56 protein-coding genes (1 of these 56 cut by a window edge) are annotated in these 56,098 nt (G+C 70.2%); 29 read left to right on the top strand and 27 right to left on the bottom strand.

Annotation, left to right across the window (positions count from 1 at the left end):
• Window positions 1-813 carry the 5' portion of a glutamate ABC transporter substrate-binding protein gene (locus V6V89_RS04575; protein ID WP_334617662.1) on the bottom strand. The gene continues 54 nt to the left of window position 1, outside the view, so the window shows 813 of its 867 coding nt (coding positions 1-813); its start codon is at window positions 811-813; its stop codon lies beyond the left edge, outside the window.
• A gap of 291 nt (window positions 814-1,104) precedes the next feature.
• Here V6V89_RS04575 and V6V89_RS04570 point away from each other — a divergent pair, with 291 nt between their 5' ends.
• From V6V89_RS04570 to V6V89_RS04555, 4 genes are all read left to right on the top strand, one after another.
• A complete protein-coding gene (locus tag V6V89_RS04570) occupies window positions 1,105-1,422 on the top strand; it encodes a WXG100 family type VII secretion target (protein WP_334617661.1) in 318 nt (105 codons plus the stop codon).
• Between the two features lie 23 nt (window positions 1,423-1,445).
• The gene (locus V6V89_RS04565) at window positions 1,446-1,736 is read left to right on the top strand and encodes a WXG100 family type VII secretion target (RefSeq protein ID WP_334617660.1); all 291 of its coding nucleotides are present in this window, start codon (window positions 1,446-1,448) and stop codon (window positions 1,734-1,736) included.
• A 149-nt stretch (window positions 1,737-1,885) separates the two neighbouring features.
• The gene (locus tag V6V89_RS04560) at window positions 1,886-4,504 is read left to right on the top strand and encodes an SseB family protein (protein WP_334617659.1); all 2,619 of its coding nucleotides are present in this window, start codon (window positions 1,886-1,888) and stop codon (window positions 4,502-4,504) included.
• Window positions 4,501-4,866, top strand: a complete 366-nt coding sequence (locus V6V89_RS04555) for a hypothetical protein (protein ID WP_334617658.1) — start codon at window positions 4,501-4,503, stop codon at window positions 4,864-4,866. Before V6V89_RS04560 ends, V6V89_RS04555 begins: the two co-directional genes overlap by 4 nt.
• On the opposite strand, the gene V6V89_RS04550 is transcribed toward V6V89_RS04555, so the two are convergent.
• Window positions 4,863-5,771, bottom strand: coding sequence for an alpha/beta fold hydrolase (locus tag V6V89_RS04550; RefSeq protein WP_334617657.1), 909 nt, complete (start codon window positions 5,769-5,771; stop codon window positions 4,863-4,865). The genes V6V89_RS04555 and V6V89_RS04550 overlap by 4 nt on opposite strands.
• A gap of 49 nt (window positions 5,772-5,820) precedes the next feature.
• Between V6V89_RS04550 and V6V89_RS04545 the strand changes: the two genes are divergently transcribed.
• Window positions 5,821-6,927, top strand: coding sequence for a C45 family peptidase (locus V6V89_RS04545; protein WP_334617656.1), 1,107 nt, complete (start codon window positions 5,821-5,823; stop codon window positions 6,925-6,927).
• On the opposite strand, the gene V6V89_RS04540 is transcribed toward V6V89_RS04545, so the two are convergent.
• The 3 genes from V6V89_RS04540 to acs form a co-directional block, all read right to left on the bottom strand.
• Entirely contained in the window at window positions 6,911-7,213 is a 303-nt protein-coding gene (locus V6V89_RS04540; protein ID WP_334617655.1) for a hypothetical protein, read from the bottom strand. The genes V6V89_RS04545 and V6V89_RS04540 overlap by 17 nt on opposite strands.
• Window positions 7,214-7,328: 115 nt before the next feature.
• On the bottom strand, window positions 7,329-9,725 hold the full coding sequence (locus V6V89_RS04535) for an immune inhibitor A domain-containing protein (protein WP_334617936.1): 2,397 nt from the start codon (window positions 9,723-9,725) through the stop codon (window positions 7,329-7,331).
• Window positions 9,726-9,928: 203 nt separating this feature from the next.
• Window positions 9,929-11,881 carry an acetate--CoA ligase gene (acs, locus tag V6V89_RS04530; RefSeq protein ID WP_334617654.1) on the bottom strand — a complete coding sequence of 651 codons (1,953 nt, stop codon included), beginning with the start codon at window positions 11,879-11,881 and terminating at the stop codon, window positions 9,929-9,931.
• Window positions 11,882-12,077: 196 nt separating this feature from the next.
• Between acs and V6V89_RS04525 the strand changes: the two genes are divergently transcribed.
• Together V6V89_RS04525 and V6V89_RS04520 are read left to right on the top strand one after the other, a co-directional pair.
• A complete protein-coding gene (locus V6V89_RS04525; protein ID WP_334617653.1) occupies window positions 12,078-12,830 on the top strand; it encodes an oxidoreductase in 753 nt (250 codons plus the stop codon).
• Between the two features lie 107 nt (window positions 12,831-12,937).
• On the top strand, window positions 12,938-13,420 hold the full coding sequence (locus V6V89_RS04520; RefSeq protein ID WP_334617652.1) for a PH domain-containing protein: 483 nt from the start codon (window positions 12,938-12,940) through the stop codon (window positions 13,418-13,420).
• A gap of 602 nt (window positions 13,421-14,022) precedes the next feature.
• Here V6V89_RS04520 and V6V89_RS04515 read toward each other — a convergent pair.
• From V6V89_RS04515 to V6V89_RS04440, 16 genes are all read right to left on the bottom strand, one after another.
• Window positions 14,023-14,820, bottom strand: a complete 798-nt coding sequence (locus V6V89_RS04515) for an HAD family hydrolase (protein WP_334617651.1) — start codon at window positions 14,818-14,820, stop codon at window positions 14,023-14,025.
• A 367-nt stretch (window positions 14,821-15,187) separates the two neighbouring features.
• Complete coding sequence (locus V6V89_RS04510; protein ID WP_334617650.1) at window positions 15,188-16,417, bottom strand: tyrosine-type recombinase/integrase; 1,230 nt, start codon at window positions 16,415-16,417, stop codon at window positions 15,188-15,190.
• A gap of 5 nt (window positions 16,418-16,422) precedes the next feature.
• Window positions 16,423-16,683, bottom strand: a complete 261-nt coding sequence (locus tag V6V89_RS04505) for a helix-turn-helix domain-containing protein (protein ID WP_334617649.1) — start codon at window positions 16,681-16,683, stop codon at window positions 16,423-16,425.
• A gap of 20 nt (window positions 16,684-16,703) precedes the next feature.
• Window positions 16,704-18,434 (bottom strand): replication initiator, encoded by a 1,731-nt coding sequence (locus V6V89_RS04500; protein WP_334617648.1) that lies wholly within the window; start codon window positions 18,432-18,434, stop codon window positions 16,704-16,706.
• Window positions 18,431-19,168, bottom strand: a complete 738-nt coding sequence (locus V6V89_RS04495) for a DUF2637 domain-containing protein (RefSeq protein ID WP_334617647.1) — start codon at window positions 19,166-19,168, stop codon at window positions 18,431-18,433. The genes V6V89_RS04500 and V6V89_RS04495 overlap by 4 nt, the downstream gene beginning before the upstream one ends.
• Window positions 19,165-20,586, bottom strand: a complete 1,422-nt coding sequence (locus tag V6V89_RS04490; RefSeq protein WP_334617646.1) for an FtsK/SpoIIIE domain-containing protein — start codon at window positions 20,584-20,586, stop codon at window positions 19,165-19,167. Before V6V89_RS04490 ends, V6V89_RS04495 begins: the two co-directional genes overlap by 4 nt.
• Window positions 20,583-20,870, bottom strand: coding sequence for a hypothetical protein (locus V6V89_RS04485; protein WP_334617645.1), 288 nt, complete (start codon window positions 20,868-20,870; stop codon window positions 20,583-20,585). The genes V6V89_RS04490 and V6V89_RS04485 overlap by 4 nt, the downstream gene beginning before the upstream one ends.
• A 77-nt stretch (window positions 20,871-20,947) precedes the next feature.
• Entirely contained in the window at window positions 20,948-21,118 is a 171-nt protein-coding gene (locus tag V6V89_RS04480) for a hypothetical protein (RefSeq protein WP_334617644.1), read from the bottom strand.
• Between the two features lie 5 nt (window positions 21,119-21,123).
• Window positions 21,124-21,348 (bottom strand): hypothetical protein, encoded by a 225-nt coding sequence (locus tag V6V89_RS04475; protein WP_334617643.1) that lies wholly within the window; start codon window positions 21,346-21,348, stop codon window positions 21,124-21,126.
• Window positions 21,348-21,530 carry a hypothetical protein gene (locus tag V6V89_RS04470; protein ID WP_334617642.1) on the bottom strand — a complete coding sequence of 61 codons (183 nt, stop codon included), beginning with the start codon at window positions 21,528-21,530 and terminating at the stop codon, window positions 21,348-21,350. The genes V6V89_RS04475 and V6V89_RS04470 overlap by 1 nt, the downstream gene beginning before the upstream one ends.
• Before the next feature lie 88 nt (window positions 21,531-21,618).
• Window positions 21,619-22,041 carry a hypothetical protein gene (locus tag V6V89_RS04465; protein ID WP_334617641.1) on the bottom strand — a complete coding sequence of 141 codons (423 nt, stop codon included), beginning with the start codon at window positions 22,039-22,041 and terminating at the stop codon, window positions 21,619-21,621.
• Window positions 22,042-22,170: 129 nt separating this feature from the next.
• Window positions 22,171-22,899: a GntR family transcriptional regulator gene (locus tag V6V89_RS04460; RefSeq protein ID WP_334617640.1), complete on the bottom strand. Its 729-nt coding sequence runs from the start codon at window positions 22,897-22,899 to the stop codon at window positions 22,171-22,173.
• 101 nt (window positions 22,900-23,000) lie between these two features.
• Window positions 23,001-23,543, bottom strand: coding sequence for a hypothetical protein (locus tag V6V89_RS04455; protein WP_334617639.1), 543 nt, complete (start codon window positions 23,541-23,543; stop codon window positions 23,001-23,003).
• A 106-nt stretch (window positions 23,544-23,649) separates the two neighbouring features.
• Window positions 23,650-23,853 carry a hypothetical protein gene (locus V6V89_RS04450; RefSeq protein ID WP_334617638.1) on the bottom strand — a complete coding sequence of 68 codons (204 nt, stop codon included), beginning with the start codon at window positions 23,851-23,853 and terminating at the stop codon, window positions 23,650-23,652.
• On the bottom strand, window positions 23,850-24,764 hold the full coding sequence (locus tag V6V89_RS04445) for a helix-turn-helix domain-containing protein (protein ID WP_334617637.1): 915 nt from the start codon (window positions 24,762-24,764) through the stop codon (window positions 23,850-23,852). Before V6V89_RS04445 ends, V6V89_RS04450 begins: the two co-directional genes overlap by 4 nt.
• 106 nt (window positions 24,765-24,870) lie before the next feature.
• Entirely contained in the window at window positions 24,871-25,047 is a 177-nt protein-coding gene (locus V6V89_RS04440) for a hypothetical protein (RefSeq protein ID WP_334617636.1), read from the bottom strand.
• A 90-nt stretch (window positions 25,048-25,137) separates the two neighbouring features.
• Here V6V89_RS04440 and V6V89_RS04435 point away from each other — a divergent pair, with 90 nt between their 5' ends.
• Both V6V89_RS04435 and V6V89_RS04430 read left to right on the top strand, forming a co-directional pair.
• Window positions 25,138-26,352, top strand: a complete 1,215-nt coding sequence (locus V6V89_RS04435; protein ID WP_334617635.1) for a helix-turn-helix domain-containing protein — start codon at window positions 25,138-25,140, stop codon at window positions 26,350-26,352.
• Between the two features lie 23 nt (window positions 26,353-26,375).
• Complete coding sequence (locus V6V89_RS04430) at window positions 26,376-26,846, top strand: NUDIX hydrolase (protein WP_334617634.1); 471 nt, start codon at window positions 26,376-26,378, stop codon at window positions 26,844-26,846.
• Between the two features lie 867 nt (window positions 26,847-27,713).
• On the opposite strand, the gene V6V89_RS04425 is transcribed toward V6V89_RS04430, so the two are convergent.
• Both V6V89_RS04425 and V6V89_RS04420 read right to left on the bottom strand, forming a co-directional pair.
• Window positions 27,714-28,298 (bottom strand): hypothetical protein, encoded by a 585-nt coding sequence (locus V6V89_RS04425; protein WP_334617633.1) that lies wholly within the window; start codon window positions 28,296-28,298, stop codon window positions 27,714-27,716.
• Window positions 28,299-28,394: 96 nt separating this feature from the next.
• Entirely contained in the window at window positions 28,395-29,078 is a 684-nt protein-coding gene (locus V6V89_RS04420) for a Crp/Fnr family transcriptional regulator (RefSeq protein ID WP_334617632.1), read from the bottom strand.
• A 1,501-nt stretch (window positions 29,079-30,579) separates the two neighbouring features.
• Here V6V89_RS04420 and ssd point away from each other — a divergent pair.
• The 7 genes from ssd to V6V89_RS04385 all read left to right on the top strand — a co-directional run bounded on the left by ssd (window position 30,580) and on the right by V6V89_RS04385 (window position 35,210).
• Window positions 30,580-31,635 carry a septum site-determining protein Ssd gene (gene ssd / locus V6V89_RS04415; RefSeq protein ID WP_334617935.1) on the top strand — a complete coding sequence of 352 codons (1,056 nt, stop codon included), beginning with the start codon at window positions 30,580-30,582 and terminating at the stop codon, window positions 31,633-31,635.
• The gene (locus tag V6V89_RS04410) at window positions 31,632-32,819 is read left to right on the top strand and encodes a TadA family conjugal transfer-associated ATPase (RefSeq protein WP_334617631.1); all 1,188 of its coding nucleotides are present in this window, start codon (window positions 31,632-31,634) and stop codon (window positions 32,817-32,819) included. Before ssd ends, V6V89_RS04410 begins: the two co-directional genes overlap by 4 nt.
• Window positions 32,816-33,544: a type II secretion system F family protein gene (locus V6V89_RS04405; protein ID WP_442935063.1), complete on the top strand. Its 729-nt coding sequence runs from the start codon at window positions 32,816-32,818 to the stop codon at window positions 33,542-33,544. Before V6V89_RS04410 ends, V6V89_RS04405 begins: the two co-directional genes overlap by 4 nt.
• Window positions 33,544-34,194: a type II secretion system F family protein gene (locus V6V89_RS04400; protein WP_442935069.1), complete on the top strand. Its 651-nt coding sequence runs from the start codon at window positions 33,544-33,546 to the stop codon at window positions 34,192-34,194. The genes V6V89_RS04405 and V6V89_RS04400 overlap by 1 nt, the downstream gene beginning before the upstream one ends.
• A 67-nt stretch (window positions 34,195-34,261) precedes the next feature.
• Window positions 34,262-34,390, top strand: a complete 129-nt coding sequence (locus V6V89_RS04395; protein WP_334617630.1) for a DUF4244 domain-containing protein — start codon at window positions 34,262-34,264, stop codon at window positions 34,388-34,390.
• Window positions 34,391-34,521: 131 nt separating this feature from the next.
• Window positions 34,522-34,839, top strand: a complete 318-nt coding sequence (locus tag V6V89_RS04390) for a TadE family type IV pilus minor pilin (protein ID WP_334617934.1) — start codon at window positions 34,522-34,524, stop codon at window positions 34,837-34,839.
• Window positions 34,836-35,210: an Rv3654c family TadE-like protein gene (locus tag V6V89_RS04385; RefSeq protein WP_334617629.1), complete on the top strand. Its 375-nt coding sequence runs from the start codon at window positions 34,836-34,838 to the stop codon at window positions 35,208-35,210. Before V6V89_RS04390 ends, V6V89_RS04385 begins: the two co-directional genes overlap by 4 nt.
• Before the next feature lie 54 nt (window positions 35,211-35,264).
• Here the strand turns inward: V6V89_RS04385 and V6V89_RS04380 are convergent, their stop codons facing one another.
• Window positions 35,265-37,622 (bottom strand): DEAD/DEAH box helicase, encoded by a 2,358-nt coding sequence (locus V6V89_RS04380; RefSeq protein WP_442935062.1) that lies wholly within the window; start codon window positions 37,620-37,622, stop codon window positions 35,265-35,267.
• 67 nt (window positions 37,623-37,689) lie between these two features.
• Between V6V89_RS04380 and V6V89_RS04375 the strand changes: the two genes are divergently transcribed.
• The 6 genes from V6V89_RS04375 to topA all read left to right on the top strand — a co-directional run bounded on the left by V6V89_RS04375 (window position 37,690) and on the right by topA (window position 45,281).
• On the top strand, window positions 37,690-38,040 hold the full coding sequence (locus tag V6V89_RS04375) for an STAS domain-containing protein (protein ID WP_334617627.1): 351 nt from the start codon (window positions 37,690-37,692) through the stop codon (window positions 38,038-38,040).
• Window positions 38,037-38,474: an ATP-binding protein gene (locus tag V6V89_RS04370; RefSeq protein WP_334617626.1), complete on the top strand. Its 438-nt coding sequence runs from the start codon at window positions 38,037-38,039 to the stop codon at window positions 38,472-38,474. Before V6V89_RS04375 ends, V6V89_RS04370 begins: the two co-directional genes overlap by 4 nt.
• A 182-nt stretch (window positions 38,475-38,656) precedes the next feature.
• Window positions 38,657-41,020 (top strand): sodium-translocating pyrophosphatase, encoded by a 2,364-nt coding sequence (locus V6V89_RS04365; protein ID WP_334617625.1) that lies wholly within the window; start codon window positions 38,657-38,659, stop codon window positions 41,018-41,020.
• A 100-nt stretch (window positions 41,021-41,120) separates the two neighbouring features.
• A complete protein-coding gene (locus V6V89_RS04360; protein ID WP_334617624.1) occupies window positions 41,121-41,651 on the top strand; it encodes a hypothetical protein in 531 nt (176 codons plus the stop codon).
• A complete protein-coding gene (locus tag V6V89_RS04355; protein WP_334617623.1) occupies window positions 41,642-42,247 on the top strand; it encodes a hypothetical protein in 606 nt (201 codons plus the stop codon). The genes V6V89_RS04360 and V6V89_RS04355 overlap by 10 nt, the downstream gene beginning before the upstream one ends.
• A 199-nt stretch (window positions 42,248-42,446) precedes the next feature.
• Complete coding sequence (gene topA / locus V6V89_RS04350; protein ID WP_334617622.1) at window positions 42,447-45,281, top strand: type I DNA topoisomerase; 2,835 nt, start codon at window positions 42,447-42,449, stop codon at window positions 45,279-45,281.
• Between the two features lie 7 nt (window positions 45,282-45,288).
• Here topA and V6V89_RS04345 read toward each other — a convergent pair whose 3' ends face one another.
• Window positions 45,289-46,590, bottom strand: coding sequence for a D-arabinono-1,4-lactone oxidase (locus tag V6V89_RS04345; protein WP_334617621.1), 1,302 nt, complete (start codon window positions 46,588-46,590; stop codon window positions 45,289-45,291).
• Between the two features lie 145 nt (window positions 46,591-46,735).
• Here V6V89_RS04345 and V6V89_RS04340 point away from each other — a divergent pair, with 145 nt between their 5' ends.
• Window positions 46,736-47,374 carry a TetR/AcrR family transcriptional regulator gene (locus V6V89_RS04340; RefSeq protein ID WP_334617620.1) on the top strand — a complete coding sequence of 213 codons (639 nt, stop codon included), beginning with the start codon at window positions 46,736-46,738 and terminating at the stop codon, window positions 47,372-47,374.
• On the opposite strand, the gene V6V89_RS04335 is transcribed toward V6V89_RS04340, so the two are convergent.
• A complete protein-coding gene (locus V6V89_RS04335) occupies window positions 47,369-48,571 on the bottom strand; it encodes an amino acid deaminase/aldolase (RefSeq protein ID WP_334617619.1) in 1,203 nt (400 codons plus the stop codon). The two genes, V6V89_RS04340 and V6V89_RS04335, sit on opposite strands and share 6 nt — an antisense overlap.
• A gap of 212 nt (window positions 48,572-48,783) precedes the next feature.
• Here V6V89_RS04335 and tmk point away from each other — a divergent pair, with 212 nt between their 5' ends.
• The 5 genes from tmk (at window position 48,784) to V6V89_RS04310 (ending at window position 53,388) form a co-directional block, all read left to right on the top strand.
• A complete protein-coding gene (gene tmk / locus V6V89_RS04330; RefSeq protein ID WP_334617618.1) occupies window positions 48,784-50,844 on the top strand; it encodes a dTMP kinase in 2,061 nt (686 codons plus the stop codon).
• The gene (locus V6V89_RS04325) at window positions 50,841-52,025 is read left to right on the top strand and encodes a DNA polymerase III subunit delta' (RefSeq protein WP_334617617.1); all 1,185 of its coding nucleotides are present in this window, start codon (window positions 50,841-50,843) and stop codon (window positions 52,023-52,025) included. The genes tmk and V6V89_RS04325 overlap by 4 nt, the downstream gene beginning before the upstream one ends.
• A gap of 89 nt (window positions 52,026-52,114) precedes the next feature.
• Window positions 52,115-52,441: a YbaB/EbfC family nucleoid-associated protein gene (locus tag V6V89_RS04320; RefSeq protein WP_334617616.1), complete on the top strand. Its 327-nt coding sequence runs from the start codon at window positions 52,115-52,117 to the stop codon at window positions 52,439-52,441.
• Between the two features lie 12 nt (window positions 52,442-52,453).
• Window positions 52,454-52,759 (top strand): hypothetical protein, encoded by a 306-nt coding sequence (locus tag V6V89_RS04315; RefSeq protein WP_334617615.1) that lies wholly within the window; start codon window positions 52,454-52,456, stop codon window positions 52,757-52,759.
• Window positions 52,759-53,388 (top strand): hypothetical protein, encoded by a 630-nt coding sequence (locus tag V6V89_RS04310; RefSeq protein WP_334617614.1) that lies wholly within the window; start codon window positions 52,759-52,761, stop codon window positions 53,386-53,388. Before V6V89_RS04315 ends, V6V89_RS04310 begins: the two co-directional genes overlap by 1 nt.
• Window positions 53,389-53,602: 214 nt before the next feature.
• On the opposite strand, the gene V6V89_RS04305 is transcribed toward V6V89_RS04310, so the two are convergent.
• The gene (locus V6V89_RS04305) at window positions 53,603-54,958 is read right to left on the bottom strand and encodes a hypothetical protein (protein WP_334617613.1); all 1,356 of its coding nucleotides are present in this window, start codon (window positions 54,956-54,958) and stop codon (window positions 53,603-53,605) included.
• 158 nt (window positions 54,959-55,116) lie between these two features.
• On the opposite strand from V6V89_RS04305, the gene V6V89_RS04300 reads away from it, so the two are divergent.
• Entirely contained in the window at window positions 55,117-55,956 is an 840-nt protein-coding gene (locus tag V6V89_RS04300; RefSeq protein ID WP_334617612.1) for a PSP1 domain-containing protein, read from the top strand.
• Window positions 55,957-56,098: the final 142 nt, after the last annotated feature.

The raw sequence follows: 56,098 nt of genomic DNA, 5'->3' as shown, positions 1-56,098 counted from the left end.
CAGCCAGCGGTTGTAGAGGGCGGTCCAGGTGCCGTCGGCGCGCATCCGGTCGAGGATGCCGTTGACGAAGCGCACGAAATCGGGAGCGGTTCGGGCGAAGGCCAGCCCGTGCGGCTCGTCGGTGAACCGCGGCCCCACGATCTTGGTGGTCGGATCCTGCGCGGCCAGGCCGGCGAGCACGTTGTCGGTCGTGGAGACGGCGTCGACCTGGCCCTGCTGGAGCAGGATCAGGCAGTCGGTCCAGTCGATGGTCGAAACCGGGACCGGGCGCGCGGGCGCGTCGATGATGGCCTGGATCGACGTGGTGTTCGCCGCCGCGCACACCCGCTTGCCGGCCAGGTCGTCGATGCTCTTCGCCGTCGAGCTTTCGGGCACCAGTACGCGCTGACCCGAGTCCAGGTAGTTGGTGGAGAACTCGACCTGCTCGCGCCGCGCGCAGGTGATCGTCATGGAGTTGGCGACTATGTCGACCTTGCCGTTGACGGCGGTGAGCCGCTCGGCCTGCGTGATCACCGTGAACTGCACCCTGTCCGGATCACCGAAGATGGCCTTGGCCACCTCGCGGACCAGGTCGATGTCGAAACCCTCCAGCCGACCGGTGAACGGATCGCGGAACCCGAAGAGGTAGTTGTTCTGGTCGACGCCCGCGATGAGTCGCCCGCGCGCCCGGATCGCGGCCATCGTGGATCCCGCCGGCAACCGGTCAGGCGCGGGTAGAGCGCCCGCGGGTCGCAGGCTGGCGCGCGGGTCGCACGCCGGGCCCGCCGGTGCGGACGCCGCCCCGGCGGTCGGTTCGGCCACACCCATCGGCATCGGCGCCTCGGGAGCAGCCGCCGGTGGCGAAGGCAGCGGCCTCGCCGCCGTGCAGGCGCCCGGAAGCAGAGCGGCCGACAGGGCCAGTGTCGCTGTCCACAGTGGTCGACGCAGTCGTCTCTCCTTCCGCGAAGATCGCGAGGGATCAACCACACACGCTAGGACCGCGGCGCAAGGCCCCGGGACTGCCCCGGATGGTTATCCACAAGGGGTATCGGTGGTGCGGCGGGATCGCTACCGTCAGTGTCCTAATCAGTGGTGTCCTATCTGTACTCGGAAGCGGGTGAGCACATGACGCAGACGCGGGCGGATGCGGCGGTCATGCGGCAGACCGCCGCCAGGTTCGACGAGGTGAGCCGAGGGCTGGAGGCGATGCTTAGCGGCCTGCTGACCGAGTTGGCGGCTCTACAGTCGGCGTGGCAGGGCGCGGGTGGCCGGTCCTTCCAGCAGGTCCAGGCTCAGTGGGCGGCCGACCAACGGGCCATCCAGCAGGCGCTCGTGGAGACGGCCGAGGCGCTCCGGGCGTCGGGTACGGGATACGACGCCACCGACACGCAGGCGGCCAGGCGGGTCGCCGCCACCAACCGAGGGATCTCGCTGCCGTTGTAGGCGTGCCCGGGAGAGGAGCACCGATGGGAGACAGCCACCTCGTCGTCAACTTCCCGGCGCTGCACCAGGCGAGCGCCGACATCCAAAAGGCGCTGAACGCGCTGGAGTCGCAGCTGGCGCAGCTCGAACGCGACGCCGCGCCGTTGGTCGCCACGTGGGAGGGGGAGGCCCGGCAGGGGTATGACGCACGGCAGGCGCGGTGGCGGCGGGCCTCACAGGACCTCGCGGCGATTCTTCGCGACATCAAGATCGCAGTCGATGACTCGGCGGCGGATTACCTGGGCACCGAACGGCAGGCGGTCGGCCGATTCTGAGACCCTGTAAGCCCGCCGAAATACCCTCAGGTCCGGCATCAGAGCGCGCCACAGTGCGAGAACCGATACCCACCAGCCATTGTGATCTTGTTCCTACCTTGTAGGTTGTACGCGATAACTGTGGCCTGTTCGGTGGAAGGGAGGTGGCCGTGACCGAATGGGAGCCGGCCACCGAGGCCGAGGTTGCCATGCGTGACGCCCTACGGGCGAGCGATCAAGAGCAGTATTTCCGGATTTTGTCGCGGACCGAGCTGTTTCTTCCGGTTTCCGCGGAATCTCTGGCTGGCCGCGCGCCGATGGGCTGGGGCACCTGGACCACCAGCGGACGCACCCACGTGCTGGCGTTCACGTCCAGCGTGGCGCTCCAGGCGTGCCTGGCCAGCAATGCCGGCTCAGCCCGACGGATCGCATATGACGACCTCGCCGCCGCGTGGCCCAACCTCGAGTGGTGGCTCGCGGTCAACCCGGGACTCCCGATCGAGGGATACCTGCCCGCGTGGTTCGTGGCGCAGTTGGCCCGGGGCGACGTGCGGCTGCCGGGGCGCACGATCGGCGCCCGAGCCCGGCTGGACCGCGCCGACACGGCGGCTCGGGCGCGTGCCACCGCCACCGTGCCTGGCAGCCTTCTGGCGCCGGGGCCGGCTGGGAGCGCACCCGCGCCCAGCTTGCTGTCTCCGGCCGCAGGAGCCGGCACCGTCCCGGCGGCGCGCGAGCCCGCCGTGGCCGCGGCGGCACAGCCCGCGTGGGACACCCACGATCCAGCTCTTCCAGCAGCGAACCAGCCCGCGACGTGGGACGCCGTGCCCGAGTCCGCCGCTCCGGCGCCGAGCCGAGCCGCGGCCTGGGACGCCTCGGGAGCCGCTGTTCCGGCGGCTCAGGACGAGGTGTGGGATGCCACGCCAGAGCCAGCCGCTCCGGCGACGGGCCAGGCTGGGGCGCAGGCGGCCGCTGCACCAGCGATCGACGAGCGGCCCGCCGAGCCGGTCATCGGCCCCAGTGGCCTGCCGCGCCGCGTACCGACTCCTCCTCCGCCTCCGGGAGTGCCGCCGAGCCCGATGGCACAGCGTTCGCCTACCGCTGCCCCGGCGGCTGCCGGCCTGGCCGGCGCTGGCCTGGCTGGCGCGGCCGGCTTGGCGTCGAGAGCCGCGGCGACGGCCGGTCCTGGCGCGGGTGCTTCGGACACCGCCGGTTCGGCCTGGGCCGGCACGGGCACCGCGCCAGCCGGATTCGGTGGCACCGCAGGCGGGAGAGCCGGCTTCGGGAGCCCGCATGCCGCTGGCACGAACGCGCCCGGCGATGTCGCCAGCGACATGGCGGCACCTGCCGGAGCGACCGCATCGGCGTCCGGCGCGGAAACCACATCGGCGGCCGAGTGGGCGACCGACACCGGCCCCGCGTCCGGCCGTCAGGCGGCTTCGGCGTCCGGCACCAGCACCTTCGCCGCGTCGGCCGACGTCGCACCGGCGACCAACTGGGCGACCGGCGCTGGCCCGTCAGGTGACGCTGGACCTGCTGGCGGCGACTCGGCGACGAGCGCGGGCGCGCCCGCAGACTGGGCGACCGGGGCCCCGACGGATGCCGGCACGAGCGGTGGCTGGGCGACCGATGCGACCAGCGGCGGCTGGCCGGCGGAGCACAGGCCCGCCGGCGCTCCTGGTCAGACCGGCGGCTTCGGAGCGGCGAGCGGCACCGGACCGATAAGCGCAGCGGCGGCTCGGCGTGGCCCTGAGGGCTGGGGCGCGCCCGTCGTGCCCGGCCGCACCACGGCCAGCGTCCCCACCGTGGCCGCTCCCGTGCCCGTCGATAACTTCACACCGGCCAACGATGTCGAAAAGAACCTCCTCGCCGCGGCCGGCGACGGCAGCACCGACTCGTTCCTGTCGACGCTGCTGCTCGCCAAGGTGCTGCTGCCGGTCTCGCCGGTCTCCGCCGACGGCACCCGCCCGGGTGAGCCGGGTTTTGCCTGGCTGACCGAGACCCTCGACGGCGAGCCGTACATCGTGGTGTTCACCTCGATGGAGCGGCTGCGCGATCACCTCGGCGACACGATCGAGACGATCGACGTCAAGTTCGTGCAGCTCATAGGGGCGTGGCCGGACCCGGCGTGGTCCTTCGCGGTCAATCCCAACACACCCGTGGGCGCCAAGCTGCCCGGCGCGCAGATCGTGGCGCTGGCGAGCTGGGCCGACGAGGTCGGGCTGGGCGCCGAGGCCGAGGAGGAGCCGAAGCCGCAGGCGCCGCCGGCGGCGCGGCCCGCCCGGGCAGCCGCGGTCCACGACCCGGCGCTGCCGACGATGATGCAGAAGACGATCTCCCCGGCGCAGGTTGACTACTACCTGGACCGCGGGTACGACCGGGTGTCCGGGTTCGTGCACCGGGCGGGCGAGGTGGCGCACCTGAACACGCCGGCGGCCCTGCACGCCGTGCTCGGGCTGGGATATGCCGGTTCGCCGTTCAAGCCGGATGCCGACGAGACGTACGTGCTGCGCTGGCCCGCGCACCGCCCGAGCCTGTACCGCATCCCGTACGGCGGCCAGAATGAGGCCGCCATGCGCGCGATGGAGGGCTGGGTGATCGAGCGACCGCCCTTCCGGGGCAACGGGTTCGCGCCCAGCGACAGCGGCGACGTGATCGCCGAGTTCAAAGTAGACAGTGCGCGGTTGCCGCATGGGGCGCAACTGTGGCGGATCGGCTCCGACGGCCAGGAGAAGTTGATCGCCTTGCTCGATGTCGACGCGCCCACGTGGCGGCGGGTCGGTGAGCAGTGATGCGCGACGGATACGTGGCCCGGTGGCGCGGGCGGGAGTACGAGGCCAGCCCCGACGGCGACGCGGTGCGCATCTACCAGCCTGAGGCCGACGAGGGCTTCGAGCAGGCGCGGCCGGGCCGGTTCGTCCGGGTACTGCCGGTGAAGGAGTTGGAGGACTTCGCGTACGTGCGCACCACCTGCACGTGGAAGGGCGAGCCCTTCATCGTGCTGGCCGAGCACGACGGCTGGCTGCGGGTCGAATACACGGGCGGGCGCTGGCCGGTGACGCAGCACCTGGGGCTCGAAGAGTTCGACTTCGGCGTCTACCAAGGCTGGGCGCCAGCCACCGAAGTGACCGACCTTCGCGAACACCGCATCTAACTCTTTGCCCAGCGGAGCACCTCGCCGAGGATCACGTCGGGGGTTTCCACGTGGGGGAAGTGGCCGACGCCCTCCAATAGGCGCCACTCGTACTGGGCGATGACGTATCGGCCGGAGCCCTGTGCGGTGCGGGGCAGGACCGCCGTGTCCAGGGCGCCGTGCAGCTGGAGTGTCGGAGTGACCAGGGGCTGCTGCATGAGCTTGACGAAGCGGTATCCGTGCAGGCGCAGCACCGACCGGAACGCCCACCGGTAGGCCTCCAGCGCGCAGAATGCCGCCTGCGGGATCTGCATCGCCTCCCGGCACCGCCGCTCGTAATCGGCGAACGCCTCGCCCTGTACCCAATCGGGACCGCCGCCGCGGCGCAGGAACTCGCCGACCAGCGCCGCGTCGTTGCGGGTCAGGATGTGCTCGTACCGCGGAAGCTGGAAGCGGAGAGTGGGCGCCGACGCGGAGATCTGCCCGCGCGGGTCGTTGAAGAGTGAGGTGCGCAGCCGCAGCGGATGCGCGGCCCCGAGCACGACGAGCCGGCGGACCATGCTCGGATGGAAGGCGGCGGCCGTCCAGCCGAGCATGCCCCCGAAGCCGGCACCGACGATGTTGGCGGACCGCTCGCCGAGTGCCCGGATGAGGCCGGTGACGTCGGCGGCCATGGTGTAGCCGTCGTAGCCGCGCGGCGGCTTGTCGCTGGCGCCATAGCCGCGCAGGTCGACAGCGACGGCGCGGAAGCCGGCTCCGGCGACTGCCGGCAGCAGCTCGTGCCACGCCCACCAGAACTCGGGAAAGCCGTGCAGGAAGAGCACCAGCGGGCCGCTGCCCGCCTCTACGACGTGGAACCGGGTGCCGTTGGCGCCGACGAATCGGTGTGTCCAGGGGCCGTCCACCAGCACGCGGGACTCATCCATGCGCCCAGGGTACGGGCATTCACGTTGACACAGGCCCTAGCCTTCAGGCATGAGGTTGCCGCTTCCGTTGATCTCTGTTGCCGGCACACCGGCCGAGTGCGGCGCCGCCTACGGGGTGGCCGCCGAAGCGCTGATCGCCGAGAACGTCGCGCTCTACCTGCGACGGTTTCACGATCAGGCGGGGCTGGACCGGCCGGCGGTGCGCGCGGCAGGAGCGGGCTACCGGGGCACGACCCGGGCGGTGCATCCGCGGATCGCCGAGATGCTCGACGGGGTGGCCGAGGGCGCCGGCGTGCACGTCGACGAGGTGTACGCGCTGAACGCGCGCACCGAGCTTATCTACGGCACGTGGCCGGCCTACGGTAAGCAGCCGGACGGTGGGTGCACAGCCGCGGGCGTGCTCGACACGCACACCGCGGGCGGCCACCTGCTGATGGGGCAGAACTGGGACTGGCACCCTGCCCAGCGCGAGGCCATGGTCGTGCTGCAAACCACCGACGAGCGCGGGCACACGGTGATCACGCTCGCCGAGGCGGGGATGCTGGCCAAGGCGGGGCTCAACTCGGCCGGGCTCGGCGTGTGCCTCAACCTGCTCGGCTGCGACCGCGACGGCACGGTCGGCGGCGGCGTGCCGTACCACGTCGTGGTCCGCGCGGTTCTGGAGAGCGACCATCTGGGTGGCGCGCTGAAGGTCGCCTGCCGGACGCCGCGCAATGCGTCTCTCAACCTGCTGCTCGGGCAGGCCCACGAGGCGGGTGGCGAGATCATCGATCTGGAGCTGGTGCCGGGCGACGCGGGCTGGCTGCACCCGGTCGACGGGGTGCTCACGCACGCCAACCATCTGGAGACGGCGCTGCCGGTACACGATCGGGCGAAGGACCTCGGCGGCGCGACGCTGTTTCGCGGCGCGCGGGCCCGGCGGCTGCTCGCGGAGGCCGCCGCGGCGCGGAAGGTGACCGAGGACGACCTGGCCGCCGTCTTTCGCGACCACGCCGGGTACCCGAGCGCGATCTGCCGGCACGTGGACGAGCGGGACGAGCCGCTGGAGCGGTCGGAGACGGTCTACTCGGTGCTGCTCGACCTCGACGAGCGGCGGTTCGGCATCGCGGCTGGCCCGCCGTGCGGCCACGAGTACGCGTTCACTTCACTACCGTGATCTCCAGCGCGCTGACGTGCTCTCCGGGGCCGCAGTAGATCTTCAGGCGGAGCGGCTCGTAGCGGATCTTGACGGTGTCGCCCTCGGTCAGCTTGGTGCCGGCGGCGCTGTAGAGGGCGTACTCCTTGCCGTCGTCGGTGACCATGCCGTAGCAGGGCCCTTCGCCGCCCCGGGTGACCTTGCCGACCAGGATGTCCTTGGGGCGCTGGTCGGTGGGCGTCGTCGGGGGTTTGGCGGGCGCGCTGCTGGTGGGTGGGGGCGTCGTCGAAGGGGGCTGTTCGCTCACCGGTGCCCCCTCTCCACAGCCGGCTAGCACAAGGACGGCCACTACCGCGAGTCTCCGCAAAGTCACTCTATTCAGACGAGGGGCGGGGCCGGGTGGTTCCCGGCCCCGCCGTTTCTCACGAGATGCGGATCTTCATGGTGGTGCCGTCGACCTCCACCACGCGGATCTTGACACCGACCGCGGGGAGTTTGACCCCGTGGTTCGGCAGCTCCGGGAACCAGTACTGCTTGGTGTCGTCGAACACCGGCTTGGCGTCCTGACCGCGGATGTACGACGGCTGGCCGTTGACGTGCAGGGTGAACGAGTCGGCCTTGGTGAGGCCGAACGTCGCGTCGTAGACCTGCACGCGTGCGCGCCACGGCTGCCCGTCGATCCGGTAGAACGGCTTCGGGTGCGCGTCAATGATCATGTTGCGCCCCTCGCCGGGGTGGTCGAACGTGTCGTTGTCGGCGTAGAAGGTGTCCCAGTACGAGATCAGCAGGCCCTGCTGGTACGCGTAGTGGTCGACCTTGTCCGGCATCGTGTTGGCGTACCCGAAGAAGTACGGACCGGTCTTCAGGTACTTGTCATACGACACGTACGAGCGGTGACCCGCGATGTAGTAGTTGTCGTAGTAGCGGGTCTCCGAGCCGGGCAGCTGCGAGAAGCCGTCGGCAACGAACGCGCCGTCGCCCTCGGCGCCGTCGCTCAGCACGGTCGCGCCGTCAGCGGTCACCGTGATCGCGTCGGCCATGAGGCCGCCCTTGGACACGCCGCCGTCGGTGACGTAGCGGAACCGGAACTGGATGTTCTTGCCCGCGTACGCGTCCAGCGGCACCGACAGGTCGACCCATGTCTTGTCGGCCCAGCCCGTGCTCTCGCCGTCGATAACCGGTCGGCCGGCGCTGTCCTGCGAGAACGCGTGACCGTCGACGGTGCCGCTGAGCGGCGTCCAGGTGCTGCCGTCGGTCGACGCCTCCAGGTACATGTAGTCGTAGCCGGCCTCGATCGAGTACCGCACCTTCGCGGTGAGCGTCGCGGACGACTTGCCGGTCAGGTCGACCGGTGCGGTGAGCGAGCTGCGCAGGTCGTCTTCGTTGCCGGAGAACCACTGCTTCTCGCCCTCGAACGGGGCGCCGTTGTCGATCTCGCGGGCGCGCTTGGGCAGGACCACGACGACCGCTTGCGGCCGGGCGGTGTTGTACTCCTGCGGGCCCAGGTTGATCGTCTTCTTCTGCCCAGCCACCACGATCTCGTAGTCGAGCCAGCCGAGCTGGAGCTTGTTCCACGCGCCGAGGTCGCCGGGGCGGGTGCCGATGGCCTGGTCGTCCTTTGCGGACAGCCGGCTCTGCGCCATCAGCGTCCAGTGCTCGTTGTTGTTGTCCCCACCGTTGTTGATGTTGTAGTCGTCCGGCAGGCCCAGGTCGTGGCCGTACTCGTGCACGAAGACCGAGAGGCCGCCGTTTTCCGGCTGAACGGTGTAGTCGCCGATCCAGACACCGGTGTTGCCGATCTGGGTGCCGCCGAGCGGATTCGTCGACGGGCCGGTCGCGCCGATCTGGTCGGCGTAGGCGTACCAGCGGTGGCTCCAGATCGCGTCCTCGCCCTGCCACGGGTCACCGTCGGCCTCGTCGCCACCGGCGTGGACGATCTGGAAGTGGTCGATGTAACCGTCGGACTCGTTGAAGTTGCCGTCGCCGTCGTGGTCGTACCGGTCCCACTTGTCCATGGCCTTGACGTCCGCGGCGACCTCGGCGTCGGTCCTGCCGGAGGCCTTCTGGTCGGCGACCCACTGGTTGGCGGCGTCGCTCACGAGCGCCCAGATGTTGCGCCCACCCGTGCACGCGTCGCAGTTGTCGCGACCGTACCGGGCCTCGTTGTACTTGACCTTGGTCCAGTTCGTGACCTGACCGTCCACGCTGTACCGGCCGGACGACTGCGCCTCGAAGTAGGTCTTCACCGACTCGACACCAGCACCGGTGCCGAAGTAGAGCTGCCGGTAGTAGTCGGCGGTGTAGTCCGCCTGCCAGATCGTCGAGTTGTCGACCGTGCGATCCGGCTCGGGAATCTGGTTGCGCAGCGGGCCGTCGAAGCGGGCCGGGCCGGGCACCGACGGGTCGCTGTCGACGTCCGGGAAGTCGGGGTGCCGCTCGTTGCCGAACTCGGTAAGGATCACGAAGATCTCGTCGGTCCGTTCGCGTGCCAGCTCGACGTACTGGTCCTTGCTGGCCGTGGTCTTGCCGCCCTTGCGCGCCAGCGGGCCGGTTGCGTTCGTGGCCTGGCCGACCTTGACCACCGTGCTGCCATTGCGGGTCTCGGGCTTCGCCCGACCGCTGATGACGTCGCTGACCGCCTGCTCGCGCAGCTCACGACGCTTGTCTTCCAGGGGGTTGGGCAGGTCGTCGTCCCGAGGGGCGGCGTCCTTCGAGGGGTTGACGGCCGTGGCGGGTGCGTCCGCCGGTGGTGCCGCGACGGCTGATGGGCCGAGGGACACCCCGAGGCCCGACGCCAGCGACACGGTGAGCACGCCCACCATGAGTTTGCGCACCAGGTTTACCTCCGATGAGTGGAACGCCCGCCGCCACATGGTCAGGGGTGGTCGGGCGTCCGGCTGGTCGGCTGCGATTTTTGGCAGCCTCGGCCAACCTAAGGAGTCAAATGCGCTGGTGGCAATATCTACAGGAGTTGTTTGTTGGGGCAGATGTGACTCATCCGCCCCAACAGCGTCACTCCTCGTCAGTCTTCGTCGGCCTTGCTGCTCTGCATGCCGGACGAGATCAGATCCATGACCGCCGAGTCCTGGAGCGTCGTGACGTCGCCCAGGGAGCGGTTCTCCGCGACGTCGCGCAGCAGCCGGCGCATGATCTTGCCGGACCGTGTCTTGGGCAGCTCCGGCACCAGCATGATCTGCCGTGGCTTGGCGATCGGGCCGAGCGTCTTCGCGACGTGGTTGCGCAGGTCCTTGACCAGCTCGTCCCCGCCCTCGACGGTGCCGCGCAGGATCACGAACGCCACGATCGCCTGGCCGGTCGTCGGGTCGGTCGCGCCGACCACCGCCGCCTCTGCCACGCTCGGGTGGCTGACCAGCGCCGACTCCACCTCGGTCGTGGAGATGTTGTGACCCGACACCAGCATCACGTCGTCGACCCGGCCGAGCAGCCAGATGTGCCCGTCGGCGTCGCGCTTGGCGCCGTCACCAGCGAAGTACACGCCCTCGAAACGCGACCAGTACGTGTCGATGAAGCGCTGGTCGTCACCCCAGATCGTGCGCAACATCGACGGCCACGGCTCGCGCAGCACCAGGTAACCACCGCCGCCGTTCGGCACGCTGGCGGCGGTGTCGTCGACCACGTCGGCACTGATGCCGGGCAGCGGGGACATCGCCGAACCGGGCTTCGCCGCCGTCACACCGGGCAGCGGCGAGATCATGATGCCGCCGGTCTCCGTCTGCCACCAGGTGTCGACCACCGGGCACTCGCCGCGGCCGATGTTCTGCCGATACCAGATCCAGGCCTCTGGGTTGATCGGCTCGCCGACGCTGCCCAGCAGGCGTAGCGACGATAGATCGAACTTGGCCGGGATGTCGTCGCCCCACTTCATCATCGTGCGGATCAGCGTGGGGGCGGTGTAGATGATCGTGACCTTGTACTTCTCGACGAGCTCCCAGAAACGGCCCTTGTGCGGGGTGTCCGGCGTGCCCTCGTACATGATCTGGGTAGCGCCGTTGGAGAGTGGTCCGTAGACGATGTACGAGTGGCCGGTCACCCAGCCGATGTCGGCGGTGCACCAGTACACGTCGGTGTCGGGCTTGAGGTCGAAGACCGCGTGGTGGGTGTAGCTCACCTGGGTCAGGTAGCCGCCGGTCGTGTGCAGGATGCCCTTCGGCTTCGCCGTCGTACCGGAGGTGTACAGGATGAAGAGCGGGTGCTCGGCGTCGAACGGCTGCGCCTCGTGGTGCGGGTCGGCTTTCTCGACCACCTCGTGCCACCAGACGTCCTTGTCGCCCCAGCTGACGTCCTGGCCGGTGCGGCGTACGACGAGCACGTGCTCGATCGTCGGGCACTGCGCCACCGCCTCGTCGACGGTCGGCTTGAGCGCTGACGGGTTGCCCCGGCGGTAGCCGCCGTCGGCGGTGATCACGACCTTGGCGCTGGCGTCCTGGATGCGGCCGGAGAGCGCGTCGACCGAGAAGCCGCCGAACACCACGCTGTGCGTGGCACCGATCCGGGCGCACGCGAGCATCGCCACCGCCGCCTCGGGGATCATCGGCATGTAGATCGCGACCCGGTCACCGGCCCGCACCCCGAGGTTGGTCAGCGCGTTCGCCGCCTGGCAGACGCTCTTGTGCAGGTCGGCGTACGTGATCGTGCGGGTGTCGCCGGGCTCGCCTTCCCAGTGGATCGCGACTTTGTCGCCGCGGCCCTCGGCCAGGTGCCGGTCCAGGCAGTTGTACGCCACGTTGAGCTCGCCGCCCACGAACCACTTCGCGAACGGCGGGTTGGACCAGTCCAGTACCTCGTCCCACGGCTTTGCCCAGCTCAGCCGCTTGGCCTGCTGCTCCCAGAAGCCAAGCCGGTCAGCGGCAGCCTCGTCGTAGGCGGCGGCGGTGACGTTGGCGTTGACAGCGAGCGCTTCCGGCGGCGGGAATTGCCGGGTCTCCTGTAGCAGGTTCTCCAGGGTCTCGCTCATGGGGCTGCTCCTCCCGCGGTGTGATATGTCTCGGGTCGTCGTCTGTGAGGTTAGTGCTGGCGCGTCGAGGCTCCGTGCGCCGAGTCACACCGGATCGCCGAGCGTGTTACTCGCTGCGGTGACCGGGTTCCCCTGCGCATATCTTGCCGTTTCGAGCCTGTTACGAACAGTCCTGAGCACGGCTAGTGTGCTGTGCGTGAGTACCGATCCACTTGCGCCCCTTCTCGAGCTGGCTGACGTGGGCGACGCCCTGTCCAGCGCGCGCGACCGCGTCGACGCCGCGCTGCGGCACCGCGCGCTGCGGCGGCAGGGCGGCCAGGTCGCCGCCGAGGCCAACCTGCGTGCGGCGGTTGCCAGCGCCGCGCTCGAAGGGCACCCGCACGACCGGGAGGCCGTCCGGGCCGGCACCGTGACCGACCCGGTCATGCAGGGAGCGCTGCGCGTGGCGGGGGCACTGGGAGACCTGGCCGACCGCTGGCCGAAGGCGCCCCGCCAGGTGCTCGCGCGCCTTCACGTACTTGCGGCCACCGGCTCCGTACCCACCGACGCCCTGGGCCGCCCATCCGCCGACGCGGCTGGGGCGGCACGGCTGGACACGCTCGCGGCGCTCGTCGCCGGCGACACGAAGGCGCCGCCGCTGATCCTCGCCGCCGTCGTGCACGGCGAACTGCTCGCACTGCGGCCGTTCGCGGGCCCGTCCGGCCTGGTCGCGCGCGCCGCCGCGCGGCTCACGCTGATCTGTAGCGGCCTCGACCCGCGAGGGTTGCTCGCCGTCGAAGTCGGGCACCTCGCGAGAGAGCCCGAGTACGTCGGCGCGGCGGGGGCCTTCGCCACCGGCACCCGGGACGGGGTCCGCTCCTGGCTACGCCACTACGCGGCGGCCGTGTCCCAGGCCGCCGACGAACTGACAGAGGTCTGCGAGGCCCTCACCGCTGCCCCGCGCCCGTAGGTTCCATCGATGTCTCTTGATCGATCCGTGTCTCGCGGCCGCCGATGGACCCCGCGCGGCGATCACCGCGCGCCAGGCGGCGGCTTGGCCAGGCTACCCTTGCCCGCGTGACTACGCAGTGGCATCGGCCCTACACACCGGGCCGGGGTCGATGGTTGGTCATCGGCTGGGAACTGGTCGCCCTCGCCATCCTCGGCGGCGCCACCGAAAACCTCTTCCGGCTGACCGGCACGGCCTTCCTCGCACTCGCAATCGGCTTCGCCGTTGTCTGGGTGATCGGCGCCTTCCGCATCATGCGGATGGGCGTGTACGTCAACGGGTACGGGGTGCGTGTGCGCGGGCTGCTCCGCACTCGCACGCTGGCCTGGCATGACGTGGAACACATCCGGCTGCATCAGGCGTCACACCGGTTCGGGCGGCTGGAGATTCCGAGCGGGATGACGGTGCTGATCGAACGGCGCGACGGTGGCCATGTGCAGACGCCGCTTTGGGCCCAGGGCATCGACTTCCACCGCCGCCCTGGCGTCTTCCGGTCGGTGTACCAGGAACTGCGCGACCGCCACGCGCTAGCCCGCCTGGCCCCCGCCTAGCCTCGCTTCCCACGCCGCTTCCCGCGGGGTCCGGCGTCGGACGCCGCTTCCCGCGGGTCCGGCGTCGCTTCCCGCGGGGTCCGGCGTCGGACGCCGCTTCCCGCGGGTCCGGCGTCGCTTCCGCCGATCAAGGGCAAACGCACGTGCTTTGATCTCGTATCCGCGTGCATTTGCCCTTGATCCATGCAGATCTCCTTGATCGACGCGGTTGGGTTGGGCCGATCGGCGCTGCGTCAGGCCGGAAGCCGCGATCCGGCCCCAACTCGGCGACATCGCTAGTGGCGGCCTCGCCGCGCCCGCAACGGACGTCTAGGGCTTACCAAATGCCCCTGAACACGTGGACGGCGCCTCAGTGTCGAGGCGCCGTCACACACGTCCATCCGGGTTACCAAGCGTGCACCTCCATGTCGTTGTCAGCGGTCCTCAAGGGTGCCGCCGCAACGCGCCTGCCGCGGCTGGTCGCGCGTGGGTGCCCGGTGGCCGTGCACGGAGCCCGTCTGGCGGGGTCCGCACCTCTTGTTCTACGCCGCACCGGCCTAGATCGCTAGCCCTCTACAGGATTGTGTGACGGTCGGTGATTACTGGTACGTCTACCTGTGCGCCTACGCGCTACGACCGCGTCCGCGGCGCCTGCCGTACCAGGCGATCCCGATCGCCACTCCGACCCCGACGCCGATCGCGGCCGCCGCCACCGGCACCGCCGGCCGTTCCCGCAACCGCCTGCCCAGGGGGATCGGATGCCGGAACTCCAGAACCGGCCACGCGTTCTCGGTGGCCAGCCGGCGCAGCGCCCGGCCCGGGTTGACGGCGGTCGGATGACCGACCGACTCCAGCAGCGGGACATCGCTGAACGAGTCGGAGTACGCGTACGACTCTTCGAGGTCGTAACCGCGCTCCTTGGCCATCTCGCGGACCGCCTCGACCTTGCTCGGACCAGCGGCGTAGAACTCGACCTCGCCGCTGTACCGGCCATCCTCGATGGTCATCCGGGTGGCGATCACGTCGGTGATGCCGAGCAACTCGCCGATCGGCCGCACCATCTCTTCGCCCGACGCGGAGACCAGCACCACATCCCGGCCCGCTGCCTGGTGCTCCTCGATCAAGGCGGCCGCCTCGGCGTACACGTACGGGTTGATCAGCTCGTGCAGCGTCTCCGCGACGATCTGGCGCACCTGGTCCACCCGCCAGCCCTTGCAGAGCTGCGCGAGATAGTCACGGGTGCGGGCCATCGTCTGCTCGTCCGTGCCGCCCAGCCGAAACATCAACTGGGCGTACGCGGACTTGACCACGTCTCGCCTAGTGATAAGGCCGTCCCGATAGAACGGCCGGCCGAACGCCAGCGCACTGGACTTTGCGATGACGGTCTTATCCAGGTCAAAAAAGGCGGCACTTCGGCCCACGAGCCGCCAGTCTAGCCGGAGCGGCTAAAGTTGGTCCGTGCTCGCCTGGCGTAGCCACATGCCCCGCTCACCTGCGGTTCTGAGCCGCTGATCAGCCTGACGGCGACCTGGATCACCATATTTGGTCGGCGTGTCGCACGAGTTGCGGCAAACGCCACTCGACGCGCGCCCGGGTGCTCAGGCATGCTTGTGCTTACGACGCGGTTTCATGTCCCTACACGACGTGAACCCTCGGCTGCTCTCGGCGGTTGCACCCCCCGTGACCGCTGAGTGGGTTCGGCTCGACCCCCCCGGAGCCGGACCCCAGACGGCCCCCGCCTCCCCCCGGCGGGGGTCGTCCCCTTCTGGGGGACCATTCCGCCGCAGGTCAGTCCTCATCGTCCGTACCTTGTGGATCTCCGGGCGGCTGGAAAGTCAGCGGATCGTCAGCAAGCGCCTTCCGGACATGATCGGCGTAGTCGTCCGGGGTGTGGGTGTAGCGGTTGAGGGTGGTCGACGCCTGCTCGTGGCCCATGACTCGCTGGACCACGTTGATTGGCACTCCGTCAGTGACCAGCCACGTAGCGTATGAGTGACGCAGGTCATGGAAGCGCAGCCCACCAGCCGCCTTCATCGCGATGTGCGCGACCGCCTCGCGTTCGGTGGTGAACTCCGTCGACCACTCGATTCCGTCGCCGTCCGGCCAGGTGGCGAGGTACTTGTGTGGGCTCTTGTGGGTGATGTTGCCGAGAAGGCCCGCCCGGACCAGTGACGGCAGCCAGATCCGGCGGCGGAAATTCGACCGGCGAAGAGGCTGGCCAGCGCGGTTGGTGAAGACGAGCTTGTCGGTCTTGAGCTTGCGCAGCTCGTCGACGAGGAACGTGGGCATTGGCACGGTCCGCACCCCGGCGCGGCTCTTCGGGTACGGCCGGATCACGATGTCGCCGTGGGTCTCCACGGCGACCTGGACCACGCGCAGGGTCCGCTTGTCGAGGTCGACCGCGCTCCACGGCAGGCCGGCGCACTCGCCCCAGCGCAGGCCCGCTCCGGCGGCGGCGCAGACGATCGCTCTGTACCTCGCCGGAACGGCCGGAAGCAGCTTGCCGAAGAAGGCGCCGCGGCTGATCGTGGCAGGCTTCACGTCGCCTGACCGGTCGCGCGGGATCTTCACGCCGACCGCCGGGTTGATCGCGATCAGCCGCGCCTGGACAGCGGTCCGCAGGATCATGACGACCAGGCCATGACACTTGGCCACAGTCGCCGGGGCGAGGTGCTTGCCCAGGTCGGTCACCCACTCCTGTACCGCCATGAAGTCGACCTTGGACAGTGGCCAGTCCGCCCAGCGGGGGAGCACGTGCGTCCTCATCAGCGAGAGCGTGCGTTCGGCCGTGCGCGCCTCCACGCTCCGGCTGGCCAGCCAGCGCGCGGCGAACTCGCCGAACTTCATCTTTCCGGCGTGTGGGTCGACGTAGGTGCCACGGTTGACGGCGCTCTCCACGTCGGACAGGAAGGTGTTCGCCTCCTTCTTGGTGCGGAACGTCTTCGCCTTCTGCTTGCCGGTACCGTCCCGCCAGTTCGCCCGGTACGAGCCGGATGGCGTCTTGCTCACGAAGCCCATCGCGATCACCAGCTCTTTCGGGGTGAGTCGGTGCCGGTTGCCGAAACAGGGACTGTGGCTCCGTCCAGCCAGGCGTGGAATCGCTTGCGGGGGATGACCCAGCGCCGGCCCAGCCGTTCGGCGGGGATGTCGCCGGAGCGGACCAGGGCGTACGCGGTGCTGACCGAGATGGACAGCAGGCGGGCCGCTTCCTTCACGGTGTAGACGGCGCTCTCTTGCGGGTCGCGGCGCGCCTGGCGAGGGATGAGGGGGATAACGTTCGTCATGGATTCCTTCCCGTTGGTGGTCATGCCGGTTGCCTGATCTCGTGGATCGCGGCGGTTGCCGAAAACCGTTGGTTGGCTTGGCGTAGGTCGGCGCGCCATCGGATGCGGGTGGAGATGGCGCGCAGGAGCCGGTGTTCCAGGGGTGGGATGTCGGGGTCGTCCGGTCGTGCCAGCTCAAACGTGTACCGGTCGGGTTGCTCCGCCTCTTCCTCGCCGGTTGCCAGCACCGCGCGAACCCAGGCCCTGTTGTCGGCTCGGTGGTCGGCGAGGGTCTTGCCGGACCATTGCCGAGAGACCAGAACGCGCCGGCCGGTGAAACCGAGCGTTGCTCGCTGGTGCACCTTGCCGGAACAGCGGCCCGGAACGAGGCCCGGCTTTGCCCCGTCTGGTTGGACGCCGTAGAGCAGCCAGTTCGCGCACGTCGGTGAGCACGGCAGGGTGGACAGTTCGGCGTGGAGGCGGTCAAAGTGTGCCCGCTGCGGGTCCGAGTGCGGCGATGCGTGGTCGGTGATGTCCTTGGTGACGTACTTGGTCACGTACCGGATAGCCCGCTCGGCGTCCTTAGTGCCCTGCTCGATGCCGCGCGCGTCGATCCGCCCCAGCCGTGCCACGTAGGCCGGTTCGGCGTCGTCGTCTTCGATCGCGTCGAGCGCTTCGGCCCAGGTTTGCAGCGGCTGCTTCGTCTTCGGGTCGACGTACGTGCCCCGGTCGGCGTCCCAGACTGGCGGCCGGTCCACTGTGTAGACCGGCTTGTCGAAGGCTGGCCACCACACCTGGTGATAGGTCGCCGCCGCCACCTGCTTGAGCAGCCGACGCGGGAGCGTGCCGCGGATCGCGAAGTGCGCGTGGGGTGCCAGTCGGCGTTGGAGCTCGACGGCGCCGGCGTATTGGACGTTCCACCCGGCCGCCCGGCGCAGGTTCTGCCACCACCGATCCAGGACCCGCGCAAAGTGGATCGCGTCCAGGGCACCCCGCCGGTAGTCGTAGGCGTCCGGGTCGATCGGCGTGCCCAGCACGTCATCGCGTTGGCCGTGCCGGGCGCCGCACTCGCAAGGCAACACGTACGCGCCACGTCGGATGTGCTGGTGCACCGCCCCGTGCGAGTCCAGGGTCAGCGTGAGCAGCATGGACGGCCGGTGCGTCTTGCCGGTCCTGCCCGCGTAGGTGCGCCCAACCGTGCGCTTGTCGACCGGGAGCCGTGGCAGATCCGGAGAGTCCTGCCGCCGCTTCGTCGATCGGGTGCGGCGGGGCCGGTTGTCGTCCCGGTCGCGGGGTGTGAGGTGGCCGCGTAGGTCGGACTCTTCGAGCACATGGTCCAGCTCGATGATCTGCGCGTCGATGTCGGCCAGGCGAGCGGCCCGCTCGTCCGGGGTCATTGGCTGGAACATGAGCTGTTCGCGCTCGAACTCCAGATGCGCCCGACGCCGGACTAGCTCCAGCAGCTCGTCTGCCGGCCGGTCGGGGCGGATGGCTGGTTCGTCGGCGAGGTGCCAGCCTTCGCGGATTTGTTGGATGCGGAGCCGCCGGTTGCGTTCGGCGCACGGCTTGCACCTGGCCGCGAGCCGGGCGCCGCAGGGGACTTCAATAACCTCGGTTAGCCCGGTGGTGGTGTCGGTGCGGCGCAGGGCGAGGGGGCGGACGCACACGCCGTACTGCTCGGCGAGGAGCCGCAGCGCGTCCTTGGCTAGGGGCTGGCGCATCCGGGCCGCGCGCGAGCCGGGCCGGGGGTCAACGGGGTGGGGGTCGGTCATTGGTCACCTCCCGTGGTGGTTGGGGTGGTGCCGTTGCGGGCCGGGAACGGGGTAACTGGCACCAGCTCTCGGCGGGCCGAGCCGGGCGATGCCGAGTCGGTTTCGCGGATCAGCCGCAGCAACTCCGACGCGGTACCGCTCGCGACGCGGAGCGCGGCGCGCAGCTCGTCGCGGGTGATCGGCCGGCCGGTCGCGGCCCTGTGTTCGGCGGCGTGCCGCCGTGCCGTCTGGATCAGGTCCACGGTCACCGCGCCCTGGTCGTCGTTCTGCTCGTCCTGGACGCTGACCTGCACCGGTACGAGGTCGGGACGATCTTCGTCCTGTGCCGTCCTCGCGTCGTCCTGGACGGAGGACGGCGCCGGGACGGTCAGGACGAGCTTGGACAGGCCGAGGAACGCCAGTGCCGGCACAGACGACAGCAGCCAGCCGGACAGGCCCGGCTTGGCCACGGCGAGCTGCGCGGCCAGGGACAGGGCGACGGCGGCGACGAGCAGGAACAGCGGATACCCGACCGAGCCGCCGCTCCGGCGCCGCCGCCGGATGGTCAGCAGCGCGGCGATCGGAATCAGTTCGGAGATGGCGGCGTTCGCCCAGCCGAACCAGTCCCCGGTACCGGCCGGGGAGTTGTGCATGGTCCAGTCGTGCACGTGGGTGAACGACGCCGCCCCGGCGAGCCCGCCGACGATGAGCAGGATGAGGACCAGGACGACGCTCTCGACACGTTGTACGTTCATGCGGCACCTCCCGCCAGGGCGTAGCCGGCCGCCAGGTCGGCGATGTCGTCGTCGGTGAGGTAGGAGAACCGCACTCGCACGGGCTCGCGTACACCGTCGATGGCGACGTAGGCGACGCCGGGTGCGGTTTCGGAGATTTGGTCGCAGAGGGCTCCGCGGTCGCGGGCACCGTCGCCGAGGACCATGTCGACCTGCTCGTCCTCGGTCAGCCGCAGCCCGATCCGGGTGGGGAACAGGTCCCTAAACGGCAGCACGTCCTTGCGCGGGTCCTGCAACGCCGCCGCCACGTGGACGCCGACCGCGCGGCCCTGTGAGAGCAGGAGGCCCAGCGATTCGCGGATGCGTTCCTTGACCTTCCGATCGGAGATGTAGGCGGTCAGCGCGGCCAGCTCGTCGACCAGGACCACGATCGCCGGGTCACCCGTCGTCGGGGTGTGCTGGCGGGCGACGCCGCGTAGCCGGGCCGCGCGTTCCTTCATGCGCTTGACGGCCTCTTCCAGGACGCCGGCCATGGAGTCGGGGTTTTCGTAGGCGAACCGGGCGAACAACGCCCGGCCGGGGGCGAGTTCCATGCCGCCCTTGGGGTCGAACACCCACAGCTCCACCAACCCCAATGCGATGCCGCCCGACAGGGAACGAACCAGCGACCAGATCACCGACCCTTTCCCGGAGCCGGTCGCGCCCGCGATCAGCAGATGCGAGCCGGCAAGCCGCAGCCGGTAAATCTCGCCGTCCTCGCGGACGCCGAGGGGTAGCGCGGTGAAGTCGGGCACGGCCGGCATCGGTAGCGGCTTCACGAGGGAGGCGAGCGGGTCTTTGCGGAGGAACCGCAGCGCCACCCGATCCGGCTGCTCCGTCGACCGGGCACGGCCATCGCGGACCCGGAACGTGTAGGCCAGCCGGTGGGCGGCGGCGGCCCAGTCGTCCGGGATCTGACCGGGCAGGAGCCGGACGGTTACCTCATCGCCCCACCGGTCGCAGCGCACGCCGACCAGGCGAGGGACGTACCGGTCGCGGTCGAACGCGATCGCCAGCCCGCAGGTGGCCATCGCCGAGGCCCAGCGTCGTTGGTAGACCCAGACTCGGCGCAGCCGGGCGATTGTCGGGTACCAGGCGAACCGCAGCCACGAGGCCGCGTGTAGACGCCACCAGGACACGCACACCACGGCGAACGCGGTCACGGCGACAACGAGCGTGGGCCAGCCGTAGCGGCCCCACACCCACAACACCAGTACGGTCGGGCTGGTGGCCCACCAATGGCGCAGCGCGAACGCGATGAGGGTGTAGAGGCCGCGTACAAGCCAGTACGGGACGAGCAGCCACCACGGGACGCGCCACATCGGCAGCCGTACGTTCAACGGCGCGGTCGGGATCTTGTCTCCCGGAATCACATTGATCAACGGCACGGCAGTGGTCACCTCCCCTCGACGGTGGGCAGCGGTAGCGGAAGCTGCGTCGACGTGCCAGCACGCGGCTTACGGCGTCGCACGGGACGTGGCTTGCCGGCCGGCGGAGTGGGCACGTGAGCGGTCATGGAGGGCAGCCACCGGCCGCGCCCGAGGACGGCCCGTGCGTCGGCCGGATCGGCGACGTAGGCGGCAATCGCGGCCGGGTCGAGGTGGCGCATCCGGACGACGGTGCGGGCCAGGTTCGCGGCGGCGGCGGAGATCTCCACCAACGCGGCCACCCGCAACACATCCACCGGACATCCGATGTAGACAGTCCGAACAGCGGCGATGCCAGGAGCGGCAAGACGGCGAACGACGGTACGGCGAACGGTCATCGCAGCCACCACCCCAGCCGCGACCACCGCGGCCTTGCGAGCGTGCGGCGGCAGCGCTTGCACGCCATGTGTTCCAGGTCGAACTTGCGCGGCTTGACCCACTCGCCGCAGTGCGGGCAGCGGATCTCGTCGACCAGACACGGCCGGCCGATCCGAGGACGAGCCATGATGGTCACCGGCCCTCCCGCAACTCGACCGCCCGCAGGCGCGCCGCACGGGCCAGCTCGGCCGCCTCGCAACCGTTCGACGTGGTGTCCTCGGCGGCGACCCGAGACAGCAGGGCGGCCTTGCGCTCGTACCAGTCCGCCCGCTCCGCAGCCGTCGCCGACAGGCCCGGCATCGTGCGCAGCAGCGCGGACAGGTCGACGCCGAACGACGAGGCTTCCGGCGTGGTCATCACGACCACCCCCGGTCGCTGTCGACCAGGCGCAGCCCGTACGCCGGCGAGATGACCGGTGTGCAGGCGTCGCAGATGGTGGCGTGTGGTGGCATGGCGGCGAGGTCGTCGCAGATCTCGCAGTGTCGCCAGACCTCGCCGCGTCCGGGCGGGATCAGGTCAGGGTGGATTACGGTTGGCACGACGGCCCTCCCTTCCAAGGGTGGGTTCGGGTGCGGGGCGGACCGGGACTCTTGGCGGGGAAACGGTCCGCCCCGCAGACTTTTCGGATCAGGCGGCGGCGGGCAGAACGCCGGCCGGCTTCACGGCCGAGGCGCGCAGCGAGTACGCCATCCGGGCCTTGCAGTCACCGCCCGGCTTGCATCGCTGCGAGTCCACATAGGGCGTGAGAGTGAGCCCGTCGAACTCGACCGACGGCGGATAGCCGGGCACGGACGAGGTGGGCAGTACCGGACGGTGCGGGGCGATCACCTTGACCTTGACTTCAGTGGTCCGGCCGAACCGTCCGGCTTCGGGGTCCAGGTCCATGACGCGGACGACCCAGATCCGCTCGCCGGAGTCCTTGTCCCGCGCCTGGTCGTCGCCTTCGCCTCGCCGGTCGAAGTCGACCTGCGCGTCGACGCCCAGGGCGAGCGCACCGTGCGGGAACACGTACTCGAACGGGACCGGCACGCGTAGGGAGAGGGGAACCATGATCTGCACCTCCTGGCTTGACAAGCTTCAACAGAACATCCTGTTGTGCTTATAAGTTACGTCAGCTTGTAAGTACAGGCGAGTGTCAAGGGGGTCGATCTTCAGATAGCGCGAAGTCAATTGGTCCGATCAGGACAGTGGGTAGACGTCCTCGATCTCGTGGCGGCTGCCTGGCATCACAATCAACGAGGTCAGCAGCGGTTCACCAGAGGCTTGGTGCACGGTCACGGTCACCACGATGGCTGCCTCATCGGCCGGCACGCCGAGCAGCTCCGCCTCCTCAGCGCTGACGGTGCGGGCCGTCAGCGCCTCGGTTACGTAGTCCGGCCGCACCTGCTTGAGCCGCGCCAGATGCTCAACCACGCTGCCGGCGATGGGTTCGGGTTTGGTGATCGCGGTGCCGACGGCGATCTCGACCGGCACGAACGTGGCCACCAGGTCCACCGGGCCTGCGTCGGCGACGGTGCGTCGTCGGCGTTCGTAGACGGGGGTGCCGTCTGGGATCTGCAACGCCGCCGCGATTCTCGGTGCGGCCAGTACGGGGCCGACGTGCAGCAGTTCCACTCGGGCCGTCTCGTCCAGCTCGACCGCGTCTTTCGCGTAGGCGGGGGCACCGCGCCCAGCCGGGGGGCGGCCGCGTACGAAGCTGCCCTTGCCCTGCTGTGACTCGATCCACCCGTCCTGCTTGAGGATGCCCAGTGCCTTGAGGACCGTGGGACGGGAGACGTTGAACTCGTTGCAGAGCTGCGATTCGGATGGCAGTGCGGCGCCGGGCGGGTAGGTGCCGTTCTCGATCCGTTCCCGCACCGTGTTCAACACGCGCAGGTACTTCGGCGTCGGCACCTCATAGCCTGCCATCAGGCCACCACCCAGCTTGAAGAGATCAGGTCATGTCAAGACAGGAGCCTAAACCCTGTGAACATGACCCAACAAGACGCGTCACCCAACGGGCGAGCAGGTCACGCCGCCCGAACCTCAGCAACCAGCTCCGCCCAACCAGCCCGCAGCGGATCCTCTGCGACCAGAGCGCGGACCGCAGCCGCGTCCGCCATCCGAGGCAGCAGGTTCCGCACCTGAAGCGCGAGGTTCATCGCGGCCAGAACCGGCTCACGGTCGGGCACATCGAAGCCCATGCGTTCTCGCAGCCACACTGACACCTCGGCCCAACTGTAGAAAGACGTCTGCTTGCCAGGGTTCAGCGGCGGCGGGAACCCACCGGGTCCGTACCTGCCAGCCGCCCATAGCCTGACGTTCTCGCGTGACCGGCCGATTCGATCACCGACCTCAGCCAGCGTCACCCAGTCGCCGTCACAGACCCGCACCGGCCGTAACCCGACCGCCTCCAGATCCCGAATCACCGTCGACGCAGCAGCAGCGAGACTTCGGCCGCGCCGCTCCACCTGGATCGTGTCGTCGGGCTGCACGTCGACGCCGCCCATGGTGTCGAACTGTCCGCCCATAGCCGGACGCGCCAAGAGGATCACGAACCGATACGCCGGCATCGTTGCTCCCTCGTGTCTTCGTACAAGATCCAGCGGCCCGCCCACGGGATCGCGCATAGGCTGCCGCCGCCCCGTCTGACGACATCCGGGACGGCGGCGCTGCCTCCTACTCGGCGAACGGGTTGTCCCGGTGTGCGGCGAAGCTGACGCCGGTCACGAATCCTTCGGCGAACCGGACCACGATCCCGGCGAGGTCTTCGCACTGCGCAGGCGTAATCGGAATCTGGTGCTTGTCCGCGTAGGCGGCGATCCGCTGCGCTGCCGCCGTCACGGCCGCGTCAAACGCGTCATGGTTGACCGCTGGACTCATGCCGCACTCCCCATCTTGAGTCGCATGTCGCTGCTGGCGAGTTCGCCGGCGACGTGGTCGATGAGGTTGATGGACTCGCTGGCCGGCAGTGCCTGCTCGACCATGGCGTCGAACGCCTCGCCGTAGTGCGTAGCGGCGGTGGTCTCGATGTAGAGGCGGCCGCCCAGGTGCTCGACGTACGCGACGGGCGGGTACGGCGTGGGCATCCGGAAGACGGTGAACGCCCCGAAGTGCCCGGCGTGCGCTCCGGCGGTGGCGGGCAACACCCGCACCTCGACCGCCAGGTCAGTACGTGCGGCCAGCCGAGCGAGGTGCTCCAACTGCGCACGGAGCACTGCGACGCCGCCGATCGGCCGGTGCAAGACCTGCTCCTCGACGAGGGCGTGTACGCGGGTCGGTTTCGGTCCGTTCAGGACCTTCTGCCGGTCGACGAGCAGGGCGAGCCACTTGTCCACCCTGAACTCCGGCAGGTTCCGGCCGTGAGTGGAGTAGAACAGCGCCTTGGCGTACTCGACCGTGCATAGCAGCGGTGGCACGACCATGGTTCCGTAGGCGCAGATCTGCTCCGCCCTGGACTCCAGCCACAGGCAGTCGACGAACGACGGATCGTCGATCGCACCCTCGAAGTCCGGCTCCCACCGGTTGATCCGCCAGGCGTCTCTGGCGAGCTGGATCAACCGCTCCCGCTCGCCCTCGTCATGTACCCCGTAGGCGTCCAGGAGCGCGACCACGTGGTCCTGGCGGAACGGCCACTCGGCGCGCTCGTAGCGCGCCAGCGTGCTGAACTCCACCCCGATGTACGCGGCGATGTACTTCAGCGTCAAACCGCGGTCGTCGCGCAGTTTGCGCATCCGCTCGCCCAACCACCGGGCGCGCAGACTCTGCTCGAACTCTTCTCTCTTCGTCGGCACCACAAGCACCTTTCGAACTCGATAGGGGAGCTGGAGGGCACCGAGGTAGGCGGGCACTGTCGATGTAGAAGCGAGGCTCGACGCCGGCACCCACCCCGATGCCAGCTCAGGAACCGACCGGCGCCCGACCCGTACCACCGCAGTCCACACACGACCGCCGGCATACCGACCGGGCGTCGCCGCACGACTGCGCGATGACGCGGACGGCGGTCCGGTGGGTGGCGTACTTCCAGCCGTTGCCAGCGCAGTGGCGGCAGGTGGTTGGCACGTTGGGCTCGGTCATGCTCACAGGCTGTGGCAGAAACCGCCCCTCAACCCGGAAAATAATTCTGGGGTCGTCACCCCACGGGGAGGACGGGTAACTGTGCGCGGTATGACCAACAGCCTCACGATTGGCGAGCGTGTGGCCTGGTATCGAAGGCGACGCGGCTTGTCCCAAGAGGTACTCGCCGGTCTCGTGGGCCGCACCGCCGACTGGCTCGGCAAAGTCGAGAACAACCGCATCGAACTCGACCGCCTGTCGGTCATCAAGGCGCTCGCCGACGTCCTGGACGTCTCGCTCGGCGACCTGCTCGCCGAGCCGTCCCTCATGGACTGGACCGACGACAGCGGCACCATCACCGTGCCAGCGTTGCGGGCCGCACTCACCGACTACCGAGCGATCACCCCTTTCGGAAGCGTCGGCACCGGAGACGTTCCAGCTCTCGCCGTCGTACGCCAAGAAGTCACGGCACTCTGGGGCGCCTACCAGGACTCGCGATTCGGCCACGTGGCCGGACGCCTACCCGACCTGCTCCGGATGGCACAGGCCGCCGCCGAAGGACTCGACGGTCCAGACCAGGACGAAGCCCGCAAGCTCCTCGGCCTGACCTACCAGCTCGCCGCCACCCAGCTCACCAAGCTCGGCGAATCCGACCTAGCGTGGATCGCCGCCGACCGCGGACTAACCGCCGTACGACCAACCGGCGACCCAGTCGTCACCGGCTCCCTGTTCCGCTCAGTCGGCCACGCCCTGCACTCCACCGGCCGCTTCCGAGAAGCCGTCCAACTCACCGAGGACGCCGCCGGCTACCTCGAACCACACCTGAACGAGCCGACGCCGCAGCTTCTATCGGTGTACGGCACCCTGTTCCTCGCCGGCTCCATGGCCGCCGCCCGATCCAACGATGCAGCCACCACCCGAACCTTCCTCGCCGTCGCCGACCAGGCAGCCGGCCGGCTTGGCACCGACGCCAACCACGTCTGGACAGCGTTCGGACCAACGAACGTCGCGATCCACCGCGTCGCAACCGCAGCCGAACTCGGCGACGTACAAGTCGCCGTCGACCTCGGCCCGCGCGTCGACACGTCCGCTCTGCCCATGGAGCGCCGAGTCAGGCACGCCCTGGAGGTCGCCCGCGCCTACAACTCCTGGAACCGCCCCGAGGAAGCACAAGCCACGCTCCTCGACGCCGAGCAGATGGCTCCTGAGCAGGTACGGCATCACTTCCTTAGCCGACAACTGGCGTTGACCTGGATTCGCCGCCAGCGCGGGAAGCCGCCCGCGCAGCTCGTCAACCTCGCTCGCCGCCTCAACGTGCTCGAATGACTCGAGCCGTCTACGCTCCCCGTGTGACGGCAGCCCAGACCCCACCCATGGCCACCCCACGCATCGCCGCAGGCGCCCTCTTCACCGACGACGCCGGCCGCGTCTTGCTCGTTCGTCCGACCTACAAGGAGTACTGGGACATCCCCGGTGGCTACGTCGAGCCCGGCGAGTCACCCCGAGCCGCCTGTATCCGCGAGATCCGCGAAGAACTGAGCCTGAGCATCCCGATCGGTCCGCTTCTCGTCGTGGACTGGGCACCAGCAGACGGCGAAGGCGACAAGCTGCTCTTCGTGTTCGACGGCAGCACGCTTACCGAGACTGAACAGGGTGGCATCGCCTTCGGCGACGGCGAACTCGCTGAGTGGCGGTTCATCGCGGCGGGGGATCTGGATCAGTACAGCCCTCCCAGACTCGTGCGTCGTCTCCGGACAGCTCTTGCGGCGAAGGAGCGCGGCGACACCCTTTACGCGGAGCACGGCAACCTACCGACCTAGAAGTTGCCCGGCGCGCGTGTGAGAACCTTCTGTACGTCTTCAAGGCGGGCCCGAAACGGGCCGTTCGCGCCGCCGCCGGGGCGCGCGCTCGCCGCTGCCGCTGTCGCTCTGCGGCAGACACGCCTAACGCCCGTCGGCTGGCGCGAATGCAGAAACCCTCGGGACCGCCGAAGCCCGACAGGGCCGAGGGTTCGTGATGTTGCTCGGCTGGCAGCCCGGCCGGCTTGCTCGGCGCGCGGCGTAGTCGCCGCGCGAACGTAGTCGGCGAGGTCGCGCCGTCGCGGTCGGGCTTACTGCGCCTCCGGCGGGGGCCCTCTGGCTCCGGGGATGATCAACGCCAGCGCCGTCGGCCGCTTGCGGGTCCGTGGGTGGTTGCTCAGCCATCCCGCCCCGCCGTCGACCCCGGGCGAGCCGAGCAGACCACCACCCGGGGTGCCAGCCGCCGTCCGACCGTCAAGGTCCGCTTGACGTGGCACCCCCGGGCGGCGGCCCGCTCAACAAAGGCGCGGGTCGACGGCAGATGGGATGAGAGCTTTGCGACTAGGGCTTAAGGAGCTGATGGAGCGCAATCAGCACACTAAGCCCGAAACCCACCGCTAGGGCGGTCAAAGGATCGCGCAGGCCAAGCCAAACAGCGCCGCCCGCTGCCGCGAGCAGGACGACCAGCCGAACGTCCAGTGGCGGCGGGTTTGGTTCTGGAGCATTCTTGGTGTGCATACTAGGAGCCACTTGATCTCGATCCTTCCCAAGGAAGATCAGGTTGGCTGCGGTCCGCGTCCTGCAACGGCGCGGACCGCTTGCTTCCCTTGCTGAGCAACGAAAACGTTGGGCGCGACATGCAGTCAGCCCAAGACAGTGAGGGTGCCGTTACACCGGGACAGCCCTGCCCATTCCGGCAACCCAGGCTTGCTCTCGAGTCTCTTTGGTCTCGAACGTGAGCGAGCCAAACTCTGGCAAGTGTTGAAGCCCCTTCAGTTGTGGCGAATCGATCTCCTTCCAAATCTCACGGGTTACGGCCAGAACTACCGAATCCGATGAGCGAGCCAGCCGCCGCCTTAGGGTGTCGGAATCCAGAAGCCGGAAGACAAGCCGGACATCTCTGCCGATGTAACCCCGTCCGTCTTGCACCGCCATGCCGACGTGGATCACCACTCTCAGCCTCATGATGGCTGGTCCACTTGCGGTCGCGTTGTGGGCGTTCAGGCTCTCCACCAGACGAGGAATGACCGCAGTCAACATCACTTTGGCATCGACAGAGGCAGGCAGGATGGCGAGCACCCCATCACCTCGATCAAGTAGATCTACCGGCTCTACAGCAGCCTTCTCTAGCGTCGACAGCAAGGCGTCGTAGAGGCTAGCCCGAAGACCGATCTGAAGGCATTCGCCCCGGTCGTCCCTTTCGAAGCCCTCAATATCCAGGCCAAGGAAGGTGTACGAGCCACGCCGGTACAAGGGGTCCCCTCCTTCCGGGCACGACGAGGGTCGGGGAACCCATACGGTACTACTTCATAGTCAGATTGTGTAGTAGTACCAATCCTGATGGTGTCCCTACTCACTCTCCCGTGCGAGCCCACGCAGGGCATCAAGATCTTTAATCTCAATGGACCTGTAGTGAGTGGAGATAATTCCGCTGCTCCGCAGCGTTCTCAGGACCTTAGACACGGCCTCTCTAGATGCACCCACGAGCGAAGCAAGATCACTCTGCGACATGGCCGGCACGGGACTCAGACCCGAATGATCCTCATCTTCAGAATCGACACTTGCCAGCTCTAGTAGACGGCTGGCGACCCTCGCCATCACGCTCGTAGTTGCCAATTCGACACGACGGTGGTCGGCATCCCGTAAACGACGGATCACCTGCGTCAACAGTGATCGCATGACGCGGGGGTGCTCGTTCAGGAAGTTGTTGAAGTCGTCGGCCCTCACGATCGATACCTCCACCGGCGTGATCGCGACTACCGTCGCCGATCGAGGACGCCGGTCCAACGGAGCCATCTCCCCAACGATTTCGCCTGGACCACGCACAGCCAGTACCACCTCTTGACCATTAGATCCGGTTGAGGTGATCTTCACTCGGCCACGATTTAGTAGTACGGCATGATCAGTCCGCTCGCCCTCCGCGAAGAGGACGTTGCCCGGCTGCATCGTTACGGGGATCCCCAGCGCTTGAAGGGCCGCGATCTCCTCGGGGCTGAATGCAGCGCTCGGCGCTCTGCTGGCGGGCTCCTTCACGTGCAGATTGTATGAGCCGTGACCAGTACGAACTAGCTCCATAGATCACCTGGGCCCGTTACGTGCCCGATCCAGAGGTCAGTAAAGGTCGACAGCGGACAGACCGTCACCGCCGTCCGTGACGCCGCCTAGGTCACACCTTGACCCGGTCGACGCTCCGTGATGATCCAGACGTCTTCTAAAGTAGTTGGTGGTATCGGAAATGAGCCGATGACCATTGGCAAGTTGGGGTCCGCCTGGCGGACACTCGGGCTGGCTGTCGGGCTGGCTGTCTGCCGAATTGATCTCTTCTGGATCAAGGCGCCGCGCAAGCGCGGCGCACCGTGCGCGCTCGCGGATCGCCCTGCGGGCGGCCTGACGGCCGTCCTCGGGCGCCCGCAGCGCGCCGCACCGCAGAGGAGATGCGCTTCACCGACTCGACAGACCAGTCGAATGCATCAGCGTCCCGCCAACAGCGCGATGACGGCGACGAGCGCCCCCACGATGGCGGCGATCTCCGCAGCGGTCGTCAGCCGGCTCCGATGAGGCCCTGGCTCGGCTGGCCTAGCGACCGCAGCGGTTACGGAAGTCGGTCGACCGCCGCTGCCAGTTCGCGTCCTGCGGCGACGGCTCTTATCAGAAACGCCACGAGGATCACCGGCACGAGGAATATCAGCGGATTGAGCCCGATGTCCATGCATCGCCCTTCGGTCCGACCGGCTGAACGCACCGTAGCCAGACCACGCATCGAAAGCAGTCAGCCGGAAGCAGGAGTGCCGCGCGAGGATCGGTAGCGGTCACAGACGGGGCTCTGCCCCGGACCCCGGCCCTCCCTCGGAGATACAGGAAGGACGGTCACCCGGCGGGATCTCCTCGGCCGTGCACCGAGACGGCTGCCCGAGAACCTCCGACCGCGCCAAGGCCAAGCCGCTTCGCGGTCGCCTCCGGCGAGCCTTGACCCGGCCGGAGAACCTCGGGCAGGGGCGAGCCTGCCCGACCGAGGAGATCCCGCCCCGCAGCTCCAGCAGTGCGCGGCAAGCCGCCGCCACGGGAAGCCACCCCGGACCTCCGGCCCGGGGCGGTAAGCCACACAGCGGCGTCAGCCGCGCACCATCAGGAGTCAGCAGATAGTCAGCGAACGCCGTTCTACACGGCCAATGTCGATCACCATCGACAACACCGCCGATGCGTCTGACCGCGCAGAACGGCACTCGCCACTACTCAGTCACTGACCCGACCAGGCTCCCCCCGGCGGGGGTCGTCCCCTTCTGGGGCCGTCCCTCCTTATCGTCCGTACGATGTGGATCTTCATGGGTTGAGTCTGGTCGCGCCCGGCTTATGTCGATTGACATAGCAGATCTACAAGCCGCGCGGCCGTTTTCCACAGCTGGCTGCGTCGTCCACAGGCGGCGGGTTTTGGCATCAGTGCGGGTGGTGTTCCGCGCCACGGTGTGTGCCGTACCCGACACCCGCCGTGGGAGGCACGATGCCAGCGATCTTCGTCCCGCGCCGTCCGCTGGTGGTGACCAGCGACGACGATCTGCTTGACGACCTGCTCCGGTTGGCCGCCGCGGGCGGGAGCGAGGTCGACCTGGCGCCCGATCCGGCAAACGCTCGTCCGCGGTATGCGGCGGCACCCTTCGTCCTGATCGGCGTCGACCAGGCCAGGCCCTGCCTACAGGCGCGCCTGCCGCGACGCCCACGCGTCGTCATCGTTTCCTCGCCTCAGCACGCGAGCGTCGCGTGGGAGCTGAGCGACCCGCTCGGCGTCGAGCATGTCGCCGTGCTGCCGTCCGCCGAGCCGTGGCTGGTCGACCGCTTCTCACAACCGGCCAGCGCGCTGGATGCGGTGCCGCGGGGCGTCGTCGTCGCGGTGGTGGGCGGTCGGGGTGGTGCCGGGGCGAGCGTGTTCGCCGGTGGGCTGGCCGTGACGGCGAAGAAGGCGGGACTGCGCACGCTGCTCATCGACGCCGACCGGCTGGGCGGCGGCCTGGACCTGGTGCTCGGTTGGGAGGAGATCGACGGCCTGCGGTGGCCGGCCTTGAGCGAGTCGGACGGCCACATCGACGCCGCGGCGCTCGTCGGGTCCCTTCCCAATCGGGGCGGGCTCATCGTGCTTTCGTGGGATCGCGGCGAGCTGCTGGCCCTGCCGGCCGAGGCCATGTCAGCGATCCTCGACGCCGGTCGGCGCGCTTGCGATCTGGTGGTGGTCGACCTGCCCCGGCAGTTCGACGACGCGGCTGTGGTGGCGTTGGGGGCTGCCGTCCGCACCTTCCTCGTCGTGCCGGCTGAGCTGCGCGCCGCCTTCGCCGCGGCCAGGGTGGTGGCGGCTGTCCAAACGCACTGTGTCGACCTTTCCCTGATCGTGCGCGGGCCGTCACCGGGCCGGCTCAAGGCGAAAGACATGGTGGAGCAGCTCCACGTGCCATTGGCCGGCACGCTGCGGCCAGAATCGGCGATCGTTCGTGCGCTGGAGCGTGGTGAGGCACCGGCGTCCAGCGGGCGCGGGCCACTCGCGAGCTTGTGCCAGCGCATCGTGGCCGACCTGATGCGCGAGACGCGCGAGGCCCGCGCATGACGACCCAGGCTGATCTCGCGGGACGGGTGCGCCGCCGGTTCGCCGTCGAGGGCGTCGATGCGACACGCGCCGCGGTCGTCTCGGCGGTGCGCGAGGAGCCTGGTGGCGCGGTGCTTGGTGATTCAGCGGTACTGCGCCTCGCCACCCGAGTCCACAGTGACCTCGTCGGAGCCGGACCACTCGCGCCGTTCCTCGCCGACCCCCACGTCACCGACGTGCTGGTCAACGGTCGCGACGTGTGGATCGACCGGGGTGCCGGGCTGGAGCGGGTGTCCTCGGTGGTCGGTGGCGTCGACGAGGTGCGCAAGCTGGCGCAGCGGCTCGCGGCGGGCTGCGGCCGGCGGCTCGACGACGCCTGCCCGTACGTCGACGCGCGGCTGCCCGACGGCACCCGCCTGCACGCGGTGTTGCCTCCGGTCGCGACCACAGGCCCGTACCTGTCGTTGCGTACGTTCCGGCAGCGCCCGTTCCGCCTCGACGAGCTGGTCGACCAGGGCACCGTGCCGCGGGCGGTCGCGCCGCTGCTGGCGGGCGTCGTGGCGGCTCGGCTGGCGTACCTGGTGACCGGCGGCACCGGCTCCGGAAAGACGACGCTCCTCAACACGCTGCTCGGCCTGGTGCCGTCCACCGAGCGCGTCGTGGTGGTCGAAGACGCGTCCGAGCTGCGCCCCGTCCACCCGCACGTGGTTGCCCTACAGGCACGCACCTCCAATGTGGAGGGAGCTGGCTCTGTCGGCCTGAGCGATCTGGTCCGGCAGGCGCTCCGGATGCGCCCCGACCGGCTCGTGGTCGGCGAGTGTCGCGGTGCCGAGGTGGTCGACCTGTTGGGCGCCCTCAACACCGGCCACGAGGGCGGTGCCGGCACTCTGCACGCCAACTCACCCGGCGACGTCCCGGCCCGGTTGGAGGCGCTCGGGCTGCTCGGCGGCCTGCCACGCGCGGCGCTGCACGCCCAGGTGGCGGCGGCGCTCCAGGTGGTCCTGCACGTCCGCCGCACCGCCCGAGGCCGCGTACTCGACGAGATTTGCCTGCTCACGCCGGCCGGCGCCGACCGCCTGGTCACCGTCGTGCCGGCATGGCGCCGGGGATACGGTCTCGCGGCGGCGGCTCCGGCACTGGCGCGTCTCTTCGTCGTGCGCTCGGTCCCCGTGCCGCCCGTGCTCGCGGGTGGAGTCGCGCTATGACGCCCCAATGGTGGGTGGTGGCCGGGTGCCTGGTCCTGGCGGCCGTGGTTGTCAGCGTGCCACAGCCGGCCCGGTGGACGCGGCTCGTGGGCGAGCGCCGTCGCGGGTTCCGGTGGTCGCCCGCGTTGCCGAGCAGCCGGGTCCTCATGGGATACGTCGCGGTCGGTGCGGTCGGCACTGTGGTACTGGGCGGCCCGGTCGCCGCGCTGGCTCTTGGCGCGTACGGCGCGTTGGCGGTCCGGGCGCTCGGTCGCCGCCGCGCCGCTCAGGCTGTGGTCCACCGGCGGTCACGCACGGTCGACGCCCTGTGCTCGCTGGCGGCTGACCTGCGCGCCGGCTTGCCGCCAGCGGCCACGACCCCGGCGGCTCTCGACGATCCACGCGTCGCCGAGTTGGCTGGAGCCGCCTGGACTCTGGCCGAACAGACCGGCGCGCCGCTCGCCGACCTGGTCGAGCGGATCGAAGCCGACCTGCGCGCCGCCGACCGAGCCCGTTCGTCGGCAGCTGCTCAGGCCGCTGGCGCCCGCGCCACCGCGTGGCTGCTCGCCGGTCTGCCTCTCGGCGGCATCGCGCTCGGCTACGGGATCGGCGTCGACCCGCTCGCAGTCCTGCTCCACACGCCGGTCGGCGCCGCATGCGCGGTGGGCGCGATCGTGCTCCAGGTCGCGGGCCTGACCTGGGCCGACCGCCTTGCCAGCCCACTCGCGCTCGGTGGCACCCCGTGATGCGCCTCGATCGCCCACAGCTGCGGCACAGGCCGGTCGGCCCGGCACAGCCCAGGACCGATCGCAAAACATGGGTCGGAGCTGTACTTGGCGGGCTTGTGGTCGTGGTCTTCGTCGGCGGCTGGGCTGGCGTGGCAGCCGGGTGCGTGGCTGTCGTGGTGCTCGAACGGCTACTACGCCGGCTGGAGCCTGCCGCCGCCCGGGCGCGCCGCCTCCGCGAGGTGGCCGACCTGCCGCTGGCGGCCGACCTGATCGCGGCCGGGCTCCGCGCCGGCGCTCCGGTAGACGGTGCGGTCGCGGCGGTGTCCGAGGCGATCGGCGGTCCACTCGGGGAGCGCCTCGCGACCGTCTCCCGGTCGTTGCGGCTGGGCGCTGAGCCGGCGGAGGCGTGGTCGCACCTGTCCACTGTGGCCGGCGCTGAGCGTCTGGTGGGCGCCGCAGTGCGCGCGGCTGCCAGCGGCGCGGCCCTGGCGGGCGCGCTGACCAGGTTGGCCGATGACCTGCGGGCCGACCGGGCCGTCGCCATCGAGGCGGCAGCGCGCCGCGCCGGTGTGTTGATCGTGCTGCCGCTGGGGCTGTGTTTCCTGCCCGCCTTCATTCTCGCCGGCTTGGTGCCGGTGATCGTCGCCGTGCTCGGTGACGTGCTCTGAAAACCATTCGAGACAAAGGGGAACCGTCGTGCGCAGACTGAGGGTCCGGCTACGGGGAGACGACGGAATGAACACGGCGGAGTACGCCGTGGGCACGCTCGCCGCGGTCGCCTTCGCTGGAGTCCTGCTCAAGGTACTGACAAGTGAAGGCGTGCAGAACGCTCTGACCACCGTGATCGATCGGGCGCTGAAGTGAGCCGGCGCCGGCGGTCCGGCCGCAGCAACGGCCGGTGCTTCGTTCACGGCGGCCGCCACCGCACCGGTGCTGGACGGCACGGCTGCCGTTGCCGGGGCGGTCGCCACGAGCGCGGCTCCTTCACCGCCGAACTGGCGGCCGGGCTGCCGGCGCTGATGCTCCTGCTGTTCGTCGGGCTCACCGCGGTCGGCGCCGTCACCACGAAGGCGCAGTGCGTCGACGCGGCGCGGGAAGCCGCACTCGCCGTCGCCCGCGGCGAGCCCGGCGTGGCTGCCGCCGAACGCACTGGGCCGCCCGGAGCGACGGTCTCGATCTTTGTGGACGGAGACGTGGTCGTAGCGACGGTGCGCGCCTCGGTGCGGGCGCTCGGTGCCCGCTTGCCCAGCACCACAGTCACCGCCACCGCGACGGCGGCGCTGGAGCCCGGCCCTCCGGAGGCCAGCCCATGATCTGGTCAGCGCGGTTTCGAAGGGATGAGGGTGCCGCCACCTTGTGGGTGCTGGCGATCGGGCTCGTGTTCGTCGTGGCTGGTCTTGCTGGCGCGGCGGTTGGGGCCGCACGGGTGGCCAAGCACCAGGCGCAGGCGGCCGCTGACCTCGGCGCACTCGCCGGCGCCGCACGGGTCGTCGAGGGCGAGGAGGTCGCGTGTAGGCGCGCCGCCGACCTGGTCGGCCGCAACGGTGGCCGACTCACCCGCTGCGTGGTCGAAGGGTTCGACGTGATCCTCGCGGTGGAGGTGAAGGTGACGCCGCTGCCGGGGATGACCCGCACCGTCCGCAAGGAGGCCCGGGCCGGCCCGATTCGAGCGCGGGCGAGGTAGGGAGGGAGTCGCAGGCGAACGCGGCTGGATCGGAGAAATGTGGTGGATCGGAGATCAGGCCACGTGCGTTTGGTCTTGATCGGCGGAACGTGGGAGGGACGCGAGCACCACGTCCAGGACCTTCACCGCACCGGCCTTATCCAAAGGGTTGTTGCCGTTGCCGCACTTCGGAGACTGGACGCACGACGGGCAGCCGGTCTCGCAGGCGCAGCCCGCGATCGCGTCTCGGGTGGCGCGGAGCCACGACGCGGCGATCCCGTACGCCCGCTCGGCGAAGCCGGCACCCCCCGGGTGTCCGTCGTAGACGAACACGGTCGGTGCCTCGGTGTCGGGGTGTGACGCGGTGGAGAGCCCGCCGATGTCCCACCGGTCGCAGGTGGCGACCAGGGGGAGCAGGCCGATCGCGGCGTGTTCGGCGGCGTGCAGGCCGCCCGGTACGTCGTCGACGCCGGCAACGTCCAATGAGGCCGGTGAGAGTGTGAACCACACCGCGGTGGTGCGCAGCTCACGGGAGGGCAGGTCGAGTGGGCGGGTGTCGATGACCTCGCCGGAGCCGAGCTTGCGGCGCTGGTACGACACCACCTGGCTGGTCACGTCGACGTCACCGAAAAACAGGCCGACGGGACCGGCGTCGACATAGGAGCGAACAGATACGACCGACAGCGAGGTGACGTCGCGGGCGTGCGTGGACCAGTCGGGCTCCTCCTGGTGCACAAGCGCGACCGCGTCGTCGAGGTCGAGCTCGTCGACCACATAGGAGACGCCCTGGTGCAGGTACACGGCGCCGGGGTGGACCATGAAGTGCGACGAGCCGGGGTCGACGGTGCCGAGCAGCCGACCCGTCGCCGACTCGACGACGCAGATCGGGTTGCCGCCGGTGCCGCGCAGGTCGACCTCGGGGCGCTGCTTGTGGGTCCAGTACCAGCCGCTGGGGCGCTGCCTCAACGTGCCGGAGGCGACCAGGCCGGCCACCACGTCGGGCGCGGACGGGCCGAAGAGGGCGAGGTCGGCGCGGGTCAGCGGAGACTCGTACGCGGCGCTGCACAGTTGGGGCGCCAGCACATACGGGTTGCCGGGGTCGAGCACCGTCGCCTCGACGGGCCGGCCGAAGAGCGCCTCGGGGTGGTGGATGAGATAGGTGTCGAGCGGGTCGTCGCGTGCGACCAGTACAGCCAGTGCCTCGCGGCCCGACCGTCCCGCCCGGCCGGCCTGCTGCCACAACGACGCGCGGGTGCCCGGGTATCCGCAGATCACGACCGCGTCGAGCCCGACCAGGTCGACGCCCAACTCCAGTGCGTTGGTGGAGGCGAGGCCCAGCAGCTCACCGGAGAGCAGCGCGTGCTCCAATGAGCGGCGTTCCTCGCGCAGGTAGCCGGCGCGGTACGCCGCGACCCGGGAGCCGAGCCCGGGGACCGCTTCGTCGAGGGAGCGCCGGGCGGTGGTGGCCACGACCTCGGCGCCGCGCCGGGACCGCACGAACGCCAGCGTGCGTACCCCGTTGACCACGGCCTCGGTGAGCAGGTCGGCGCTTTCGCGGAGGGCGGAACGCCGGACCGGGGCGGCGTCGCCGCCAGCGGCCGATTCGAGCAGCGGCGGCTCCCACAGCGCGAACGTCACCCCGCTGCGCGGCGACGCGTCGTCGGTGACGGCCGTGACGGGCAGCCCTATCAGGCGCTCGGCCGACTCCGCCGGATCGCCCGACGTGGCCGAGGCCAGGACGAAGACCGGGCTGCGTCCGTACCGGGCGGCGGCCCGGCGCAACCGGCGCAGCACGTGGGACACGTGCGAGCCGAAGACGCCCCGGTAGGTGTGGCACTCGTCGATCACCACGAAGGCGAGCCGGCGCAGGAACGTGGACCACGCCGCGTGGCCGGGAAGGATGCCGAAGTGCAGCATGTCCGGGTTGGTGAGGACGAAACGGGAGTGCTGGCGTACCCACTCCCGTTCCTCGCGGGGCGTGTCACCGTCGTAACACGCCGGGCGTACCCCATCGATGTCGAGCGCGGCGACGGCGCGCAACTGGTCCGCGGCGAGCGCTTTGGTCGGCGCGAGGTAAAGCGCGGTAGCGCGCGGGTCGGCTAGCAGGGTCGCGAGCGCCGGCAGCTGGTATGCCATGGACTTGCCGGACGCCGTGCCGGTCGCGACGACGACGTGCGTGCCGGCGTACGCCAGCGAGGCTGCCTCGGCCTGGTGGCGCCAGGGTGCGGCGACCCCGCGCGCGGCGAACGCCTCCCGGAGCGCAGCCGGGGCCCAGCCGGGCCATGGTGCTGTCTCGCCAGGGCTGGCCGGCACCCGCTCGACGTGTGTGACGGCGTCGGGGCGTAGCCGACGCAGCAGTTCGGCCGGCTCGGCGACAAGAGTCACCCCAGCACTCTCGCACTGGTGTGCGGAAATCCCAAACGACCGACCCATGGCGCAGCATCACGGTCCGGTCAATGGTTAGATTCCCCCCAGAAGCTGTCCGCCAGGAGGAGTACCGATGGAGCTGTCGCTGGCGACCCGCACCATCGCCGAGCACACGGTGCTCGAGGTCGGCGGCGAGGTCGACGTCTACACCGCGCCGCGGCTGCGGGAGCGGCTCGTCGAGCTGATCGACAGCGGCTCACACCACGTGGTAGTCGACCTCAACCGCGTGGATTTCCTCGACTCCACCGGGCTCGGTGTGCTGGTTGGGGCGCTCAAGAAGCTGCGCGCGGTGGGCGGCAGCTTCGCGCTGGCGTGCGATAAGGAACCCCTGCTGAAGATCTTCCGGATCACCGCCCTCGACCAGGTGTTTCCCCTGTACTCCTCGGTGAAGGCGGCGACGGAAGCGTCCGGTCCGCAGGCGTGATGTCGACCGTACGGCTCGCCTTCTCGCCGGCGCCGGTGCACGTGCGCACGGCCCGGCTGGTCGGTGTGGCGGTCGCCCGCCGCGCTGGGGTCGCCGAAGAGCTGCTCGACGAGGTGCGGCTGGCGATCGGCGAGGCGTGCACCCGGGCGGTCGCCCTCCACCAGCAGTACGGCCTGGCCGACCTGGTGACGGTGGAGATGAGCGACGAGGAGCGATACACGGTTCGTGTGATCGACCGTGCGCCGATCGAGGCCGGGCTCGGCATCGCGGCGCTGCCGCCGGATGAGCTGGCGAACGAGTCGCTCACCGACGAAGCGCTCACCGTAGGTGTCGGATTTGCCCTGCTCGCGGGTTTCGTCGATGATCTCCAGGTGCGTCCCGTAGACGAGGGGATTGGCACCGAGGTGCGGATGGTGTGGCCCGTCGACCGGTAACGGGCTAACACAGCGGCGCTCGTCACCGTCACACACCTGGTGGGCGGTGTGACCATGAACACGACGTGCCGCTAGAGTACCCGGGTTACCTGCTCATAAGCCCTGGCGCGCGGGCGCCCAGGAGTCGCTTCGCTGGTTCGTCCGCCGGCGGGCGCTGATCGTAACGGCACAGGAGGACATAGATGTCCCGGACCTTGGCCGCCGAGGGCGGCGGTCTGTCCCTTACCGACACCAACCTTACGTTCGTCATCGTCGCGGCAGTGATCGCGCTGGTGGCGCTCGGTTTCGCCGCCGCGCTGGTCAAAGCGGTGCTGGCGGCCGGTAAGGGTACCGACAACATGCAGGAGATCGCCGGCGCCGTGCAGGAAGGCGCGTCGGCGTACCTGTTCCGCCAGTTCAAGACCCTCAGCATCTTCGTCGTGCTGGCCGTCGTGCTGCTCTTCCTGCTGCCGGTGCACCACACCGACGGCAACGAGACGCTCGTCAAGATCGGCCGGTCGGCGTTCTTCGTCGTGGGCGCACTGTTCAGCGCGTTCATCGGCGGTGCCGGCATGGCGCTCGCGACCCGCGCCAACCTGCGCGTCGCCGCGGCGGCCCGGGCCAGCGAGGGTGGCCGCGAGGCGGCGATGCAGATCGCGTTCCGCACCGGCGGCGTGGTCGGCTTCCTGACCGTGGGCCTCGGCCTCTTCGGTGCCGCGCTCGTCGTCATCATGTACAAGGGCGACGCGCCGACCGTGCTGGAGGGCTTCGGCTTCGGCGCCGCCCTGCTCGCGATGTTCATGCGGGTCGGCGGCGGCATCTTCACCAAGGCCGCGGATGTGGGCGCTGACCTGGTCGGCAAGGTCGAGCAGGGTATCCCCGAGGACGACCCGCGAAACGCCGCCACGATCGCCGACAACGTGGGCGACAACGTCGGTGACTGTGCCGGCATGGCCGCTGACCTCTTCGAGTCGTACGCGGTCACCCTGGTGGCCGCGCTCATCCTGGGCCGTGCGGCCTTCGGCGAGGACGGCCTGGTCTTCCCGTTGATCGTCTCGGGCATCGGTGTCGTCATCGCGATCATCGGCGTCTTCATCACCCGGCTCCGCGCCTCCGACCGCAGTGGCCTCACCGCGATCAACCGGGCCTTCTACGCCTCCGCCGGCCTCGCCGCCATCCTCGTGGCGATCGCCGCCTGGTCGTACCTGCCGAGCGACTTCGCGGAGTTCGGCGACGTTCCGGACCTCGACGGCAACCCGCGCACGGTCGCCATCGGCGCGGTCGTCATCGGCATCGTGCTCGCCGCCGCCATCCAGGCGCTGACCGGGTACTTCACCGAGACCAACCGGCGCCCGGTGCGCGACATCGGCAAGACCTCGGAGACCGGCCCGGCCACCGTGATCCTCGCGGGCATCAGCGTCGGCCTGGAGTCGGCGGTCTACTCGGCGCTGCTCATCGCCGCGGGCGTCTTCGGCGCGTTCCTGCTCGGCGGTGGCTCGATCACGCTGTCGCTCTTCGCGGTGGCGCTCGCCGGCACCGGTCTGCTGACCACGGTCGGCGTGATCGTGGCCATGGACACCTTCGGCCCGATCTCCGACAACGCCCAGGGCATCGCCGAGATGTCCGGTGACATCGACGAGCAGGGTGCCCGCACGCTCACCGAGCTCGACGCGGTCGGCAACACCACCAAGGCGATCACCAAGGGCATCGCGATCGCCACCGCCGTCCTGGCGGCGACCGCGCTGTTCGGTTCGTACACCGACACGATCCGTACCGCGCTCGCGGACGCCGGCGTGGGTGACCCGGCCGACTACCTGCAGGACGCGCTCAATGTGGCCAACCCGAAGAACCTGGTTGGCCTGATCATCGGCGCGTCGGTGGTGTTCCTCTTCTCCGGCCTCGCCATCAACGCGGTCTCCCGTTCCGCGGGAGCGGTCGTGATGGAGGTGCGCCGGCAGTTCCGCGAGCACCCCGGCATCATGGATCGCACCGAGCGCCCCGAGTACGGCCGCGTGGTCGACATCTGCACCCGGGACGCGCAGCGTGAGCTGGTGACCCCTGGCCTGCTGGCCATCATGGCCCCGATCGCGGTGGGCTTCGGTCTCGGCGCTGGCGCGCTGGCCTCGTACCTGGCCGGCGCGATCGGAACGGGCGTCCTCATGGCCGTCTTCCTGGCCAACTCGGGTGGCGCCTGGGACAACGCCAAGAAGCTGGTCGAGGACGGCGCGCACGGCGGCAAGGGTTCCGACGCGCACGCCGCCACGGTCATCGGCGACACCGTGGGTGACCCGTTCAAGGACACCGCCGGCCCGGCCATCAACCCGCTGATCAAGGTGATGAACCTGGTCTCGCTGCTGATCGCACCTGCCGTCGTGGCCTGGACCGTCGGCACCGACGAAAACGACGCGCTGCGCATCACGATCGCCCTGGCGGCGGCCGCGGTCGTGGTCGTGGCCGTGATCTTCAGCAAGCGCAAGCCGATCGCTGTCGACAGCTCCTCGGGTGCTGGCTCGGGAAAAGCCGGTAGTGGTGCCACGGACCATGAACCGGAGACCGTGAACGTCTGATCACGTGCCAAGGCCAGGGCCCTCTCCGTCAGCGGAGGGGGCCCTTGCCGTTCAAAAACGGATGACGAGGCGACCTTGCAAAACCGCTACGCTGCAACGCATGCGTACGCCCCGTGCCGTTTTCGCGGCTGCCACGACGGCGCTCGCGCTCCTGCTGGGGGCCTGTGCGGGCGGGCCGACGCCCCAGGTGTGGGCGGCCTCGGTGTGCCAGGCGCTCGGGCCGTGGCGGGCCGAGATCAGCAACCTGACCAGCAGTACGCAGCAGCAGATGACTGCCAAGACCACGCCAGCCCAGGCCAAGGAAAACCTGGTACGCCTGCTCGGCGGGGCCGAGGCGGCCAGCGAGAAGGCCCGCAGCCAGGTCAAAGAGGCGGGCGTCCCCGACGTGGACGACGGCGACAAGGTGGCCGGCGGATTCCTCGACTCGCTCACGGCGGTGCGGGACGCCTACAGCAAGGCGAAGCTGGGCATCGAGCAGCTCGACGCGGGCCGCGCCGACCCGTTCTACGACGGTGTCGAGACGGTCATGAGCACCTTGACCACCGAGTACAACCGCAGCGCCCTCGACACCAGCTCGCTGGACTCGCCCGAGCTGAAGAAGGCCTTCGACGAGGTCCCGGAGTGTCGCTGAGCCCCGGTCCGTCCGACGGCGCCCGGCAGCTCTCGCTCTTCGGGGTGGAAGCCCACGACCCCACTCCGGCTGACCTGGCCGGCCTCCTCGCCGGCACAGGTGAGGTGGTCCGGATGGGTGGCACCGCCCGCGTCTCGATCGTGGTGGACGCAGCCTGGCGGGTACACGTGCTGGCCGCGGAGCTGGCTGTGCGCGGCCTGGCGGCCACCTGGGAGGCCGCGACGGTCGAGGGACACCTGGCGGTACGCACGTCGTACACCTCCGCGCTGGCACCCCTGGCCACGGCCTGGCTGCGCTCCGGGAGCAAGCGCCCGCCAGCCGGGTTCTTCCTCAGCGGTCCCCGCCTGCGGATGTGGGTGGCCGGCGCCGGGCGGCCGGACACGTCCGGGTACGTGCTGCGGCTCGGTGAGGCCGACGAGGCGTGCTGGGACGCGGTGGGCGCGGCGCTCGCCGGGGTGGGGCTGGCCGCCGCGCTACTGGGTCCGCGGGCGGGCGGTCCGGCGTACCGGATAACCGGCCGGCGGAGGCTGGCGCGCCTCGCGGAGCTGGTGGGCGAACGGCCGGCGCCTGCGCCGCAGGCCGATTGGCCTGTCTGATCCCCGACAGATTGAGGCTCGCCACTGAGTCCGGTTGTTTGCCCGGTGCGGTGTGCGACGTCACTATTGCAGTTCGGTGTACGGTGTCGCCGTCTGGTCCGCGCAACCCGTTGGGCGGACGGCGCGTTACGTTGGACATCTGGCCCGCGGTTCTGGTACCGCCGGGTACGGACAAAACCACCCTGAGGTCAGGAGAGAAGTGCCGAGCAACGCCAGCAGCCGTCTGGTCATCGTCGAGTCACCGGCGAAGGCCAAGACGATCTCGGGCTATCTCGGTCCGGGGTATGTCGTGGAAGCCAGCTTCGGACACGTGCGCGACCTGCCGCGCAACGCCGACGAGGTGCCCGCGGGCTACAAGGACCGGCCGTGGGCGCGGCTCGGTGTCGACGTCGACAACGGGTTCGCTGCGCTCTACATCGTCTCGGCTGACCGGCGCAAACAGATCACCAAGCTGAAGTCGCTGGTCAAGGAGGTCGACGAGGTCTTCCTCGCGACCGATGAGGACCGCGAGGGCGAGGCGATCGCCTGGCACCTGGTGGAGACCCTGAAGCCCAAGGTGCCAGTTCGCCGGATGGTCTTCCACGAGATCACCCGGCCGGCCATCCAGGCGGCCATCGCCAACCCGCGCGAGATCGACCGAGACCTGGTCGACGCGCAGGAGGCCCGCCGCATCCTCGACCGGCTGTACGGGTACGAGGTCTCGCCGGTCCTGTGGAAGAAGGTGCGCACCGGCCTGTCCGCCGGCCGGGTGCAGTCGGTGGCCACCCGGATCGTGGTGGAGCGCGAGCGGCAGCGGATGGCGTTCCGCACCGCCGAGTACTGGGACATCGCCGCCACGCTTGCCGTCCAGGGCAAGGTCGAGGGCGCGCGGACGTTCGGGGCGACGCTGATCGCGCTCGACGGTGACCGCATCGCCACCGGCAAGGACTTCGAGCCCACCACGGGGCAGGTGAGGCCGGGTGCCGGGGTGGTGCACCTGGACGCCGACGGCGCCCGTGGCCTGGCCGCTCGCCTCGACGGGCGGCCGTTCACTGTGACCCGCGTCGAGGAGAAGCCCTACCGCCGCAAGCCGTACGCGCCGTTCATCACGTCGACGCTCCAGCAGGAGGCGGCCCGCAAGATGCGGTTGTCGTCGCAGGACACGATGCGCATCGCGCAGAAGCTGTACGAGAACGGCTATATCACCTATATGCGTACCGACTCGGTGAACCTGTCGGAGACCGCGCTGGCCGCAGCGCGCCGTCAGATCGCCGAGTTGTACGGCGATGGCAGCGTCCCGCCGCAGCCTCGCCGGTACACCGGCAAGGTCAAGAACGCCCAGGAGGCGCACGAGGCGATCCGTCCGGCCGGCGACAACTTCCGCACCCCCGGCGAGGTCGCCAAGGAGCTCCCCCCTGAGCAGTTCAGGCTCTACGAGCTGATCTGGCGGCGCACGATCGCGTCCCAGATGACCGACGCGGTCGGCTCGTCGGTGTCGGTGCGCATCCGGGCCGTCTCCACCTCTGGCGAAGAGGCCGACTTCGGCGCCACGGGCAAGACCATCACCGACCCCGGTTTCCTCCGGGCCTACGTGGAGTCCTCCGACGACGAGGACGCCGAGGCCGAGGACCAGGAGCGGCGCCTGCCCATCCTGGTCAAGGACCAGCCGCTCACCGCCGAGGAGCTGGCCGCCGCCGGGCACCACACCCAGCCGCCGTCCCGCTACACGGAGGCGTCGCTGGTCAAGCAGATGGAAGAGCTGGGCATCGGGCGCCCGTCGACCTACGCGTCGATCATGGCGACGATCCAGGAGCGCGGCTACGTCTCCAAGCGTGGCCAGGCGCTGGTGCCGAGCTTCCTGGCGTTCGCGGTCGTGGGGCTGCTGGAGCGGCACTACCCGCGGCTCGTCGACTACAACTTCACCGCCGCGATGGAAAACGAGCTGGACGAGATCGCCGCGGGCGACGGCGCCGCGGTCGACTTCCTCACCTCCTTCTACTTCGGCGCGCCGACGGGTGACGACCATTCCATCGCCCGGTCCGGCGGCCTGAAGAAGATGGTCACCGAGAACCTCGGCGACATCGACGCCCGCAGCGTCAACTCGATCCCGCTCTTCCGCGACGACGACGGGCGCGACGTGGTGGTGCGCGTCGGCCGGTACGGGCCGTATCTCCAGCGTGCCCTGCCCGACGCCTCGGATTCGGCGGACAACGGCGACGACCGGGTCTCCATCCCCGAAGGGCTGGCGCCCGACGAGCTGACCCCGGAGAAGGTCAACGAGCTGTTCCTCGGCGGTGGCGGCGAGCGCAAGCTGGGCGAGCACCCCGAAACCGGTGAACCCGTCGTGCTCAAGTCCGGCCGGTTCGGCCCGTACGTGTCGACCGGTGACCGGAACGCCTCGCTGCTCCGGTCCCAGTCGCCCGAATCGGTGACCCTCGAAGAGGCGCTCAAGCTGCTGACACTGCCGCGCGTCGTCGGTGTCGACCCGGAGGGCGCGGAGATCCTCGCCGCAGCCGGCCGCTACGGCCCGTACGTCAAGCGCGGCGACGACTACCGGTCGCTCGACTCCGAAGACAAGATCTTCACGGTCACGCTGGAGGAGGCGCTGGCGCTGCTGGCCGCCCCGAAGACCCGCCAGCGCCGGGCCGCCGCCGAGCCGCTGCGCGAAATGGGCACCGACCCGCTCACCGAGAAGCCGCTCGTGATCAAGAGTGGCCGCTTCGGGCCATACGTCACCGATGGCGAGACCAACGCGTCGCTGCGCCGCGACCAGACCCCCGAAGAGCTGACCATCGAGCAGGCCTCGGAGATGCTGGCCGACCGGCGGGCGCGCGGCCCGGCGAAGCCGCGCAAGAAGGCGGCGGCGAAGAAGGCGGCTCCCGCGGAGGGCGAGGCTCCGGCCAAGAAGACGGCGGCCAAGAAGACCGCGGCGAAGAAGACCGCGGCGAAGAAGACCGCGGCGAAGAAGGCGACGGCTGCGAAGAAGACCACCGCGGCCAAGAAGGCGGCGCCAAAGAAGGCGACCGCGCGCAAGGCCACAGGGTCTGCGGAGTAGCGAGGTTCTACGCGCCCAACACGCGCGTGGTGTAGGCGTTCTGGAAGATGCGAGCCGGGTCCAAGCGGTCGCGGACGGCCAGGAAGTCGTCGAACCGTGGGTACTCCGGGCGGAGTGACTCTGCGTCGCGGTAGTGCAGCTTGCCCCAGTGCGGTCGGCCGCCGAGACCCTGTGCCACTTGCTCAAAGGCCCGGAAGAACGGCTCGTACTCGGCGCCGTCGAACTGGTGGATCGCGATGTACGCGGCGTCTCGCTCGAAGCCGTGCGACAGCCAGATGTCGTCGGCGGCGGTGAACCGCACCTCCACCGGCAGCAGCACCTTGAACGGGAGCGTGTCGATGACCCGGCGCAGCCCGGCGAAAGCCTCCGGGAGGGCGGCGCGCGGCACGGCGTACTCCATTTCCGTGAAACGGACCCGGCGCGGGCTGACGAAGGCCGCGTCGGAGCGGGCCGTGTAGACGCGGGGCGACAGCACGCGGGCCTCGGCACGCGAGATGGCCGGTGCCAGCGCGGGCGCCGCGCCGCCGACGCGGCAGAGGGCACCGAGCACGGTGTTCTGTAGGAAGTCGTCGTCCCACCAGGCGCGCAGCTTGGAGAGGGGACGGTCGTTGGCCTCGACGCGGTTGTTGCGCTTGGTGAGGGTGCGGCCGGTGTAGGGCAGCCAGTAGAACTCGAAGTGGTCGTTGCCGGCGACGTACCCGTCGAGGCCGGCGAGCACGTCGGCAAGCGGCATGGGGCGCTCGTCGGCGTGCAACACGAAAGCGTCGACGCAGCGTAGCGTCACATCGGTGATGACGCCGAGCGCGCCGAGGCCGACCCGGGCGGCGCCGAAGACGTCGGGGTTTTCCTGGGGGTCGCAGTGCAGGATCTCGCCGGTGCCGGTGACCAGCGTCAGGCCGGCAACGAAGGTGGAGAGGCAGCCGTACCCGGCGCCGGTGCCGTGCGTGCCGGTGGAGATGGCACCGGCGACGGTCTGCGCGTCGATGTCGCCGAGGTTGGGCATCGCCAGCCCATGCCCGGCGAGCAGGGCGTTGAGCTGGCGCAGCGGCATGCCACCCGGCACCGTGACCAGCTTGGCGCTGGCGTCGACCGATGGGGTGATACGCAAGTCCGACAGTTCCAGGCGTACGTCTTCGGCCACGGCGATATCAGTGAAAGAGTGACCACTGCCCACCGGCTTGACCCGGCGCCCGCTGGAGGCGGCGTCGCGCACGGCGGCCGCCACCTCGTCCACGCTCGCGGGGCGTAACGCCGTGACTGCTGTCGCGCTCTGGTTGCCAGCCCAGTTCCGCCAGACCGTCGCGGTCACGCGCCGCCACCGGCAGCCGCTACCAGGCTCATAGTGTCCCTCCCCACAAATATGAGTAACATTCATATCAGCGCAGCGACACTGCGTAAACGCCTCGCTCGTTATTTTGAGTAAGGTTCTCACCGTCGAAAGGGAGTGGCGCCGAGTGTCGACTTCAGCCGTCACCAGCGGGCCGTTGCGCCGGGTACCGGTTCAGGGGCGGAGCGTCGCACGGGTGCAGCGCATGCTAGACGCATGCGCTGAGCTGGTCGACGAGGTGGGCTACGAAGGTCTGACGACCACGTTGCTCGCCGAGCGGGCCGAGGTCGCCATCGGCTCGGTCTATCAGTTCTTCCCCGACAAGCGCGCCATCGTCCAGGCGCTCACCCTCCGCAACATGGAGGCCTACCTGGAGCGGCTCGCCGCGCGCTGGGCCGACGCGTCGTTCGATCACTGGTGGGACGGCGTCGACGCGGCGATCGACGAGTACATCGCGATGCATCGCACGGTGCCCGGGTTTCGCACGCTGCACTTCGGCGACGTGGTCGACGTCCACCTGCTCGACGAGGAGCGCGACAACAACGCCGTGATCGCCGAGCGGCTGGCCCATGTGCTGGTGGGTCAGTTCGGAGTGACCGACGAGCCCCGGCTGCGGTTCGCGCTGGAGATCGCCGTCGAGGCGGCCGACGCGCTGATCAAGCTGGCGTTCCGGCGCGACGTGGACGGCGACGCGGCGGTGCTGCACGAGTCCAAGACGCTGATCCGGGAGTACCTGCACCGGCACGTCGACACCCCGCCCTCATAGGAACGCCTGCGCCTCGCCACGGTACGTGGGGACGGTGTCGACGACCCCGCCGTCTCGCACGAGGTGCAGCTTGTTGACGTGCTCGCACACCTCGCCGGCCTTGGCGTGACGGAACCACACCCGGTCGCCCACTTTCAGGTCGGCGGCTGCCGGACCGCGCACCGGGGTCTGCACCTCGCCGGCGCCCTCCGATCCGACCAGTCGCAGCCCTTCGGGCAGCCACGGGAGGGGCTGGCGACTGCGCACGGGTGGGCCGGACGCGATCCAGCCGCCGCCGGCGAGCGTCGCGATGCCGTCTGCCGGTCGGCGTACCACCGACAGGGCGAAGAACGCAGCTGGCGTGGGGCGCCACCCCCGGTACTCGTCGAAGAGAGCCGGGCCGTAGAGGCCCGAGCCGGCGGTCACCTCGGTCACGGCCGGGTCGGCGCCGGTGGCGGTGACGCTGCCGGTGCCGCCGCTGTTGAAGAACTCCAGGTCGGCGTGCTGGCGTACCGCTGCCAGGGCCGCGCCGCGCCGCCGCAGCAGGTCCAGGTACGAGCGGCGCTGCATCGCGCGGATGGCCGCACCGCGTACCGCCTGCCGCTGCGGCGCGTCGCCCAGCCCGGCGATCTGCGCGTCGTACGCCATCAGCCCCACCAGCCGGAATCCGCGCCGCCCGGCCACGTGCGCGGCGAGCGCGCCGATGTCGGCGGCGGTGTGCACGGGTGACCGCCGGACCCCGATGTGCACGCCGAACGGCCGCCACGAGCCGTCGAGTTCGAGGCAGACCCGGATCTCGGCGCGCCGGTCGGGAGCGGCTACCGCGTCGATCAGATCGAGCTGGGCGGGTGAATCGACCATCAGGGTGACGGTCGCGGCCAGCTCGTCGTCTTTGGCCAGCTCGCCGACCGCGCCGCGGTCGGCGGTGGGGTACGCCACCAGGGCGTCCTCGGTAACCCCGGTGCGGACCAGCCAGATCGCCTCTGCCAGGGTGAACGACATCACCCCGTGCCAGCCCGGCTGAGCGAGCGCCCGGCTGAGCAGGGTGCGGCACCGCACAGATTTGCTCGCCACGCGCACCGGTTTGCCGGTGGCCCGGCGTGCGATCGCCGCCCCGTTTACGTCGAACGCGGCCAGGTCGACGACCGCGAACGGCGGATCGAGGTGCGCGGTCGCCCGGTCCAGGCGGTCGCGGAGGGCGGCGCGTTCCGATGTCACACGAGCACGCTACTGGGAGTAGGCGCTAATGCGAAATACCTTCGCGTAATGGTGGCAGGAGTCAACCCGTCAGGCACCGCGTTTAGAGTGTGAGCCGGCAGCAGAGGAGCGGGGCCATCGAGACAGAATCCGGTACGGAGAGTGGCGGTGCGCGCAAAAAGGCGTCCTCCACCCAGGTAGACCTGTCCGGCTTCAAGGCCCTACGGTCCGTAATGCGCATCCGGCCGTTCCGGCGGCTGTGGGTCGTCACCGGGGTGGCGTCCCTGGGCGACTGGCTCGGCCTGCTCGCCACCGCCACGTTCGCGTCGGCTCAGGTCAGCGGCAGCGCGGCGAAGGGTCTCGCGTTCGGCTCGGTCATCGCGGTGCGGCTGCTGCCGGCCCTGGTGCTGGGCCCGGTGGCCGGGGTGATGGCCGACCGCTTCGACCGGCGCCTCACGATGGTTGTCTGCGACCTGCTGCGGTTCGTGCTGTTCGCGTCGATCCCGGCGGTGGCCCTCTTCACGGAGGCCCCCGGCATCACGATCGGCTGGGCGGCCATCGCCACGTTCCTCATCGAGACGGTCACGTTGATGTGGATACCGGCCAAGGAGGCCGCGGTCCCCAACCTGATCCCCAAGGCCCGGCTCGAGATCGCCAACCAGCTCACGCTGATCACCACGTACGGCGTCACGCCGGTGCTCGCCGGCCTCGGCATCGCTGCCCTCGACCGGGTCACCCGCGCCGGTGGCACCACGCCACCCGAGTGGGCCGAGGCCTCAAACCTGGCGCTGTACTTCAACGCGCTCTCCCGCCTCGCGATGGCTCTCGTGGTCTTCGTCGGCATCAAGGAGATCAGCGGCCGGGCGGCCGGGCCGCGTACCGAGCAGCACAGCATGCTGCGGCAGTTCGTCGAGGGCTGGAAGTACGTCGGTCAGACGCCCCTGGTGCGCGGGCTGGTGCTCGGCATCCTCGGCGCCTTCGCGGGCGGTGGCATCGTCATCGGCACCGCGCAGTTCTTCGCCAAGTCGCTCAACGCTGGTGACGCCGCGTTCTACCTTCTCTTCGGCACGCTCTTCGTTGGTCTGGGCGTTGGGATCGCGCTGGGCCCCGCGGTGGTGCGCGACCTGTCCCGCCGGCGGTGGTTCGGCATGAGCATCGTGCTGGCGGGCGCGTCGGTGCTGGTCCTGGCCACGTCGATCCACCTGACTATGGCGATCCTCGGCGCGCTGCTGGTCGGCGCCGGCGCGGGCATGGCGTTCCTGTCCGGCGTGACACTGCTCGGCGGTGAGGTCGGCGACGACGTGCGCGGCCGGGTGTTCGCGTTCGTGCAAACGGCGGTGCGGGTCGTGCTCATGCTCGCCATCGCGCTCTCGTCCAGCCTCGTCGGCCTCGGTGGCTCGCGCCAGCTCACCATCGCCGACCTCGGCATCTCCATATCGTCGACCCGGCTGCTGCTGCTCGCCGCCGGCCTGTTCGGGATCTTCACGGGCATCAGCGCGTTCCGCCAGATGGACGACAAGCCCGGCGTGCCGGTGCTGCCCGACCTCTGGGGCTCCATCCGCGGCCGGCCGCTGTCGGCGGGCGAGAAGTTCGTGCCACAGGGCGTGTTCGTCGTCTTCGAGGGCGGTGAGGGCGCCGGCAAGTCCACCCAGGTCACCGCGCTGGCCAACGCGCTACGTCGCGGCGGGCACGAGGTCGTGGTGACTCGCGAGCCGGGCGCCACCGAGGTTGGGCAGCGCATCCGCAGCCTGGTCCTCGGCCGGCACAGCGGCGCCGGCCTCGCACCGCGTGCCGAGGCGCTGCTCTACGCCGCCGACCGCGCAGATCACGTGGCCACCGTCGTCCGGCCGGCGCTCGCCCGGGGCGCGGTCGTGATCAGCGACCGGTACGTCGACTCGTCGCTGGCGTACCAGGGAGCCGGCCGCACGCTGCCGGTGGAAGAGGTGTCGTGGCTGTCGTCCTGGGCGACCGGCGGCCTCAAGCCCGACCTGGTGGTGCTCCTCGACATCGACCCGCGCGCCGGGCTCGAGCGCGTGGCCGCCCGAGGTGCCGGTGCCGACCGGCTGGAGAGCGAGTCGGTGGCGTTCCACGACCGGGTGCGATACGCCTTCCTCGACCTCGCCGATGCCGACCCGAAGCGCTACCTGGTGGTCGACGCGACCCAACCGGCCGGCGAGATCGCCGCCCTGGTCGTCGACCGGGTCGGCGACATCCTGCCAGAGCCGCCGCCACCGCCGCCGGCTGAGCAGGTCACCGACGCGCTCAACACGTTCGCGGAGGTCGACAGGCAGTGAGTCGCGTCTTCGCCGATCTCGTGGGCCAGGACGAGGCCGTGGGCGTGCTGCGCCACGCGGCGGCCGCCGCCGCTGCCATCATCGAGGGCACGCCCGGTCAGGGCATGACCCACGCTTGGATCTTCACCGGCCCGCCGGGGTCCGGACGCTCGGTCGCCGCGCGGGCGTTTGCCGCTGCGCTCCAGTGCGCCACCGGCGTCGGCTGCGGCGACTGCCACGGCTGCCACACGACTCTCGCCGGCACCCACGCCGACGTGCGGTTCGTCGTGCCGGAAGGGCTCTCCATCGGCGTGAGCGACATGCGGGCGCTCGTGCTGCGGGCGGCCAGCGCGCCATCGGGCGGGCGCTGGCAGGTACTGGTGATCGAAGACGCCGACCGCCTCACCGAGGCCGCCGGAAACGCGCTGCTCAAAGCCATCGAAGAGCCGCCGCCGCGCACCGTCTTCCTGCTGTGCACGCCGTCCACGCACCCCGACGACATCTCCGTGACCATCCGGTCGCGCTGCCGCGTGATACCGCTGCGCCAGCCGCCGCCTTCCGCCATCGCCAGTGTGCTTGCCAGCCGCGACGGCGTTTCGCCCGATGTGGCCCAGTGGGTCGCCGCGGCCGCTCAGGGCCACGTCGGCAGGGCTCGCAGGCTCGCCCGCGACCCGGAGGCACGCAAGCGCCGCGAGGCCGTGCTCGCCGTGCCGCGGCGCCTGACCGGTGTGGGCGCGTGCTTCGACGCGGCGTCCGCCCTCATCGCGGCCGCCGAAGCCGAAGCCGAAGCGGCGGTCGCCGAGACCGACGCGGCCGAACGCTCCGCGCTGGAGACCGCACTCGGAGCCGGCGGCACCGGCAGGGGCGCCGCGAGTGCCGCGCGGGGCTCCGCCGGCCAGCTCAAAGACCTCGAACGCCGCCAGAAGTCGCGCGCCACCCGGGCTCAGCGTGACGCGCTCGATCGGGCGTTGGTCGACCTCGCCGGCTTCTACCGCGACGTGCTGACGCTGAAGATGCGCGCGCCGGTGGCGGTCGTGCACGCCGACACCGAGCAGCTGGCGTCGGCGGCGGCCGAGAAGTGGACGGCGGAGAGCACCCTGCGGCGGCTGGAGGCCGTGCTCGCGTGCCGCGACGCCATCGAGGTCAACGTCAAGCCCCGCATCGCCGTAGAGGCCATGATGCTCTCCTTGTGGCGCGGCTGACCGCACTCAGTTCGCCTACGCCGTCTGTCGGCGTGTCGCGGGATGGCGCGGGGCAGCGCGAAGCGTGGTGGCACCGGTACGGTCTGGTGATGGCGCGGGAGATCGACGAAGCCTGGATCGAAGAGGCGGTCGAGCGGCACCGGCGCATCGAGTCGCTGCGTGCCGAGTTCGACAAGGCGGCGCAGGCGCTCGAGGTGACCGTGCGCTCGCCCGACGGCCTCGTCGAGATCGCCGTCACCGCGAGTGGTGACATCACCGATGTGCGTGTCGTCGGCGAGCTCGCCGGCCGTAGCAACGCCGAGCTGTCCCGCTCGATCCATGCCGCCGTGACCGCCGCTGCTGACGCGGCGCGCTGGGCGCGCGACAAGCTGCACACCGAGATGTTCGCCGACTACCGGCGGATCGGCGAGGCCTGAGGGAGGTCGGTTGTGGACGCGTTGCGCGAGCTCGCCGGCCGGTTCGACGCCGCTGCCGAGTCGCTGACCGCCGCCAGCGGCCGGCTGATGAGCCTGGAGCCGTCGCCTGACACGCTGGCTGCCGGTGCGCCTGGGCGCCTCGGCGAGTTGGGCCGCGTGCTGCACGGCCAGTGGGTCGGCGCGATCGGCGCCCGGGCACGTGAGGCCGCGGCGACCGGCGCGCGCATCGCTGACGCCGCCGGCACGCTGCGCGCCGTCGCCGCCGACTATGCCGGCGTCGACGAGGCGGCCCGCCAGCGCCAGCCGGAGGTGCCGTGATGGACGCGCTCGACCAGGTGGCGCCGGCGGCCGCCGGGCTGCTCGACCGCGTAGACGGCGTGCTCGCGCACGCCGGCGCCCCCGCAGATCATCGGATCTGGCCGCTGCTGCGCCGTCTCGGCGCGCTCCCGGGCGCGGCGTTGAGCGCGGTGCTCTCGCTGCGCCCCGCACCGCCCTCGTTCCAAGGCCTCATCGAGGAGTACGCGGACGCGTGCACCGCCGTCTCGGTGCGCGGCTCGTGGGAAGGCGCCGGTGCGGAAGTGTTCGCGGCGCACCAAGCGGCACTGGCCGGGCACCTCGATGGGCTGACCGCCAAGCTGTCCACCACGGAGGCATACGGGGAGGCGGTTGCCGGGTGGGTGCGGGAGAGCCGGGGTGCGGTGGCTCGCGCGCTGGTGCCTTTGCTCGGCTCGGCTGAGGCGGTGACCGTGTTGACCGAGCCGGTGGGTCTGGAGTCGGCGGTCGCGGCGGCGGAGATCGCGGCCGAGGTGCTCGCGGCCGTCGACGAGGCGTACGACCGGCTTGAGGCATTGATGCGTGACTGGGATGTCGAGCTGGCCGAGCTGCCCTACCGGCCGCCCGAGGCGGGTGCGCCGTCGATCGACTCGACCACGCGAATAAGGCTCTGACCAGGGCCGATGAAATGCCGACGGCGCCGCGCTCAAACAAAGTGGCGCGGCGCCGTGGCCCTTTCCTGCACCCCCCGCAGGTCTGTGGACATCCCACTCAACGCCGAAGGGTCGCGTTTGTCGTGGGCCGGTTCCATGATTCATCCGTAAGTCCGACCGCGAATGGTCCGAACCGAGGGCTGACCCAACCCGATTGGGCCAGCCCTCGCCCCCGTTATTTGTGTTTGGCGCCCACCCGCCGTGCGGTCGCGATCAGGGCACCGCCAGCGGCGAGTAGGAGCGCGCCCGCGGCGGCCACGATCCCCACGTTCCGGCCGGTGATCGGCAGTCCGCCGCCGCCTGGCGGCACAGGCTTGCCAGCCGGAGCCGGTGCGAACGCGACGGCGTCCAGGTCGCCGACGGCGAGGTCGACGACGCTGGCCCCGGCTGCCACCTGGATCCGGAGCGACGCGGCGCGTGCCCGCGCCGACTGCTCGGTGATCTCGCTGCGCACGTCGCCGAGCGTGATCCGGATCATCGAGGCCTCTCCACCGAGCACCGGCAGCACCCCGCCCGCGACGAGCTCTCCCGGATTGGGCAGGCCCGAGAGGGCGGGCAGCGTCAGTGGTCCGGTCTCCTCGCGGCCAGTGGCGCCGCGCAGCCGGTCGGGGTGCAGTGCGCCGAGCGTCTCGACGAGCGGGTCGCCGGCCACGAGTGGCAGTCGCTGTGCCTTGGCGTTCACCCGTGCCGCGTCGACGCCGCCGGTCGTGCGTGGGAGCACCAGGTCGACGGTCTCGCCAGGCGCGTCGATCCGGCGCGCTGCGATGCCCGGCCCGGAGATCTCCAGCAGCGGCGACGTGTACCGGACGCTCGTGGTGGACGCCGTCCCGCCAGCGATCACGGTGAGCATGGGTGACTTGATCACCTTGATAGCGATCTCGGTCGGGGTGCCGGCGAAGAGGCGGATGTCGGCGAGCCCGGCCGCGGCGGTCGCGATGGACCGGACGGCACCGCTCTCCTCCGTCAGGCCGGTGCTGGTGCGGCCGCGCAGGTTGGCTGGCAGGCGCACCAGGGCGGTGCCGCCCGGCCCGGGCAGGATCTCCGCGCCCGCGACCTGGGCGCTCGAAGACGTCACCTCGCCCGCTCGGGAGGCGCACGACGTGCCGCGGGCGTGCGCGATCAGGTTGCCGGTGCCAGCCCTGACGAGGCCGAGATCCTTGCGGATGGCGTGCGCCATGGCGGGCTTCGGGTTGCGTGGCGGTGCTTGCTGGTACACCGAGGTCGAGAGCGGGCCGGCCGGCAGCGGCACGCCGACCAGCTTCGCGTCGAGGTACCGGGCGACCGCCGCGGCGTTGATGGGGCTGTTGGCCGCCAATCCGGAGCGGGTGGACGCGAGCCGGACGTCCGCGACCGGCCCGATGGGCAGGCCCAGCGGGCGCAGGTCGAGCGCGTCGAGGCGGACGAGTTCGGCACCGGCGCCGGCCGCGTACGGGGGCGTGCAAGGCTCGCTCGCCGTGGCTGGTGCGGGCCCGACAGCGACGGCGCCCGCAACGGCGGCAGCGGCAGCGGCAGCGATCTTGACCAGAAGCATGTGTGCGACCTCCGCGAATCGCGGGTGTATGCCCGGACCCAACGAAGGCTCAGCGGTGATGTTGCGGCACGCGGCCCTGTCCTATTCGTACGTACCAGCCGGATAGTCCGAAAGGCTCGCCTTCTGGTAAACCGATGGCGCGTCGTAGGGTGTGATGCATGGGGATGCTGTGCGCGGTCAGCTTCAACCGGTACGGCCGCCTGTACTACCTCGACCCAGGTGAGCTCCGTCCCAACGTCGGCGACCACGTGCTGGTGCCGACCGACGACGGTCCCGAGGTGGCGGAGTGCGTGTGGGCCGCGCAGTGGGTCGACGAGGACACGGTGGGCTTTCCGCGCCTGGCCGGCATGGCCACCGACAAAGACCTGCGCCGCGACGAGACCCTGCGCAAGCGCAAGGCCGAGGCCAAGGTGGCCGCCAAGCGGCTCATCCGCGAGCACGGCCTGCCGATGAAGGTTGTCGCCATCGACCACGTGCAGGAGGGCGGCGGCGGCACCAGCGGCGCGCGCACCACCATCTACTTCACCGCACCGCACCGGGTCGACTTCCGGTCGCTGGTGCGCGACCTGGGAGCCACGCTGCGCTGCCGCGTTGAGCTGCGCCAGCTGTCGGCGCGCGACTCCGCCCGGGTGCAGGGTGGGATCGGCTCGTGCGGCCGCGACCTGTGTTGCGCGACCTTCCTCACCGACTTCGAGCCGGTCACCATCCGGATGGCAAAAGACCAGGACCTGCCGCTCAACCCGCTGCGCATCTCAGGCGCCTGCGGCCGGCTCATGTGCTGCCTGAAGTACGAGCACCCCCTGTACCAGAAGTTTCAGGCATCGGCGCCGGCGATCGGCACCCGCGTCTCTACGCCCGAGGGCGATGGCCGGGTGGTCGGCCACAGCGTGCCCCGCGACTCGGTGGTCGTGCGCATGGACGCCGACGGCTCGCGCTGCTCATGCAGCCGCGCCTCGGTCTGCGGCCCTCGCCAGGCGCACGACGAGCACTACGGCTAGCTTTCTGCGGGCGGCGGCGCGCTGTGCCTGATGCCTCGCCTGCGGCTCGGCGGCTCGCGCGCCTCAAGGCCGCCCTGTAGACCGCAGTCGCTCCGGTCGCTGCGCTCCCTCCGCTTTGTGCGGTCTGCGGGCGGCGGCGCGC

The organism is Micromonospora sp. CPCC 206061 (genome assembly GCF_036906915.1).
Lineage (GTDB): Bacteria > Actinomycetota > Actinomycetes > Mycobacteriales > Micromonosporaceae > Phytohabitans.
The sequence above is the reverse complement of the archived record's forward strand: the minus strand, read 5'-3'. Positions and strand labels throughout refer to the sequence as shown.

What these genes read in the sequence shown, in the direction of transcription:
- V6V89_RS04570 (WP_334617661.1), top strand. Translation starts at nt 1,105, where the DNA reads ATGACGCAGACGCGGGCGGATGCGGCGGTCATGCGGCAGACCGCCGCC.
- V6V89_RS04565 (WP_334617660.1), top strand. Translation starts at nt 1,446, where the DNA reads ATGGGAGACAGCCACCTCGTCGTCAACTTCCCGGCGCTGCACCAGGCG.
- V6V89_RS04550 (WP_334617657.1), bottom strand. Translation starts at nt 5,771, where the DNA reads ATGGATGAGTCCCGCGTGCTGGTGGACGGCCCCTGGACACACCGATTC.
- V6V89_RS04545 (WP_334617656.1), top strand. Translation starts at nt 5,821, where the DNA reads ATGAGGTTGCCGCTTCCGTTGATCTCTGTTGCCGGCACACCGGCCGAG.
- acs (WP_334617654.1), bottom strand. Translation starts at nt 11,881, where the DNA reads ATGAGCGAGACCCTGGAGAACCTGCTACAGGAGACCCGGCAATTCCCG.
- V6V89_RS04510 (WP_334617650.1), bottom strand. Translation starts at nt 16,417, where the DNA reads ATGGGCTTCGTGAGCAAGACGCCATCCGGCTCGTACCGGGCGAACTGG.
- V6V89_RS04505 (WP_334617649.1), bottom strand. Translation starts at nt 16,683, where the DNA reads ATGACGAACGTTATCCCCCTCATCCCTCGCCAGGCGCGCCGCGACCCG.
- V6V89_RS04500 (WP_334617648.1), bottom strand. Translation starts at nt 18,434, where the DNA reads ATGACCGACCCCCACCCCGTTGACCCCCGGCCCGGCTCGCGCGCGGCC.
- V6V89_RS04495 (WP_334617647.1), bottom strand. Translation starts at nt 19,168, where the DNA reads ATGAACGTACAACGTGTCGAGAGCGTCGTCCTGGTCCTCATCCTGCTC.
- V6V89_RS04480 (WP_334617644.1), bottom strand. Translation starts at nt 21,118, where the DNA reads ATGGCTCGTCCTCGGATCGGCCGGCCGTGTCTGGTCGACGAGATCCGC.
- V6V89_RS04475 (WP_334617643.1), bottom strand. Translation starts at nt 21,348, where the DNA reads ATGACCACGCCGGAAGCCTCGTCGTTCGGCGTCGACCTGTCCGCGCTG.
- V6V89_RS04465 (WP_334617641.1), bottom strand. Translation starts at nt 22,041, where the DNA reads ATGGTTCCCCTCTCCCTACGCGTGCCGGTCCCGTTCGAGTACGTGTTC.
- V6V89_RS04460 (WP_334617640.1), bottom strand. Translation starts at nt 22,899, where the DNA reads ATGGCAGGCTATGAGGTGCCGACGCCGAAGTACCTGCGCGTGTTGAAC.
- V6V89_RS04455 (WP_334617639.1), bottom strand. Translation starts at nt 23,543, where the DNA reads ATGCCGGCGTATCGGTTCGTGATCCTCTTGGCGCGTCCGGCTATGGGC.
- V6V89_RS04450 (WP_334617638.1), bottom strand. Translation starts at nt 23,853, where the DNA reads ATGAGTCCAGCGGTCAACCATGACGCGTTTGACGCGGCCGTGACGGCG.
- V6V89_RS04440 (WP_334617636.1), bottom strand. Translation starts at nt 25,047, where the DNA reads ATGACCGAGCCCAACGTGCCAACCACCTGCCGCCACTGCGCTGGCAAC.
- V6V89_RS04435 (WP_334617635.1), top strand. Translation starts at nt 25,138, where the DNA reads ATGACCAACAGCCTCACGATTGGCGAGCGTGTGGCCTGGTATCGAAGG.
- V6V89_RS04410 (WP_334617631.1), top strand. Translation starts at nt 31,632, where the DNA reads ATGACGACCCAGGCTGATCTCGCGGGACGGGTGCGCCGCCGGTTCGCC.
- V6V89_RS04405 (WP_442935063.1), top strand. Translation starts at nt 32,816, where the DNA reads ATGACGCCCCAATGGTGGGTGGTGGCCGGGTGCCTGGTCCTGGCGGCC.
- V6V89_RS04400 (WP_442935069.1), top strand. Translation starts at nt 33,544, where the DNA reads ATGCGCCTCGATCGCCCACAGCTGCGGCACAGGCCGGTCGGCCCGGCA.
- V6V89_RS04395 (WP_334617630.1), top strand. Translation starts at nt 34,262, where the DNA reads ATGAACACGGCGGAGTACGCCGTGGGCACGCTCGCCGCGGTCGCCTTC.
- V6V89_RS04385 (WP_334617629.1), top strand. Translation starts at nt 34,836, where the DNA reads ATGATCTGGTCAGCGCGGTTTCGAAGGGATGAGGGTGCCGCCACCTTG.
- V6V89_RS04380 (WP_442935062.1), bottom strand. Translation starts at nt 37,622, where the DNA reads ATGGGTCGGTCGTTTGGGATTTCCGCACACCAGTGCGAGAGTGCTGGG.
- V6V89_RS04375 (WP_334617627.1), top strand. Translation starts at nt 37,690, where the DNA reads ATGGAGCTGTCGCTGGCGACCCGCACCATCGCCGAGCACACGGTGCTC.
- V6V89_RS04365 (WP_334617625.1), top strand. Translation starts at nt 38,657, where the DNA reads ATGTCCCGGACCTTGGCCGCCGAGGGCGGCGGTCTGTCCCTTACCGAC.
- V6V89_RS04360 (WP_334617624.1), top strand. Translation starts at nt 41,121, where the DNA reads ATGCGTACGCCCCGTGCCGTTTTCGCGGCTGCCACGACGGCGCTCGCG.
- tmk (WP_334617618.1), top strand. Translation starts at nt 48,784, where the DNA reads ATGCGCATCCGGCCGTTCCGGCGGCTGTGGGTCGTCACCGGGGTGGCG.
- V6V89_RS04320 (WP_334617616.1), top strand. Translation starts at nt 52,115, where the DNA reads ATGGCGCGGGAGATCGACGAAGCCTGGATCGAAGAGGCGGTCGAGCGG.
- V6V89_RS04310 (WP_334617614.1), top strand. Translation starts at nt 52,759, where the DNA reads ATGGACGCGCTCGACCAGGTGGCGCCGGCGGCCGCCGGGCTGCTCGAC.
- V6V89_RS04305 (WP_334617613.1), bottom strand. Translation starts at nt 54,958, where the DNA reads ATGCTTCTGGTCAAGATCGCTGCCGCTGCCGCTGCCGCCGTTGCGGGC.
- V6V89_RS04300 (WP_334617612.1), top strand. Translation starts at nt 55,117, where the DNA reads ATGGGGATGCTGTGCGCGGTCAGCTTCAACCGGTACGGCCGCCTGTAC.